Origin of the sequence: Corynebacterium sp. AOP40-9SA-29, assembly GCF_052377405.1 — a bacterium.
Taxonomy (GTDB): domain Bacteria; phylum Actinomycetota; class Actinomycetes; order Mycobacteriales; family Mycobacteriaceae; genus Corynebacterium.
This window is the reverse complement of sequence record NZ_JBQSWR010000001.1, coordinates 225504-283174: the sequence shown is the minus strand read 5'-3', so window position 1 is coordinate 283174 and position 57671 is coordinate 225504. Positions and strand designations below refer to the sequence as shown.

The 57671-nt window shown below is 66.3% G+C and carries 45 protein-coding genes and 1 tRNA gene (2 of these 46 cut by a window edge); 21 read left to right on the top strand and 25 right to left on the bottom strand.

The genetic code is table 11. The features are described from left to right. Positions 1-33 (top strand) — tRNA-Thr (locus ACT3SZ_RS01345) (it extends 43 nt beyond the left edge of the window). Between the two features lie 373 nt (positions 34-406). On the opposite strand, the gene ACT3SZ_RS01340 is transcribed toward ACT3SZ_RS01345, so the two are convergent. Beyond that, a complete protein-coding gene (locus ACT3SZ_RS01340) occupies positions 407-853 on the bottom strand; it encodes an excalibur calcium-binding domain-containing protein (RefSeq protein WP_444616057.1) in 447 nt (148 codons plus the stop codon). Positions 854-985: 132 nt separating this feature from the next. Further along, positions 986-1162, bottom strand: a complete 177-nt coding sequence (locus ACT3SZ_RS01335) for a hypothetical protein (protein WP_444616055.1) — start codon at positions 1160-1162, stop codon at positions 986-988. A 384-nt stretch (positions 1163-1546) separates the two neighbouring features. On the opposite strand from ACT3SZ_RS01335, the gene ACT3SZ_RS01330 reads away from it, so the two are divergent. Together ACT3SZ_RS01330 and ACT3SZ_RS01325 are read left to right on the top strand one after the other, a co-directional pair. Continuing rightward, positions 1547-2311 (top strand): metal-dependent hydrolase, encoded by a 765-nt coding sequence (locus ACT3SZ_RS01330; RefSeq protein WP_444616053.1) that lies wholly within the window; start codon positions 1547-1549, stop codon positions 2309-2311. Positions 2312-2388: 77 nt separating this feature from the next. Then, on the top strand, positions 2389-2955 hold the full coding sequence (locus tag ACT3SZ_RS01325) for a TIGR03086 family metal-binding protein (RefSeq protein ID WP_444616051.1): 567 nt from the start codon (positions 2389-2391) through the stop codon (positions 2953-2955). A gap of 14 nt (positions 2956-2969) precedes the next feature. Here ACT3SZ_RS01325 and ACT3SZ_RS01320 read toward each other — a convergent pair whose 3' ends face one another. From ACT3SZ_RS01320 to ACT3SZ_RS01305, 4 genes are all read right to left on the bottom strand, one after another. After that, positions 2970-3644, bottom strand: coding sequence for a LuxR C-terminal-related transcriptional regulator (locus ACT3SZ_RS01320; RefSeq protein ID WP_444616049.1), 675 nt, complete (start codon positions 3642-3644; stop codon positions 2970-2972). Positions 3645-3663: 19 nt separating this feature from the next. Then, the gene (locus ACT3SZ_RS01315; RefSeq protein ID WP_444616048.1) at positions 3664-5964 is read right to left on the bottom strand and encodes a hypothetical protein; all 2301 of its coding nucleotides are present in this window, start codon (positions 5962-5964) and stop codon (positions 3664-3666) included. A gap of 877 nt (positions 5965-6841) precedes the next feature. Further along, positions 6842-7444, bottom strand: a complete 603-nt coding sequence (locus tag ACT3SZ_RS01310; RefSeq protein WP_444616047.1) for a hypothetical protein — start codon at positions 7442-7444, stop codon at positions 6842-6844. A 1567-nt stretch (positions 7445-9011) separates the two neighbouring features. Then, entirely contained in the window at positions 9012-11108 is a 2097-nt protein-coding gene (locus ACT3SZ_RS01305) for an acyl-CoA dehydrogenase family protein (protein WP_444616046.1), read from the bottom strand. Between the two features lie 72 nt (positions 11109-11180). Here ACT3SZ_RS01305 and ACT3SZ_RS01300 point away from each other — a divergent pair, with 72 nt between their 5' ends. After that, entirely contained in the window at positions 11181-12419 is a 1239-nt protein-coding gene (locus tag ACT3SZ_RS01300; RefSeq protein WP_444616045.1) for an MFS transporter, read from the top strand. A gap of 34 nt (positions 12420-12453) precedes the next feature. On the opposite strand, the gene ACT3SZ_RS01295 is transcribed toward ACT3SZ_RS01300, so the two are convergent. From ACT3SZ_RS01295 to ACT3SZ_RS01285, 3 genes are all read right to left on the bottom strand, one after another. Continuing rightward, positions 12454-13821, bottom strand: coding sequence for an AAA family ATPase (locus ACT3SZ_RS01295; RefSeq protein WP_444616044.1), 1368 nt, complete (start codon positions 13819-13821; stop codon positions 12454-12456). A gap of 78 nt (positions 13822-13899) precedes the next feature. Further along, a complete protein-coding gene (locus ACT3SZ_RS01290) occupies positions 13900-15171 on the bottom strand; it encodes a hypothetical protein (protein ID WP_444616043.1) in 1272 nt (423 codons plus the stop codon). Between the two features lie 22 nt (positions 15172-15193). Continuing rightward, entirely contained in the window at positions 15194-16603 is a 1410-nt protein-coding gene (locus tag ACT3SZ_RS01285) for an alpha/beta hydrolase (RefSeq protein ID WP_444616042.1), read from the bottom strand. A gap of 450 nt (positions 16604-17053) precedes the next feature. On the opposite strand from ACT3SZ_RS01285, the gene lpdA reads away from it, so the two are divergent. Next, positions 17054-18478: a dihydrolipoyl dehydrogenase gene (gene lpdA / locus ACT3SZ_RS01280; protein WP_444614796.1), complete on the top strand. Its 1425-nt coding sequence runs from the start codon at positions 17054-17056 to the stop codon at positions 18476-18478. 241 nt (positions 18479-18719) lie between these two features. Here the strand turns inward: lpdA and ACT3SZ_RS01275 are convergent, their stop codons facing one another. Next, a complete protein-coding gene (locus ACT3SZ_RS01275) occupies positions 18720-19112 on the bottom strand; it encodes a helix-turn-helix domain-containing protein (protein WP_444616041.1) in 393 nt (130 codons plus the stop codon). Between the two features lie 371 nt (positions 19113-19483). On the opposite strand from ACT3SZ_RS01275, the gene ACT3SZ_RS01270 reads away from it, so the two are divergent. Then, positions 19484-20596 carry a hypothetical protein gene (locus ACT3SZ_RS01270; protein ID WP_444616040.1) on the top strand — a complete coding sequence of 371 codons (1113 nt, stop codon included), beginning with the start codon at positions 19484-19486 and terminating at the stop codon, positions 20594-20596. Positions 20597-20625: 29 nt separating this feature from the next. Here the strand turns inward: ACT3SZ_RS01270 and ACT3SZ_RS01265 are convergent, their stop codons facing one another. After that, positions 20626-21591 carry a GlxA family transcriptional regulator gene (locus ACT3SZ_RS01265; protein WP_444617031.1) on the bottom strand — a complete coding sequence of 322 codons (966 nt, stop codon included), beginning with the start codon at positions 21589-21591 and terminating at the stop codon, positions 20626-20628. 70 nt (positions 21592-21661) lie between these two features. Between ACT3SZ_RS01265 and ACT3SZ_RS01260 the strand changes: the two genes are divergently transcribed. Next, a complete protein-coding gene (locus ACT3SZ_RS01260) occupies positions 21662-22930 on the top strand; it encodes an MFS transporter (RefSeq protein WP_444616039.1) in 1269 nt (422 codons plus the stop codon). A gap of 100 nt (positions 22931-23030) precedes the next feature. Here the strand turns inward: ACT3SZ_RS01260 and aceA are convergent, their stop codons facing one another. Next, positions 23031-24323: an isocitrate lyase gene (aceA, locus tag ACT3SZ_RS01255; protein ID WP_444616038.1), complete on the bottom strand. Its 1293-nt coding sequence runs from the start codon at positions 24321-24323 to the stop codon at positions 23031-23033. Between the two features lie 443 nt (positions 24324-24766). On the opposite strand from aceA, the gene ACT3SZ_RS01250 reads away from it, so the two are divergent. The 3 genes from ACT3SZ_RS01250 (at position 24767) to ACT3SZ_RS01240 (ending at position 30636) form a co-directional block, all read left to right on the top strand. After that, on the top strand, positions 24767-26962 hold the full coding sequence (locus ACT3SZ_RS01250) for a malate synthase G (RefSeq protein WP_444616037.1): 2196 nt from the start codon (positions 24767-24769) through the stop codon (positions 26960-26962). A 223-nt stretch (positions 26963-27185) separates the two neighbouring features. Next, complete coding sequence (locus ACT3SZ_RS01245; RefSeq protein WP_444616036.1) at positions 27186-27905, top strand: HAD family hydrolase; 720 nt, start codon at positions 27186-27188, stop codon at positions 27903-27905. Positions 27906-27960: 55 nt separating this feature from the next. Next, positions 27961-30636, top strand: a complete 2676-nt coding sequence (locus ACT3SZ_RS01240; RefSeq protein ID WP_444616035.1) for a glycoside hydrolase family 65 protein — start codon at positions 27961-27963, stop codon at positions 30634-30636. 33 nt (positions 30637-30669) lie between these two features. On the opposite strand, the gene ACT3SZ_RS01235 is transcribed toward ACT3SZ_RS01240, so the two are convergent. From ACT3SZ_RS01235 to ACT3SZ_RS01225, 3 genes are read right to left on the bottom strand one after another with little or no spacing between them, the layout of a single operon-like run. Continuing rightward, a complete protein-coding gene (locus ACT3SZ_RS01235) occupies positions 30670-31227 on the bottom strand; it encodes a dihydrofolate reductase family protein (protein ID WP_444616034.1) in 558 nt (185 codons plus the stop codon). Between the two features lie 46 nt (positions 31228-31273). Beyond that, entirely contained in the window at positions 31274-31933 is a 660-nt protein-coding gene (locus ACT3SZ_RS01230; protein WP_444616032.1) for an ABC transporter ATP-binding protein, read from the bottom strand. Then, positions 31930-32955, bottom strand: coding sequence for an FtsX-like permease family protein (locus ACT3SZ_RS01225; RefSeq protein WP_444616031.1), 1026 nt, complete (start codon positions 32953-32955; stop codon positions 31930-31932). Before ACT3SZ_RS01225 ends, ACT3SZ_RS01230 begins: the two co-directional genes overlap by 4 nt. A gap of 144 nt (positions 32956-33099) precedes the next feature. On the opposite strand from ACT3SZ_RS01225, the gene ACT3SZ_RS01220 reads away from it, so the two are divergent. From ACT3SZ_RS01220 to ACT3SZ_RS01180, 9 genes are all read left to right on the top strand, one after another. Beyond that, positions 33100-34431, top strand: coding sequence for a sensor histidine kinase (locus ACT3SZ_RS01220; RefSeq protein ID WP_444616030.1), 1332 nt, complete (start codon positions 33100-33102; stop codon positions 34429-34431). A 5-nt stretch (positions 34432-34436) separates the two neighbouring features. After that, positions 34437-35078, top strand: a complete 642-nt coding sequence (locus tag ACT3SZ_RS01215) for a response regulator (RefSeq protein WP_444617029.1) — start codon at positions 34437-34439, stop codon at positions 35076-35078. A 92-nt stretch (positions 35079-35170) separates the two neighbouring features. Then, complete coding sequence (locus tag ACT3SZ_RS01210; protein WP_444616029.1) at positions 35171-35914, top strand: succinate dehydrogenase cytochrome b subunit; 744 nt, start codon at positions 35171-35173, stop codon at positions 35912-35914. Positions 35915-35942: 28 nt separating this feature from the next. Beyond that, positions 35943-37979, top strand: coding sequence for a fumarate reductase/succinate dehydrogenase flavoprotein subunit (locus tag ACT3SZ_RS01205; RefSeq protein WP_444616028.1), 2037 nt, complete (start codon positions 35943-35945; stop codon positions 37977-37979). Then, on the top strand, positions 37979-38728 hold the full coding sequence (locus ACT3SZ_RS01200; RefSeq protein WP_444616027.1) for a succinate dehydrogenase/fumarate reductase iron-sulfur subunit: 750 nt from the start codon (positions 37979-37981) through the stop codon (positions 38726-38728). Before ACT3SZ_RS01205 ends, ACT3SZ_RS01200 begins: the two co-directional genes overlap by 1 nt. A 124-nt stretch (positions 38729-38852) precedes the next feature. Continuing rightward, entirely contained in the window at positions 38853-39185 is a 333-nt protein-coding gene (locus tag ACT3SZ_RS01195) for a hypothetical protein (protein WP_444616025.1), read from the top strand. 154 nt (positions 39186-39339) lie between these two features. Continuing rightward, complete coding sequence (locus ACT3SZ_RS01190; RefSeq protein WP_444617027.1) at positions 39340-40668, top strand: DUF445 domain-containing protein; 1329 nt, start codon at positions 39340-39342, stop codon at positions 40666-40668. A gap of 21 nt (positions 40669-40689) precedes the next feature. Beyond that, positions 40690-40992 carry a DUF2516 family protein gene (locus ACT3SZ_RS01185; protein ID WP_444616023.1) on the top strand — a complete coding sequence of 101 codons (303 nt, stop codon included), beginning with the start codon at positions 40690-40692 and terminating at the stop codon, positions 40990-40992. Continuing rightward, positions 40989-41660, top strand: coding sequence for a 2-deoxyribose-5-phosphate aldolase (locus ACT3SZ_RS01180; RefSeq protein WP_444616022.1), 672 nt, complete (start codon positions 40989-40991; stop codon positions 41658-41660). Before ACT3SZ_RS01185 ends, ACT3SZ_RS01180 begins: the two co-directional genes overlap by 4 nt. On the opposite strand, the gene ACT3SZ_RS01175 is transcribed toward ACT3SZ_RS01180, so the two are convergent. The 10 genes from ACT3SZ_RS01175 to ACT3SZ_RS01130 form a co-directional block, all read right to left on the bottom strand. Further along, positions 41651-43570 carry an AMP-dependent synthetase/ligase gene (locus tag ACT3SZ_RS01175; RefSeq protein ID WP_444616021.1) on the bottom strand — a complete coding sequence of 640 codons (1920 nt, stop codon included), beginning with the start codon at positions 43568-43570 and terminating at the stop codon, positions 41651-41653. The genes ACT3SZ_RS01180 and ACT3SZ_RS01175 overlap by 10 nt on opposite strands. Before the next feature lie 11 nt (positions 43571-43581). Then, the gene (locus ACT3SZ_RS01170) at positions 43582-45441 is read right to left on the bottom strand and encodes an AMP-dependent synthetase/ligase (protein WP_444616020.1); all 1860 of its coding nucleotides are present in this window, start codon (positions 45439-45441) and stop codon (positions 43582-43584) included. Positions 45442-45574: 133 nt separating this feature from the next. Next, on the bottom strand, positions 45575-46204 hold the full coding sequence (locus tag ACT3SZ_RS01165) for a TetR/AcrR family transcriptional regulator (protein WP_444616019.1): 630 nt from the start codon (positions 46202-46204) through the stop codon (positions 45575-45577). Positions 46205-46243: 39 nt separating this feature from the next. Continuing rightward, complete coding sequence (locus ACT3SZ_RS01160; protein WP_444616018.1) at positions 46244-46993, bottom strand: enoyl-CoA hydratase family protein; 750 nt, start codon at positions 46991-46993, stop codon at positions 46244-46246. Between the two features lie 36 nt (positions 46994-47029). After that, complete coding sequence (locus ACT3SZ_RS01155) at positions 47030-48187, bottom strand: acyl-CoA dehydrogenase family protein (protein ID WP_444617025.1); 1158 nt, start codon at positions 48185-48187, stop codon at positions 47030-47032. Positions 48188-48248: 61 nt separating this feature from the next. After that, positions 48249-50318: an ATP-binding protein gene (locus tag ACT3SZ_RS01150; protein WP_444616016.1), complete on the bottom strand. Its 2070-nt coding sequence runs from the start codon at positions 50316-50318 to the stop codon at positions 48249-48251. Positions 50319-50344: 26 nt separating this feature from the next. Continuing rightward, a complete protein-coding gene (locus ACT3SZ_RS01145) occupies positions 50345-51940 on the bottom strand; it encodes an acyl-CoA carboxylase subunit beta (RefSeq protein ID WP_444616015.1) in 1596 nt (531 codons plus the stop codon). Next, the gene (locus ACT3SZ_RS01140; protein WP_444616014.1) at positions 51937-53688 is read right to left on the bottom strand and encodes an acyclic terpene utilization AtuA family protein; all 1752 of its coding nucleotides are present in this window, start codon (positions 53686-53688) and stop codon (positions 51937-51939) included. Before ACT3SZ_RS01140 ends, ACT3SZ_RS01145 begins: the two co-directional genes overlap by 4 nt. Positions 53689-53966: 278 nt before the next feature. Next, positions 53967-54902 (bottom strand): LmeA family phospholipid-binding protein, encoded by a 936-nt coding sequence (locus tag ACT3SZ_RS01135; protein ID WP_444616013.1) that lies wholly within the window; start codon positions 54900-54902, stop codon positions 53967-53969. Between the two features lie 92 nt (positions 54903-54994). After that, positions 54995-55492: a DUF2505 domain-containing protein gene (locus ACT3SZ_RS01130; RefSeq protein WP_301442737.1), complete on the bottom strand. Its 498-nt coding sequence runs from the start codon at positions 55490-55492 to the stop codon at positions 54995-54997. Positions 55493-55557: 65 nt separating this feature from the next. Between ACT3SZ_RS01130 and ACT3SZ_RS01125 the strand changes: the two genes are divergently transcribed. Next, positions 55558-56712 carry a UDP-N-acetylmuramate dehydrogenase gene (locus ACT3SZ_RS01125; RefSeq protein WP_444616011.1) on the top strand — a complete coding sequence of 385 codons (1155 nt, stop codon included), beginning with the start codon at positions 55558-55560 and terminating at the stop codon, positions 56710-56712. 58 nt (positions 56713-56770) lie between these two features. Further along, positions 56771-57671: the 5' portion of a D-inositol-3-phosphate glycosyltransferase gene (mshA, locus tag ACT3SZ_RS01120; RefSeq protein ID WP_444616010.1), read on the top strand. It continues 470 nt past the right edge of the window; the window shows 901 of its 1371 coding nt (coding positions 1-901); it begins with the start codon at positions 56771-56773; its stop codon lies beyond the right edge, outside the window.

Below are 57671 nucleotides of genomic sequence, written 5' to 3'. Positions count from 1 at the left end.
AGGTCGCGAGTTCGATTCTCGCAGGCGGCTCCATTTCTCGAACGGGCCGGGCCATCAACCTTCATGGTTGGTGGCCCGGCCCGTTGCCGTCGTGTGAACCTGTCATCGGAGCTGCGGGAGAGTCCCTCGCGGGTCGGCGAACTCCATCACCGGTAGCACGGACGTGACCGTCGGCTCGGCCGAGTACGTCGACGGTTCCACTATGAGTGGCGGTGGAGCAATTGGAATCCTTGCGGGGATCATCTATGCGCTCTGGCCGATCGTTGACGCGGCACTGAAGGAGTAGTGAGAGGTTCCCCTTCCACGGGACGGGTTCGCAGAGCGGCCCCGTGATGAAGGACTGAAGGACCCGGAACGTTTGTCGTCCCCGGGGTCCCTCATCACCCCACGCGTGGGGCGGGCTGCGTCAGTTCTCGCAGCCGATTCCGTCGCGGTCGCGGTCGAGGTGTGTGTCGTACCCGGGTGATCCGCGGTAGATGGGCGCGGCACCGGCGGCACGGACCGCAGTGCAGTTCTCGTAGTAAGTGCTGGTACTCGCCACCTCTGGGGCTGCGTAGACCGGTTCTGGTTCCGAGGGAACATAGCCGATGCCGGCGGGTGTGGAGCGGTCATCCTGGTAGTCGTTGATCATTTGCCCGACGTCCGAGCCTTCACTGGAGGCGGTAGAAGTTGGGGAGGGCTCTACCTCTACAGTCTCGGTGACTGTCTCCGTTTCCGTTTCAGTGAGGTACACCGTGCGAGTGGTCGTACTCGGGGTCGCTTCCACGGATTCAGCCTCACCGCCACAGGCGGTGACGAGTCCGAGTGTGAGTGCTGCGGTGGCAACCGCTGCCGCAAAGGTGCGGGTCTTCATTGGGGGTTCTCCTCGTAGAGATTCGCGCCTGTGATCGGCGTGATCGAGGAGTATTAAACTTCATCCACATTCATTTTGGAAAGGAAGGTTCTAGCCCCGGGGGTAACCTGTGGTCGGGCGCGACGCGGATTGTCAGTCCGTCTCTGGCCACGTCTCCTCGCCGCAGGTCACGCCAGCATCGGCGTATGTCTCGGGCGGCATTTCCGGGCAGGTTGGGGGCACGCCCGGAAGGCCCTGGGTGATGTAGCTGATGATCAGCTGCGCGATATCGATGAGCTGGTTGAACAGGTTTCCCAGGAACTCGAACATGGTCGACGTCTCCTCGTGTCAGTGTGCGGGGATGGTTGGGTGCTGCGGTTACGACGAGGCTGCAGCATCCTCGGGGTCCGCGCCGCTACCTGCCACGGACAGGGTCAGGGCCGCGGCGGCGACGAGTGTGCCGAGTGTGTTCCGGTCGCACACGGGGACTCCTGACGGGTGGTTCGTGGGTGATGCGGTGGTGTGGGTGCCACGTACTTGGAGGGGACGTTAAGGCTCGCCTGGGTGAAAGTTAACCCACAACCAGTTAGTTTGGCAAACCATTTTCCAGCTGCTTCCACCGCTTGTTCATTTCATGTCCGTGGCGGCCTGTAGAACTATTGCGGAAGGTTCACGAGCAACAGGCACCGGAAGGAAGGTGAGACCACCATGGTCATGGGGCCCACCCATGCGATGTCGGGCGCAGCGGCAGGTGTGGTGCTCGCTGTCACGACTGCTCAGGCCACGGGCGTGCCGGCGGACGCTGGGGCGGTGGTGGTGCTGGCCGGCGTCACGGCCGGGGCGGCGGTGCTGCCGGATCTCGATCATCCGTCCGGTACCGCAGCCAGGACCTTGGGGCCGGTCAGCAAGATGGTGGCGGTGTTCGTCAACCGCATGTCCTCAATGGTCGCAGAGGCTACCGGGGCGCGGGGCAGGCGCGTCGGCGGGCACCGGACGCTCACCCACACGCTCCTGTTCGCCGTGCTGCTGGCGGCCGCGACGTGGTGTGCGGTGGACCTGGGCGACAGTAGGGTGACCATCGGCATCTTCGCCGCCCTGGTTCTGTTGGCGCTGCATTCGTTGGTGCGTCCGGTCGCGCAGCGGTGGGGTTCGGTGGGGGCGGTGGTCATCGCTATCGGCCTGACCTTGCTGGTAGCACGGGACAGGCCCGAGATGCTTACCCCGGCGGTGATGTCCACTGCGGTCGGCCTCGGCTGCGTGGTGCATTGTGTCGGGGACGCGGTGACGCGCTCAGGTGTTCCGTTGTTCGCACCGTTCGTGCCCGTGGGCGGGGACCGTTGGGGGTCGGTGCACCTACTCCCGGGGCCGTTGAGGATCCGGGCCGCCGGATTCGGCGACACTGTGGCGATGGCAGTGTTCACCGCAGTATTGGTGGGTGCCTGTGTTCTGGGGTGGAACCACGGTTTGATCGTGGGGTGAGTCCGCGCGCGTATTCTTGTCGGGGACAGTCACCGGGCCGCGACTACGGCCCGGACCGCGAACAGGAGGAAAAGACCATGTCCGTACCCAAGGACACCGTTGAACGGTTCCGCGTCATCGCCGACGGCTTCACTGCCCAGACTCAGGACAATGACTGGGACGCACAGACCCCATGCGCGGAGTGGACGGCCCGCGACATCGTGGGTCACCTGATCAGCTGGTTCGCCCCTGCCTTGGAGGACGTCGGCGTCACGGTGAACATCACCGAGGACAAGAACTCCGATCCGGCGGGCGCGTGGGAGCAGTTCTCCGAACTCGTCCAGGACACCCTGGAGGACGACGTTAAGGCAGAGGCGCTGGTCACCCGCGGCCCCATTCCGGGGCAGTCGCTGGAGACCAATGCGAAGGGATTCTTCATCCCGGACGTGTTCATGCACACCTGGGACCTCGCCCGGTCGCAGGGTAGGGACGTGGAGCTGGACGAGGACTTCGCCGAGCGCAATCTCGGCGGTCTGCGCTCCCTGGGGGAGCAGTTGCAGGCACGCGGCGGGTTCGGCCCGCCGCAGGAGACCTCGGCGGACGCGACGTCCACCATCCGCCTGATGGCCTACGTGGGACGCGACCCGAACTTCGGTCTGGACTGAAACCTGGACTGAACTCAACCCCCGCTGAGGTGGGGGTCGCTGGGACCGGGCAGGTAGCCGTCCTCCTGCGCGCGCCGGAAGAGGTCGGTCTTCGTCGGGGCGGGGCGTCCGGCGTTCTGGTACTTCACCCGGATACGCCCGAGGTAGTCGTTGACCGTCTCCTGGGAGATCCCGGTCATGCGGGCAACCCGCTTGGCCGGCTCCCCGGAGGCATACAGTTCGAGCACCTGGCGTTGGCGTTCGGACAGGTTGATCCCGTTGATCTGCGGATCGGAGTCGATCGCCGCCGCCCATTCCGTTGACGGCACGGCGTAACCGTGTGCCGCGGCGCGCACGGCACGCAGGATCACCTCGGGAAGTTCGGACTTCTGGACGATGCCCAGGACACCCGCCTTCAGTGCGCTGCGGACCAGGTACGGGCTCTCCATGGAAGAGAGCACGAGGATGTTGTGGGTGAGGGACTGCAGCCGGTGGACGTTCTCCTCGGGGTTCGAGTCGTCGGCGAGACGCAGGTCGAGGATGACCAGGTCGAGCGACGAAGGATTCTCCAGGCCGCAGATGAGGTCGCTCACCGAAGTAAACATGCCCGCCAGCTCAAGATCGTCGGCCGAGTCGATGAGGGACGAGAGCCCCCTCAGGGATAGCTCGTGGTCGTCGATGGCGGCGACGTTCAGGACAGTTTCACTCATGGAAGTACCATACCGTGGTTCAGCGGCCGGGGACCGTTTCATCCTGAGTTTGCTGTAAGGATCCGTCACAGTGGTACCGGTGGATACCGTCATCGTCCGAGATTGTGGCGAACGCAGACCTGCCCCGGGGGAGCAGCCGTACGGTGACCGTGCCGGTGTCGGCCTGCGACAGGACGTCGAGGATGCGTCGGACCATGCCGTCATGGAGTGCCTCGATGGGGCGGGGAACGATCGGTGACACCGTCGCGGCGTCAACGGTGCCGGCGGGGGCCTCTGCGGATGAGCGATCGTCTATGAGTTGGACTGTGACACCGCGGCCCCGTGCGTCCCACGCGGCGGTTCGCACGTCCGGCAGGTCCAGGAGCGGGGAACGCATGGCGTCCCGCATCCGGAGTTCAGTCAGGCGTGCGAGATCCTTGAGCCCGTGGTCGATGGCGGTGAGCCCCGTCGTCGCCTCGACGAGAGGTGCTAGTTCCTCACGGAGAAGTTGGAGGCGATCCTGCCGGTAGATGGTCGCCTCCTCTGCAGCGATGACGCGGAGCTCGGACTCGCGGAGCTTCTGTCGCGCCTCGGGTAGCCGGACGAGTATGTAGCGGATTCCCAGGGTGAGTAGTGCGCAGGCCACGACCAAGAGGCTGGACAGGAGGACCTGCACTGCTTCGAGACTCCGGTCGGGTGTGCCGGGTAGTACCGACATGACCTCGATGGCCACGGCACCGGCGACGAGGGTGAGGAGCGCGGAGACGGGCCGTCCCCGCAGTGCTAGCAGGGCGCAAAGCAGCGAGGCAGCGGTGATATGCCAGTCGTGGCTCCATTCCGGTGCTGCGGAGAGGTCCTGCCAACGTCCCGCTTCCATGAGCAGGACGACACCGGCGCCGACGACCCAGGCGCGGGACACCGCGACCCGGTAGGCGCGTCCGCTGACGATGACCGCGACAAGCGCTACCGCGAGGACGGTGGTCACGAGGTTCGCGGGTGACGTCGAATGGCCGTTGATGACATTGAGCAGTAGGAAGATCGCGGCCACGGCCACGCCGTAGGGGACGCCGAATACGTAGCTGAGGTGCATGAGGTCGTAGTTCCGCATGGCGGCCGAGTTGAACCGTGACGCGCGGATGTTGCGGTGGGGTGCTGGTCCGGGCGGGAGATTTTCCGCGCTGGAACCTGCGCTCCGGACGTCTTTCCAGGCGAGATCCACGGTCGTACCGTGGCCGGGGGACGAGGTGACGGTGGCGCTGCCGCCGTCCGTGGCCTCCATGCGCCCCAGGATGGAGATGCGGATGCCTGCGGCGGTGGGGCGGACGTCCTCGGTGAGGAAGCCTGGCCCCTCGTCGGTGTAGCGCAGGTGGAGGGCGGAGTCGCTCAGGCTGACGTGGCAGTACCGGCGGACGTCCGGACCGGCGTGCTGTCGTGAGTTCTTCGCCATCTCGGCGATGGCCATGGTGATATTCGCCCCGGCGACCCCGGGCAGCGTGAGGGAGGTGCTCTCGTCGGCGGTGATGATGCAGTCGGGCGTGTGTTGGCGGATGGTGGTGGTCACCGCCTCGATGAACTGGTCGGTGGACATGTCCCCGGCTTCATCGAAGACCGGGGTCAGACGCAGGCCGACAGGTTCGGTGGGGAAGATGCCCTGGGAGAGCCCGCTGAGGGTGGATAGGACATTGTCGTGGACCAGCGCGGTGAATCTCGTCGTCTCCTCCGCCCTGGCGCGGGCCCTGGTGGCGGCGATGTTCTCTGCATGTGACTTGTTGCCGGCGGCATCGATGAACCGGGCGAGCTGCAGGGTGGCGCAGACGATGAGCACCAGGGGCAGTGAGTAGACCAATGCCAGACCGACCTCGGTGGCCACGCCCAGGGGATCGGAACGGTGCTCCAAGGCAGCCGCGGCCAGGGTCGTCCCGCCGACCAGCAGGAAGAATCCGGTGATGCCGGGCGCGAGCGGGACCGTGAGGGCGAAGGCGATCGCGGGCAGCGCGCTGAAGATCGTGAACCACATTCCGGATGCCGCGGGCGCACCGTCGACAAGAGTCTGGATGATGAACAGGGCCAGGGCGACGGGGAGTGAGGCGGCGGAGAGACGCAGGGAAAGGATGAGGAGGTCGCGGCGTCCGATCACGGCTGCCGCGGCGACCAGGACATTCGCCAGCGCGAAGAGTACGGCCGTGGCCATCGGGTACCAGTGGCTGAAGAACGACTCCACGGTGAAGTGCGAGGTGAGGGCTCCGGCCTGCCAGAGTGGCCAGGTCAGCGCGATCGCCAGGGTGGCGTTGCGCAGGATGGCTGTCTCGATGGCGGTGGGCGGACGATTACGCCGGAGCATGATGCTGTGTGGTCTCTGGTGCGCCGGACCCCCGGCTCACATCTGTGAGCCGGGGGTCCGAGCGGGAAGATTCTCTGAGGTAAGAGACCTTAGAGGACGGAGCCGAGGCCCGCGACGACGCCGCCGAGGCCGGCGACGAGTCCGCCGACGAGTGCGGTGACGGAGGTGAGGAGGCTGCTGACGATACCCATGATTAGGTCCTTTCGACGTATGTACTGGTGGTCCGCTGCGGGGCGGGAGAGCCTGAAGGACTTCAGTTCGTCACAGCGACAACTTCTACCATAAACATTCACCGCCAAACTTTCCAGTCAGGGGACTGTCAGGCTCTCCAGCGAGGGACATCTTCCCCGTCGGCGTAGGTGCAGGTCATGAGGACGCCATTTTTGGAGTAGCCGGTGGTGCCTGCTGACGCTCTCGCGCACCAGGCTCCTGGGGTGACGGTGTCGACGGCTGTTGCCGTTGCCGCGGTTGTGGCTGGAACGGCGTCTGCGGCGGCTGGGTAGACCGGTTCCGGGCTGGTGGCGGGCGGGGCCGCCTGTGCCGGCTCGGCAGGGTGTACAGGTTGTACGGGCTGCGCAGGTTCCTGAAGTGGCTCCAGGACGGGGGCCTGGGCATACGGTGTGCCGACGTACGGACTGACGGGAGCAGTGGTGGTTGGTGCTGCTCCGCCAACGGTATTGAGATCCTCCTGAAGGCGAAGATTCGCTTCCGAAGCGAGGCGCTGGGGGCCTTCGTAGGTTGATGCTGGTGCCGCCACGGGAGCCAGGGTGCGTGGCGCTTCGTAACTGGCGATGCTCATGGTGAACGCCGCGATGATGCCAATCGCGGCGGTGCCGAGCAGTAGTACGAGGAATTTGAGGCGCGTGCTCATCGGTTATCAGGACTCGAACGGAGCGAGCGACCCGAGGCTGCTAGCGAGAGATGAGCTGGACGAGGAGCCGGATGAGGTGCTGATCGGAGGGAGATCGCCGTCACCGTACTCATCGCCGTCGTCGTCTGCAACGGTTACGCGCCCGATGGCGATGGCCATACGCTGGCACGGGTTGTCGGCGGCGTACAGGAACTCGTAGTTCACGTTGTCGTACATCGGTTCGGAGGTTTCGCCGGGGGCCACGACCTGGGGGAAAGCCTGGCGGTCTGTACTGTCGAGTCTCACGATGTACTGGTCGCAGTAGTCAGAGGCGTAGCCCTGTTCGATCCACGTGTCCCGGACCCGAGTGGCGATGCTCGATACGAATCCAGTGACGGTGATCGGCTCTGCGGAGGTGTTGGTTACCGTGTATGCGACGTAGAACTTATGCCCCGGGTAAATTCCGCCCGGATAGGCTAGGTCATCGGCGGGGTTGATTGCACCGAGTGCCCGGAGGGTCAGTTCAGGCGGTTGTGGTGCGGCGGTGGCAGTACCGACCCCTGTGGTGGCGAGGACGGTGATGAGGACGGTGGCCGCGGTCCTAGTGATCGCGCGACGAAGAATGTTCATAACGAGAACATATACCTCGGATGAAACGGAGGAGGCCCCTATTATTGGGGGCATTCGGTCGGCGGTTGCAACGGTTGAAGGACCCTGTCCCGGAGGTCAGGGTCCTTCTGTTGGTTCGCGCTTGTCGCGTCCGGGGCGGATCAGACGCCGATGATGGAGCCGCCGACCAGGAGGATCGCGCCGACCAGCACGGTCCCGATGAGGGTGACGATGGAGCCGATGATTGCAAGCATGGCAGTGGCCTTTCAGGCAAGGTGAATGTGGTGGGTGGTGCTCGCGGTGTCGGCTTCGAGGGCTTCTGTCCGCTTACTTAGGATAACGCCAACCGGGGAAGTATGTTATCAGGCAAAAGGACACTATTATTGGGGGCTTCCGGCCAGGAAACTGGGGACGTAGGGCGAGGAGTCTTCGCTATGGTGGCCGGATTGCCGTGAGAATCGTAAAGACCCACCCAGCTATTGCTGGGTGGGCCTTCGCGTCCGGGCCTCCGTTGCCGAAGGCCGCCGAATATTAGTTACCGGTGATGGAGCCGGTAACGAGTCCGATGACGCTGGTGAAGAACGTGCCGATGGCGTTAACAATCTGGCCGACAATGTCAAGCATGGTGATTACCTCTCGGTTGAAGTGGCGGTGCGCCGTGGTGCCGGAGTGGCTCCGTTGCGCTCTCAGTGGGTATATCGACCGTCGTCGAAGTCCGTTACACCACGAAACCAAAATGTTCGGAGAGGCTGCGGACGCCGAGCGGCCCCCGCTCCGGCGATGCCGGGGCGGGGGCCGCGTCGTTGCTGCCGAGGCGGCAGACTAGCCTTCGCCGCCGCCGGTGATGGAGCCGGTGACCAGGTTGATGGCAGCGGTGAAGAAGCCGCCGATGGTGGTAACGATGGTAGTGAGGATCTCAAGCATGATGGGATACCTTTCGATAGGACGTATACGATGCGCGCCGTGCGGGACCGTACAGTCCGTGGGGCACGGGGAGAACTATAACGCCCCGGTATCGCCTGGGGAACATCTTTGTATCCAAATATAGGCCCCTACTTGTGGGGGCTGGAAGAGAGGCGGAAAGTCGGTCACACTTGGGTTGCGTAGCGCTGCTGGAGTGGCCGGCGAAACGCCAAAACCCCGCCCAACCGTGAGGTTGGACGGGGAAAAGCTCACAGTCCCCGTGCGGGGGCTGGATGCTTAATTAGTTACCGGCGATGGAGCCGGTGACCAGCTCGATGGCGTCGGTGAAGAAGGTGCCGACGGCGTTGACGATGGTTCCGATGATATCCAGCATGTTAGTTACCTTTCGAAGAAACGAGTACGGTCATGCGCCGAAGTGAACTGATGAGGCTCTGTGGCGCACTATTAACAGTAACGGACACTCATTGCCGGGTGTTACGTCACGAAGAGATAACGATCTGACGGGGCTTCGATCGGGGGTGTTCACAACACCGTCAGGTGCGTAAATATTGTTCACGACGGGGGTGGTTACGTCGGGTGTTGTGAACGTCGTTACCCCATCGTTACCGTCCGGCGCCGGCGATGGCACCAACGCCGGACGGCATCGTCGCCGGCCCAGTCGCCGTCAGGCCTCCTCGGCCGGATGCGTCGTCGCCCGGGGGACCATGTCGTCGTAGTCCGTCATCAACGGCACGCCCACGATGTTCTCCGGCACCGCGAAGGCGTCCACCAACGTCTGCGACCACGGCCCCAGTGAGTCCACCAGGTCGTTCAGAGCGGCCCGGGCGGCCTTCGTGCGCGTGCCGGTCAACAGGTTCTGCTCCTGGTACCAGCCGCTGTGCTCGTGGATGATGCTCAACACGAACACGTCACGCACCTGCTCCATGACTTCCTTGGCCTGGCCGTCCGCCAGCTGGGCCTCGCCCTCCAGCATCGCCTCCAGGATGATCCGGTCCACGTGCGCCCACGCGCACTCCAGAAGGTGATCCTGGGCCTTGTCGACCAGATCCGCGGCGTCCTCCGTGCTCATCTTCTGCGCCGGCTTGATCCGCCGGATCAGCGACATCAGCAGACGGTCCTCACGCTGCGTCAGCAACTCCACCTGGTAGGCGGGGTCGAACAGGGACGTCTCCTCCTTGTCCGTGAACGAATCCACCAGGTTCTGGATCAGCGTGTCCGCCGCCGTCCGGCGCTTCAGCAGGGTGCCGAAGTTGTCCAGGCCGAAACGCACCAGCTCCAGCGGCTTCAGGTCACCGACCTCGCGGGAGAAACCGGTCAGCAGTTCCTTCGCCGCCAACTGCATCATCACCACGTTGTCGCCCTCGAAGGTGGTGAACACGTCCGCGTCTGCGGTGAACGTGGTCAGCAGGTTCTCCGCCATATAGCCGGCACCGCCACACGCCTCACGGCACTCCTGCAGCACCCGCATCGCATGGTCGGTGTTCGCCGCCTTCACGGCCGCGGCATGGGCCTCCAGCTCACGCTGGTCCCATCGCTGCTCCTTGGTCATATCCGTCCGGTCGATGCCCGCGCCCTCCAGGTCGTGCAACCGGGCGATCAGCTGGTTCGAGGTCAGCTGCAGACCGTAGGTACGGGCAATCAGCGGGATCAGACGCAGACGGTGCTTGCGGTGCTCGATGAGCTTCTTCTCCGGCAGATCGTCGTCCGGGGCGAACTGACGCCGCAGGTTTGCGTACCCGGTGGCGATCGCCAACCCGGAGCGCGCCGCCGCGCCGGAGGCGGCACCCACCGTGATGCGTCCCCTAATAAGCGTCCCGAGCATCGTGAAGAAGCGGGCTCCCACCGACTCGATGGGGGAGGAGTACTCGCCGTCCTCGGAGACGTCGGCGAAGCGGTTCAGCAGGTTCTCCCGCGGCACGCGCACCTGGTCGAAGGTGAAGGTGCCGTTGTCGACACCCTTCAGGCCACCCTTGTACAGGTGATCGCCGATGCCCACGCCGGGCTTGGCCTTGCCGTCCTCGTCGCGGACCTCCACGACGATGCAGTGCACGCCGTGGGACTCGCCCAATTCGCCGTCGGCGTCCGGAGTGTAGAGCTGGCAGAACACCGCAGCCATGCGGGCGTGCTTGGCGGCGTTGCCGATGAACCACTTCTCCGCCGAGGCCGTGGGCGTGTTGATCACGAACTCCCCGGTCTCCCGGTCGTATACCGCGGTGGTCTCCACCGACTGCACGTCCGAGCCGTGCCCACGCTCGGTCATCGCGAACGAGCCCAACGTCCGCAGCTCCATGATGTCCTTGATCAGGGGGATGTGACGGTCCGTGCCGAGGTTCTCCACCGCACCACCCCACAGTCCCCACTGCACCCCGGCCTTCACCATCAGCGACAGGTCCGCGCCGCCCACCGACTCGATCGCCGAGAGCGTCGCGCCGATGTCGCCGGTGCCGCCGTGCTCGGTGCGGAACGTCCCGCGCGGGGCACCGGTGGAGAGCATGTCGTGCATCTGCGACAGGGTCCGCTCGCGGGCCTCGTCCAGTTCCAGGGTGTCGTCCGGATGCAGGTCCTTCTCCACGATCAGGGCGCGGGTCTCGTTCTTCACGTCCGCCCAGCGGCCGTCCAGGACCTCCTGGAGCTCGGCGGCGACGGCCTCCCGCACGGCGCGGTCCGCCCGGTCTCGCAACTTCGCAGGACGTTCGTTGCCACGGCGGGTGAGGCTCGCGGCGATTTCGGTGGTGTCGAGGGCCTTCTCAGTGTGTGCCATACCACTACATATTAGCGGGAATCGGGTCCTCAGTGAGCGGATACGAATGGTCACCTCCTACGATGAGACACCATGACCGAGAACGAGCACACCACGCGGACCTCACCCGCCTTCTCCCGGGCATGGCTGTTTGTCGCCTTCGCCGTCTTCACTGTGGCGTGGGGTGGCAATGAAGCCACCCCGATGCTCGTGTTCTACCGCCAGGAGGCTGTGTTCAGCGACGTTTTCGTTGACTCACTGCTCGTCTCCTATGCCGTGGGCATCGTCGCCGGACTGCTGATTTGTGGGCCGCTGTCCGACCGTTTCGGACGCAAGGTCGTGATGCTGCCGTCGCCGGCCATCGCCCTGCTCGGCAGCGTGTTCATCGCGCTGGGGGAGACCACCGAGTCGGTGATGTTCATCGGACGCATCCTCGCCGGGCTCGCCGTGGGCATCGCGATGTCCGTCGGCGGTTCCTGGATCAAGGAACTCTCCACCCCCACCTTCGAGCCCGGCGTGGCACCGTCGGCCGGCGCGAAACGCGCCACGATGTCGCTGACCGCCGGCTTCGGCCTCGGCGCCGGCCTGGCGGGCGTCCTGGCGGAGTGGGGCCCGATCCCCGGCCAGCTGCCCTATATCGTGCACTGCCTGATCTCGGTGGTCGCCCTCGCCGGGCTGATGACCGTGCCCGAGACCCGCCAGTCGGCGCACCTCAAGGTGAAGGGCTCGTTCTGGTCCGACATCCTGGTGCCCACCATCCGCCACCCGCGTTTCCTCACCGTGGTCGCGCCGATCGCCCCCTGGGTTTTCGGCGCCGCCGGCGTGGCCTACGCGATCACGCCCCGCCTGGTCCAGGACCAGGTCGGCAGCCCGGTGGCGTTCTCCGGGCTGCTCACCGTGATTGCCCTGGCGTCCGGTTTCACGATTCAGCAGTTCGGCCCGCGCATCAACACCAGCTACAACGCACGCGGCCCGATCGTGGCGCTGGTGCTCGTGATCGTCGGTATGACGGTGGCCGCGGTGGCGTCCCACGACATCGCGGTGTGGAGCGCGATCATCGTGGCGATCATTCTGGGTGCGGCCTACGGCCTGTGCCTGATCAGCGGCTTGACCGAGGTCCAGCGCATCGCCGGGCCGGACGACCTGGCCGGCCTGACCGCCGCCTACTACACGTTGACCTACATCGGCTTCTTCTTCCCGATGATCCTCACCCGCCTCTCGGCGAACCTGAGTTACCCGGTGATGCTGGGGGCCGGCGTGGTCGTGGCCGTGGTCTTCCTGGTCATCGTCACCGCGTTCTCGCGGAAGAACATTCCCGCGCAGGACGACTGAGCGTCTACTGGAGGTTCGCCGTCAGCTCCGCGGCTCATGGTCCGTCGCTGTAGTCGATGGCAGGGATGGAGGGAGTGCCACCGAACCGGCCATTGAGGTAGCTCCTGCGCAGGTCACTACCGTTGCGCACACCCTCGTACTCGCTCAATGCGCGTAGCTCCGAAGCCCCGGCGTCCGTCTTCTCCACGACCCAGATCTCGTCGCGGCGAAACAGGTCCACATCCATGAGCATCACGTCGTGGGTGGTGAGGATGAGTTGGGAGCGGGTCTCCGGGGTGCACGCGTCGAGGAACGCCGAGATCAGTTTGCGGGAGAGCTCCGTGTGGAGGCTTCTGTCGATCTCGTCGAGAACCACCACTCTGGGCACGGTGTTGTACTGCGCCATGAACTGCAGTGCGGGGAAGAGGCTGAACGCGCGCTTGGTTCCGTCGGATTCGTCGGCCCAGTCGAGTGCTGTGCCGGCGGATCCTGAACCGTGGACCAGGGAGTGCCTGGACATGACGGGCTCGCCGTCGACGAGCGTCACGGACAGAACGTTCGCCCCCTTCTCGGAGAAGGTTGTCTTACCTTCCTTTAATCCATCGGTGAGGGCGGCGAGTTCCTCCTCCGTCACCCCGGCATCTTCAGGAGTGATCTCGGTGACCTGTGATCCAGTGATTCCGGCGTCGATGCTCTTGAGTGCATTGATCCAGGATGGGTAAGCCCTGTCCATGAGGTGGAGGCCGATAGACGCGTCCATTGAGTCCGGGCCGACCACCGTGACCCGCGAAAGCCACGTGAAAGGAGTGGCGAGGGTGAGGAAGTCCCGGTCGTCCTCGTCGTCACCGGTTTCGTCGACGCTGTGGTTCAGCGGAGACATCTTCGCGGCCATTGTCGGGATCGGGGTGTTGTCGGATGCGCGACGTACAACCTTTCGGACAAACTCGCTGCGGATGTCGTCGCCGAACGTCAGTGTACTTCCGGACGGGGACACCTCCCGGGTGAAGATTTCGACTTCTTTGGTGCTCAGGATCTTGTACAGCTCTTCGGATACGACCTTCCCGTGGAGGATCGAGAGGTAGTAGTTGAACATGACGTCGTCATCGTCCGTGAACATGATGGAGAACTCGGTGGGGATATCCGCGTACTCCTTGTCGAGCCGGAAGGGGTCCTGCGGCAGCGGGACACCGTCGTCGCGCTGATTGACCACGACATTGCGCAGGTAGCGCAGTGCATGGGCGATGTTCGTCTTGCCGGAGGCGTTGGCCCCGTAGATCGCGGCGACGGGATTGACGTTCATGCGGTAGCGGGACTCGATACGAGGAAGGCGGTCTCGGTGGTTCTGTTCCCGACTCGAACGCATGGCGAGTGTGGTCGGCCCGCGGAATGACCGGAAGTTGCTCAACGTCAGTTCGATCAGCATGGTTGCGCCTGCCCTCTGTTCATGGACCACGACTATACAGAAGAAGCGGAGGAACCGCGTCTTTTGTATCCGGTGATGCTAACTAGTCGCGGTTCTGATCGTCGACCTACTCATGGTCAACGCCACGACGTGCACGACCACGCCCGTCAGCGGGGCAAGGCCCAGGGTCAGCACGGCCCGCACCTCCGGTGAGGCGTCCACCGACAGCAGCGCCACGGCCGCGACGGTCGCCACCGCCCATCCCGCCAGGTACAGGGAGTGGCGTTCGGCGGCGTGGGCGGCCGAACCGGTCACCATCAGCAACGCCGTCGAGGCCGAGGCCACGGTCAACGCTGCCAACACCACCGGCGAACTGACCAGCTCCGCGTCGAAGAACAGCAGCATCAGCGGACGCGCCAGCCAGTATGCCGCCACGCCGCCGACCGCGGCCGTCGCCACGATCACCGTCGCCGGCAGGACGCAGGCGCGCAGCACCCGGTCGCGGTGCGCGGTCAGGTGCACGATCAGCGCCGGCTGGAAACGTTGCAGCGGCACGAGCAGCGGCGCACGAGTCAGCGTCACTGCGGTGATCACCGCAGCCAAGGCACCGGGGGAGACGCCCGACCCCGAGGTGAACGTGATCAGCACGGGGAAACCAGTGATCAGTACCGCATTCGCGCCGGACGCCAGCATCGCCTTGCACGTGCGCCGCAGGAACTCCGCGGTGCCCACGTCCCCCACCTCGTGCAGCAGACGCCGGCTCGACGGGGAGACGAGGAGCAGCCCCAGCCACGTCGCCGCGCCGACGACCGTGACGAGCAGGAAGGCCAGCAGTTGCCAGCCCGCCGCCCACGCGATCAGCGCCAGCAGGATGCGCACCGCACTGTCCACGCTGATCAGCCAGGCGAACGTGGTCCAGCGCATCGCCGCCGACAGTAGGCCGCAGACCGCGGCCTGGAAGGTGTAGGACGCCAACCCGACGGCCATCAGCACCACGCCGGCGCCCGCCAGGCCCGAGCCGTCCGGCAGGATGCGTCCCGCCCACAGCGGGCCGGACGCCGCGACGACGGTGGCGACGACGACGGCGAGGCCCGCCGCGACCGCCACCGGGCGGACGTAGGACGCTGCGGCGGCGCGTGGCGCCTGCCCGGTGCGTCCTGTGGTGGTGGTGCGTCCTGCGGTAGTGCGGGCCGCGACGGAGCGGGTGGTCTCCTGGAGGAGACCGTCGATGAGGCCGGCGAGGGCGAAGAAGAGCCCCCAGAAGACGGCGAAGGCCTCGTAGCCGACCGTGTCGAGCGCGCGGCCGGCGACGACAATGACCGCATAACCGGAAACCGCCACCACGAGGGTGGCGGCGGAGAGTGCTCTCACGGCACCTGTGGGACGGCGTCGACTACTCGTCGTCGGCATCCTCGGTGGTTGCCGTCAGGTCCTCCCAGGAGGGGAGGGAGGAGACCGGGGTGGAACCGGCGGCGCCGGCGCCCGGGTTGTCCTTGAGGTAGGCGGCCTTGGCCTCGTCACGCTGCTTGATGGCATTGGCACCGCCGCCGGGGAACAGGCCCTCGGAGATCGTGGGCCAGGCGTCGAACATGTCGTCCTGCCAGTAGCCCCACTGGTGCGTGCCGGTGTTGCGGAAGTTGTAGACCAGGTTGTTGGAGTCCTGGGTGATGCCCGCGGCGTCCGTGGTGGACTTCAGCAGGTGGGTGCAGGCGTTCGTCGCTGCCTCGATTGCGCCGCCCTCGGTTGCCGGGACGATGGAACCGATGACCATGCCGTTGAGGCGGTCGCCGGAGGAGACGTCGTGCTCACCCATCAGGCCGGTCGAGGTGGAGACGTAGACGTTGTGCTGGTCCTTGAGGTCCGCGGCGTTGACCAGGGCGTCGTTCTCGCGGGCCACCTCGCCGTTGCGGTCACCCCACATCTGCTCGTAGGTGGCGTTGCCGCGGCCCAGGACGATCTCCACGGTGGGGGCAGCCTCGCCGGAGGTCGCCGCGCAGCCGGAGTAGGCGCCGATGGAGTCGTAGAAACCGGAGTACTTCTCGCCGTAGACCAGGGTGGTCGAGCCGGTCATCGACATGCCGATGATCGAGCGGTTGGGGTTATTGGTTTCGAGGGCCGCCTCCATCGGTCCGGGCAGCTCCTGGACCAGGAAGGTCTCCCAGGCCTGCTTGTTGCCGCCCTTGTCGAGAGTCGCGTTCGCCTCCTCCCAGTCGGTGTAGTACGAGAACGCGCCCTCCATGGGGATGACCACGTTGACGTTGCCGATCTGGTTGCCGTAGAAGTCAATGGCGTTGGTCTGGCGCAGCCAGTTCGCCGCACCCTCGCCGCCGTCGGCGCCGTTGAGCAGGTAGATCGTGGGGGCGATGTCGGCGTTGTCCCTCGCGCGGATGGTGACGACCGGGATGTCGCGGTTCATTGCCTCGGAGTGCACGAGGCGCTCCTCCATGCGGCTGTAACGGTCTCCCTCGTCCCACATTTCCTGGGTGGTGATGCCTTCCGACTCTTCCTCGGTCGGACCCGCCTCTGCGTGGTAGACGTAGTCGCGCCAGGCGGCCTTCGACTCATCGACGTAGTTCTCACCCTCCGCGGCCTCGCGGGTGGGGAAGGGGTTGTTGACCGTGGCCTTGTTCCGGAATTCGGAGGCGGGGCGGGGGTCACCGCTGTCCTCAGAGGAGGCCGAGGCCACGTCCGGCTGGGCGATACCGGCGAACGCCGAACCTGCGCCGAGCACGCTCATGACGGACAGGGGCAGGGCTGTCGCGACGGCAGCAGCCGTCACGCGTGCGATGGCGCGCTTATTCATTCGGTCCTCAAGAAAAGTCAGTGGGGTCAGACTTCGACAGCATAGCCGGTGGACGTGCACCGTGTAACCCCGAAGCCTGATTTCCCAAACGAAAACGCACCGGGCGGGGGTAGCGTTACCTTCCCCGTCGCAGCCGGTTCCGTGCAGGACGTAGCGCAACCGGACCTCCCGCCGTTTATGCTGGTGTCCGAAACCGTCCCCGGGCACCAGGCCCGGGGCGTCCCCACGTGAAAGAGGAACCACCGTGAATCTCGCCCCCATCGACCAGTTCATCGTCAGCTCCAACGAGGTGCTCGGCGGCAATATCAACAACTTCCTGTCGATGGTCACCGACTTCGTCGTGCGCTTCCTCTAAGGCGCCGGCCGCCTGACCTGTAGTTTTGGCGGCGAACGGTCTCTTTGGTGCCCCTGGTCTGCACGTCCCGCCCGAAAAGTCGTATCCTTGACCACGTGGCTGAACATTATGACGTAGTAGTAATCGGTGCGGGCCCCGGCGGATATGTTTCCGCCATCCGTGCGGCACAGCTGGGCCTGAAGACCGCAGTGATCGAGAAGCAGTACTGGGGCGGCGTCTGTCTGAACGTCGGCTGCATCCCCTCCAAGGCGCTGATCCGTAACGCGGACATCTCGCACATCCTCACCCACGACGCCAAGACCTTCGGCATCTCCGGTGACAACATCAGCATGGACTACTCCGTGGCGCACCAGCGCTCGCGGAAGGTGTCCGCGGGCATCGTCAAGGGTGTCCACTACCTGATGAAGAAGAACAAGATCACCGAGATCAACGGTCTCGGCTCGTTCACTGATGATCACACCGTGGAGGTCACCGACGGCGACGACGCCGGCAAGACCATCACCTTCGACAACGCCATCATCGCCTCCGGCTCCGTGGTGAAGTCCCTGCCGGGTGTCGAGATCGGCGGCAACATCGTCTCCTACGAGGAGCAGATCCTCGACGAGAACGCCCCGAAGTCCATGGTCGTCATCGGTGCCGGCGCGATCGGCATGGAGTTCGCCTACGTGCTGGCCAACTTCGGCGTCGACATCACCGTCGTGGAGTTCATGGACCGCGTCCTGCCCAACGAGGACAAGGACGTCTCCAAGGAGATCGCCAAGCAGTACAAGAAGCTCGGCGTGAACCTGAAGACCGGTCACAAGACCACCGCCGTGCGCGACCTCGGTGGCGACGCTGGCGTCGAGGTCGACATCGAGACCGCCGACGGCTCCAAGTCCGAGACCATCAAGGCCGACCGTGTCATGGTGTCCATCGGCTTCGCCCCCCGCGTGGAGGGCTTCGGCCTGGAGAACACCGGTGTGAAGCTCACCGAGCGCGGTGCCATCGACATCGACGAGCGCATGCGCACCAACGTCGACGGCATCTACGCCATCGGCGATGTCACCGCCAAGCTGCAGCTCGCCCACGTGGCCGAGGCGCAGGGTGTGGTGGCCGCCGAGACCATTGCGGACGTGGAGACCCAGGAACTGGGCGACTACATGAACATGCCGCGCGCGACGTTCTGCTCCCCGCAGGTCGCGTCCTTCGGTTACACGGAGGAGGCTGCTCGCAAGATGGCCGAGGAGAACGGTCGCGAGATCAAGGTCGCGTCCTTCCCCTACAGCGCCAACGGCAAGGCCATGGGCCTCAACGAGGGTGTCGGCTTCGTGAAGATCGTCGTCGACGCCGAGTACGGTGAGCTCATCGGCGGACACATGGTCGGCCCGGACGTCTCCGAGCTGCTGCCCGAGCTGACGCTGGCACAGCGCTTCGACCTCACGGCCGAGGAGATCGGACGCAACGTCCACACCCACCCGACGCTGTCGGAGGCCATCAAGGAGGCCGCCGAGGGCACGATGGGTCACATGATCAACCTGTAGATCCCTCGTCCGCACCGACCAGGTGCAGGCAGGTGCAGGATCCTCACCCTCCCAGGCAGCGTTTCACCGCGAACGCCTACCTGGGAGGGTGTTTTCTATGACGGGGTGGGCGGGGGACAGCAGGGGGTACGCGGTGTCGAACTTGCGCCCGAGCTGCGCGAGTTCGCTTATTGACGAGCTCGAAGGCCACGGTCCTTTGCCCGCACTTCTCGTGACGAGTCGGCCCTCGCGAGATGCTTCTTCAGCACTGGTCGTTGTGGGGCAGAGCGTCACCAACGGCGTGCGCCACAGGGCTGGTCGCAGGACCTTCCTCGTCCCACAGCAGGGCGTGGGTGTGGCGTTCGATCTCGCTCTTCAGGAGGCGGCAGCCCCGATCATCGTCCGCGTCCAGCACGACATGACCGGTGTAAGCCCCGATGGCCCGGGCGTAACGGTGGAGTTGGTCGGCGCTGATTCTTCGTCGGCCGCTGTTCGAATTCTCGATCTTGCTGACCGTCGACTGCTCCACGCCCATGTGGGCCGCGACTTCCTGCTGGGTGAAGCCCTTGCGCTTCCGGAGCGCCACGAGCTGGGAGACCCACAGCAGGTCGGCCATACCGAGGTCCTTGTTTCGGCGAAGTTGATGCCTGTCCATGACGGAGGGCCTCCTTGTGGTCTTGATATTCCCTATGGGGAATGCTCACTGGTCAGTGTACGTGTAAAGCGTTGATTCATGCCCAGGCTGGGCAACGCACGCTTGTCGGAGCGGGGAGCATTGAGTGGGTCGGCTGGGCGGCAACGAAGTCATCACCCTTCCAGGCAGGGTTTCGGGCCGAATGCCTACCTGGAAGGGTGATCGGGCTGCAAGGGGGCGTTCGCACGCATGCCTGCCACGCGGGCGGTCGAGTGCAGGTACGATTCACGCCAATACGTCGGGACGTTCGGAGGCAGGAGAAACAGGCCGATCATGGAGCAGATACGCGGTCAGGTACTGGGGCAGATACGGGACCTGGCAGGGGACCCGGCATGAGCAAGGTGATGACCGTCGGCGTGATGGTCGACCGGGGGCTGCCGGAGAAACGTGTGCGCAAAGTGCTTGAGAAGCTCGGCGTGGACCCGGACGAAACCCACCTCACCGACGACGACCTCGCCGCCCTCGGGTTGCCACGCGTCGAGGTGCGCACCAGCACCTTGCCCATGGGCCTGGACGGTAGCGTCCGGCTGGCCGACAGTTCCACCGGCATCATGGAGAGTCACGGCTGGGACCGGATGGTGTACGTCACCGACCTGCCACTGACCACGCGGCGTCCTGTCATCAGTCAGACGGTGAACCGGGGGCGAGTCACCATGCTGTGTCTGCCGGCCTTTGGTCTGCTGCGCGCGCAGGAGGGCTTGCGGCAGGAGCTCAGCCGACTCCTCAAGGGGAAATCCGCAGGTGCGGGCATTCTCGAGGACGTCACCGACACCAGCGATATCGAGGGTGGTGACGCCGAGGCGGACTCCACCCGCGTCATCGACGGGTGGGGGAGGTCGCTGCGACTGCTGCTGGGGATGGTCGCCGGCAACCGTCCGGCAGTGCTCTACCGCGTGCTCACCGGCTGCCTGGCCATCGGTGTCGCCACCGGTGCCTACGGTATTTTCTACGGCTCGATGTGGCAGATGTCCCACACGATCTCGCTGCTGCGCATGTTCGTCATCAGCATCTTCGCGGTGGGGGCATTGACGTTCTGGCTGGTCTACCACAACGGCCTCTGGAACCGATGGCCTGATCGTGAGGCAGACAGCGTGGCCGCGTGGCGTGCACGCATGGACAACCGGGCCACGTTGTGCACGGTGCTCATCGCTGCGGCGATGATTTACACCACCGTGTTCATCGCATTGCTGGTGCTCTCGGTGGTCATCGTGGACACGAACTACTTCCGTGCCCAGGTGAGCGACGAACCCTTCCCGTGGGGCTACGCGAAGCTGGCCTGGCTGACCGCGTCACTGGGCACGATGGCCGGGGCGATCGGTTCCAGCTTCGATGACGACGAGGCCATCCGCGAGGCCACCTACAACCGGCGTGAGCACATCCGGCGCCAGATCACCGGCCTCTACGAGGACAAGCCCCCGACACGCTTCCGCAGGAAGAACAGGTAGTGGGGCCTGGGCGGTGAGGTTCCGCCGGGTCAGGTTCGTGCGAAGCGACGTCTGTAGCTGCTCGGCGTCGTACCCGTCTCTGCCCGTAGACGTGCACGGAGGGTGGCCCCGGTGCCGAATCCGACGCGTTGGGCAATTGTGTCGACCGTGAGGTCGGTGGATTCCAGCAGTTCCTGGCACCGACGGACCCGTTCCCGCGCGAGCCACCGGGCAGGAGAGGCCCCGGTTTCTTCTGCGAAACGGCGGGCGAACGTCCGGGAACTCATTTGGGCATGCCCGGCGAGCTGCTGCACAGTCAATGGTTCACTGAGGCGACCCCGCGCCCATTCCTGAGTCGCGGTCGTTCCGGTATTCCCTTGTGTGGGAACCGGCCACTTGATGAACTGAGATTGGTCCCCATCGCGGTGGGGTGGGGTGACACAGTGACGTGCAACATCGTTGGCAGTCTTCCATCCTGCATCGCTGCGAATGACGTGAAGGCAGAGATCAAGGCCTGCGGACAGTCCTGCCGAGGTCATGACCATTCCCTCGTCGAGGAAGAGTGCAGACTCCTCGAGGTTGACCCGTGGGTAGAGGCGACGGAACTGAGCCACCGTCTGCCAGTGTGTGGTTGCCCGTCGTCCATCCAGTAGGCCAGCGGCGGCCAGCCCGAAGGCGCCGGTGCACAACGAGATCACGCGTGCGTCGTCCGGAATGAGGTCGAATGCGGCACGGGCAGCGGCATCCAGTCGTCCTTCCTTGCGTACGCTGCTTCGCATTGATCCGGGAACCACGACGGTGTCAGCGGTCTTCAGTGCGTCGGTCTCGGATCCCGGGGTCAGAGCGAAGCCATCTGCGCACGTGGCGGGGCCGGGGTCCACGGAGCACACGGAAACTCGGTAGAGCTTCTCGCCAGACTCGTTCCGGGCGTTGCCGAAGACGAGTGGGGGAATGGTCGCGTCGAACCCGATGACAGGGGGCAGAAGGAGAACTACGACATGGTGGCGCGGTGTCATGGCCAAAACCTTACACATATTGGCCTTCCTGCCAATAGGCAGAAGGGTTTCACATCGAAAGAATGGGCGCATGGCTCAACGACACTCCTTCTGGTTCCCGCTGACCGTCGTGGTCGCATTCGTGGCACTGCTCGCGGCCGCGGGTTTTCGCTCGGCACCCGGCGTACTCATGGATCCGCTCCACAGTGAATTCGGCTGGTCCCACGGCACCATCAGTGGAGCGGTGTCACTCAATCTCCTGCTCTTCGGACTATTCTCGCCTTTCGCCACGTCCCTGATGGAGCGGTTCGGTGTTCACCGTGTTGCTGCTGTCGCTCTGGCTGTGGTCGGAATCGGAAGCGCGCTGTCAGTGTTCGTCAGCGAACCCTGGCAGCTGTGGGTCCTGTGGGGTTTTCTCATCGGTGCAGGCACCGGTGCGGTGTCCATGCCCTTCGCCGCGTTGGTATCCGGACGGTGGTTCACGCAGCGCCGTGGCCTGGTCTCAGGTGTTCTCACCGCGGCTAGCTCGACCGGGCAACTCGTCTTCCTGCCTCTGTTGGCGCACCTGGCGAATAGGCACAGTTGGCAGGCCGCCTCCCTGGTAATCGCTGCTGCAGCAGTGTTGGCAGCGCCGGTCGTGTTGCTGCTGCTCAAGGACCGACCGCAGGACGTGGGGCTTGTCAGTTACGGCCAGAGCCCCGCTTCCCCCTGCGGCGTGGCCGCCCCGGCCCGTCCCGCATTGACGGCGCTGGGGAGTCTGCGGCTCGCGGGAAAGAGTAGGGAGTTCTGGCTGCTCGCCGGGACGTTCGCGGTCTGCGGGGCGACCACGGTAGGCCTGGTCGGCACTCATTTCGTCCCGTCCGCCCACGACCACGGCATGCCTGCGACGACCGCGGCCAGTCTGCTTGCGCTGGTCGGGATATTCGACATCATCGGCACACTGGCCTCCGGGTGGTTGACCGACAGGATTGATCCTCGGATACTTCTCGTCGCCTACTACGGGCTGCGTGGGATATCGCTGTTGTTGCTGCCGATGATGATGGGGCCGGTCGTAGAGCCGCCGCTATGGGCATTCATCGTTTTCTATGGCCTCGACTGGGTGGCGACCGTGCCACCGACGATGGCTCTGTGTCGGGAGCACTTCGGTGACTCTGGCCCTGTGGTTTTCGGCTGGGTCTTCGCCAGTCACCAGGTCGGCGCGGGAGTCGCGGCATCAGGTGCCGGGATGATTCGGGATACTACCGGGAGCTACGACGGCGCATGGTTCAGCGCCGCGGCGCTCTGCGGCATTGGAGCGGTTCTGTGTCTGTGCATTCGACGCAACAGGGTGGGACGTGAGGTCGTGGGAGCGCGGAGCTGAAGGCCCCGCACAGAACGACACCGGCCGGTCAGCATCGCTGCTGACCGGCCGGTGTCGTGTGGCTTAGCCGTTCCCGTCCGCTAAGACGGGGAACCAGTTACTAGAACTGGGTCTCCTCGGTGGAGCCCTTCAGGGCGGTCGTGGAGGAGTTGGGGTCCACGGTGGTGGCAACGCGGTCGAAGTAACCGGCGCCAACCTCGCGCTGGTGCTTGACGGCGGTGAAGCCACGCTCGTCGGCTGCCTTGAACTCGCGGTTCTGCAGGTCGACGAAGGCGCTCATCTGGTTGCGGGCGTAGCCGTGGGCCAGATCGAACATGGAGTAGTTCAGAGCGTGGAAGCCAGCCAGGGTGATGAACTGGAACTTGAAGCCCATCGCGCCGAGCTCGTTCTGGAACTTGGCGATCTCGTCGTCGTCCAGGTGGGCGGACCACTTGAAGGACGGGGAGCAGTTGTAGCTCAGCAGCTGGTCCGGGAACTCGGAGCGGACGCCCTCGGCGAACTTCTTGGCGAGCTCGAGGTCCGGGGTACCGGTCTCCATCCAGATCATGTCCGCGTAGGGAGCGTAGGACTTCGCACGGTCGATGCAGGGCTCGAGGCCGTTCTGCACGTAGTAGTAGCCCTCGGCGGAACGCTCACCGGTGAGGAACTTGCTGTCGCGCTCGTCAACGTCGGAGGTCAGCAGCGTGGCGGCCTCGGCGTCGGTACGGGCGATGACGACGGTCGGGGTATCGGCGACGTCGGCAGCCAGGCGAGCGGAGTTCAGGGTGCGGATGTGCTGCTGGGTGGGGATCAGCACCTTGCCACCGAGGTGGCCGCACTTCTTCTCGGAGGCCAGCTGGTCCTCCCAGTGGGTACCAGCGGCGCCGGCCTTGATCATGGCCTTCTGCAGCTCGTAGACGTTGAGGGCGCCACCGAAGCCGGCCTCACCGTCGGCGACGATCGGGACGAGCCAGTTGTCGATGGAGTCGTCGCCCTCGACGCGGGAGATCTCATCGGAACGCAGCAGGGCGTTGTTGATGCGCGAGACCACGGCCGGAACGGAGTTCGCCGGGTACAGCGACTGGTCCGGGTAGGTGTGGCCGGAGAGGTTCGCGTCGCCGGCAACCTGCCAACCGGAGAGGTAGACGGCCTTCAGGCCGGCGCGGACCTGCTGGACGGCCTGGTTACCGGTGAGGGCACCGAGGGCGTTGATGTAGGAGTCGCCACCCTGGTTGACGCCCTCCCACAGGATCTCGGCGCCGCGGCGTGCGAGGGTGTGCTCCTCGACGACGGTGCCCTGGAGCTCGGCGACCTGCTCGGCAGTGTAATCGCGGGTGATCCCCTTCCAGCGGGGGTTCTCGTCCCAGTCCTTCTGGATTTCGGCGGCGGTACGTGCCTGTCCGACGTTCGACATGTAAGTAGTCACTCCCTTTAAGTGGTGAGAGATTGGCGGTAACGGCGCTGCACCCGGCTGGCGATCTCCCGGGTCGGCTGCGTTTGAGAATACCGATGGAAAAGGGCACGTCAAAGGGTTTGGGTGTTCCAGGTAACACCGGGGGTAGCGCTAAAAGCACTTCACCCCTGTTCTCTATATGCGGGACAAAACTTCTCACGATGTGGGCGATATGGTCTACTTGCAGGGGTTACGTGCGACCTTCATCACGTTAGGTCTACCTTCATAGCGCTCAGGGGGCCCTCCGGCCATCTCCGGGTATTCCCACCTGTGGGGGTGACGACGATTTCGGTACCCACGGTTGCTCGCCGCCGGTGACGTGGCTCACCTAGTCTGGTCCCTACAGCGACGGGCGTCCCACCGGCGTCCGTCATGCGAGTCCCATCTTTACGAAGGAGCAGTCAATGACGTCAGAGTCCCAGCAGACGGAACGGGTCACAGCCGGAGGCCTTCAGGTCTCCGCGACCCTCTACAACTTCGTGACCGACACGGTTCTGCCCCGCATCGGCGTCGACGCGGAGACGTTCTGGGCCGGTTTCGGTGACATCGTCGCCAAGCACACCCCGCGCAACCGCGAGCTGCTCGCCGTGCGCGATGAGCTGCAGGTCAAGCTCGACGAGTGGTACACCGAGCACCCCGGTGAGCAGGACGCCGAGCAGTACACCGCCTTCCTCAAGGAGATCGGTTACCTCGTCGACGAGCCCGGCGACTTCGAGATCACCACGCAGAACGTGGACACGGAGATCTCCGAGACCGCCGGCCCGCAGCTGGTCGTCCCGATCCTGAACGCCCGCTTCGCACTGAACGCGGCGAATGCACGCTGGGGTTCGCTTTACGATGCCCTTTACGGCACCGACGTCATCTCCGAGGAGAACGGCGCAGAGAAGGGTAAGGGCTACAACAAGGTCCGCGGCGACAAGGTCATCGCCTGGGGACGCGACTTCCTGGACCAGGCCGTCCCGCTGGAGTCCGGCTCTCACGCCGACGTCGAGAAGTACGACGTGGCGTCCGGCCGTTTCGTCGCCGTCATCGACGGCAAGGACGTCCACCTGCGCGAGCCCGAGGTCTACGCCGGTTTCTCCGGTGAGAAGGACGCGCCGACCGGCGTCCTGCTGCGCCACAACGGCCTCTACTTCGAGATCCAGATCGATCCGTCCCACCCGGTGGGATCGGACGATAAGGCCGGGGTCAAGGACATCCTCATGGAGTCCGCCGTCTCCACGATCATGGACTTCGAGGACTCCGTCGCCGCTGTCGACGCGACCGACAAGACCCTCGGCTACACCAACTGGTTCGGCCTGAACACCGGTGAGCTCAGCGTGGAGGTCGCCAAGGGCGACAAGACCTTCACCCGTACCCTCAGCGACGACCGCACCTACACCGGACGCGACGGCGAGGATCTGCGCCTGCACGGCCGCTCCCTGCTCTTCGTCCGCAACGTCGGCCACCTGATGCAGAACCCCGCCATCCTCGACGCCGACGGCGAAGAGATCTTCGAGGGCATCATGGACGCGGTCATCACCTCCGCGTGTGCCGTGCCCGGCACCGACCTGGACAACCAGCGCCGCAACTCCCGCAAGGGCTCGATCTACATCGTGAAGCCCAAGCAGCACGGCCCGGAGGAGGTCGCCTTCACCGGTGAGCTCTTCTCCGACGTCGAGGACCTGCTCGGCCTGCCGCGCAACACCCTGAAGGTCGGCGTGATGGACGAGGAGCGCCGCACCACCGCCAACCTCGACGCCTGCATCAAGGCGTCCTCCGAGCGTCTGGCCTTCATCAACACCGGCTTCCTCGACCGCACCGGCGACGAGATCCACACCTCCATGCTCGCCGGCCCCGTGGTCCGCAAGCCGGAGCTGCAGACCGCCGCCTGGAAGATCGCCTACGAGGACAACAACGTCGACGCCGGCCTGGCCCACGGCCTGCCCGGCAAGGCGCAGATCGGTAAGGGCATGTGGGCCAAGACCGAGTTGATGGCCGACATGATCAAGGAAAAGATCGGCCAGCCGAAGGAAGGCGCCACCACCGCGTGGGTCCCGTCCCCGACCGGCGCCAGCCTGCACGCCACCCACTACCACCTGGTCGACGTCTTTGCCGTCCAGGAGAAGCTGCTCACCGATGGCCGCCGCGACACCCTCGGCGACATCCTCACCCTGCCGGTCCACCCCGCGGCCGACTGGACCGAGGAGCAGATCAAGCAGGAGATCGACAACGACTGCCAGTCCCTGCTGGGCTACGTGGTCCGCTGGGTCGAGCAGGGTGTCGGTTGTTCCAAGGTCCCCGATATCCACGACATCGACCTGATGGAGGACCGCGCCACCCTGCGCATCAACTCCCAGATCCTGGCCAACTGGCTCAAGCACGGTGTGGTCAGCGAGCAGGAGGTCAGCGACGCCCTGCAGCGCATGGCGAAGATCGTCGACGGTCAGAACGCCGGCGACCCGGAGTACAACAACATGGCCGATGACTTCGACGGTTCCGTCGCGTTCCAGGCCGCCCGTGACCTGGTGTTCAAGGGCACCGAGTCCCCGGCCGGTTACACCGAGCCGATCCTGCACGCGCGTCGTCGCGAGTACAAGGAGAAGAACGGCATCGCCTGATAGGCCTGACAGGCCTGATAGGCGCTGACCTGATCACCCCAGGACGGTTCCCCGCAACGGGAACCGTCCTGGGGTGTTCGCTTCTGTATGCACTGTGTGCGCAGGTCGCAGGTGGCGCACACCGTTGTCCGGCGGCAGGCCCGTGGGGGCACTAGGATAGGCCACCCGAGTACAAGCTGAGCACCACAACCACCTTTCCAACCAACCGAGGAGTCTGCCCAGGATGCCTGACCTGAGAACCTACGACGCGGTCCTCTTCGACCTCGACGGCGTCATCACACCCACCGCGGAGATCCACCGCGCGGCGTGGAGGACGATGTTCACCGAGTACCTCGACGCCCGGGATGCCGAGCCGTACACGGAGAAGGACTACTACGGGTATCTCGACGGGCGCTCCCGCGTGGAGGGTGTGCAGAGCCTGCTGGCCTCCCGCGACATCGACCTTCCCCTCGGCGACGAGGACTCTGCCACCGCCTCGGACGAAAGCGTCACCGGCCTGGGACTGCGCAAGAACGAGGACTTCCTGCGCGCCCTCGACCGCGGCATCGACGCCTACCCCGGGTCCGTCTCCCTGCTGAACGCACTCCAGGACCCAGACGCCCCGCAGATCGCGATCGTCAGCTCCTCGAAGAACGCCCGCCAGGTCCTCACCGCCGCCGGACTGATCGACCGCTTCGCGCTCATCGTCGACGGCAACGTCGCCGCCGAGGAGGGGCTGGCGGGCAAGCCCGCGCCCGACACCTACGCTTTCGCCGCGTCCTCGCTGGGCGTGGACCCGTCGCGTGCCGTCGTCGTGGAGGACGCCACCTCGGGCGTAGCCTCGGGACGCGCCGGGGACTTCGGCCTCGTCATCGGCGTCGACCGTGGTGCCGGACGCGCCGCGCTGCTCGACTCCGGCGCGGACACCGTCGTGTCCGACCTCGCCGAACTCGTCCCGCGCTAACCCCGCGCTGAACACCTGACCACCTGAACTGCAAGGAAACCGGAGACAACGAACGATGAGCGGAAACGACGCGACCGACGGCAGCGGAACCAACGGGGGCAAGGACACAGCCCTCGAGCGGTTCTTCGACCAACGCCGACGGGTGGCATCCGTCGTCAACCGTCCGATCGACACCGCGGACAGTGCCAGCGCGGTAGGCACAGTCGGTGAGATCGACGGCGAGGGGCTCTTCCCGTCCGGCTACCGCGCCGACCAGCACCACCACGACACCGACCCCGCCGCCGGACTCGACCGCGAGAACAACCCGGTCGACGAGTGGGGCTGGTACGAAAAGCGTCCCGAACGCACGTCCCTGGGCCTTACGGAGAGCCACTTCGCGCTGAGCAACGGCTACCTCGGCGTGCGCGGCACCCCGCCGGAGGGCCGCGACTCCGATGAGCACGGCACCTTCATCAACGGTGTGCACGAGACCTGGCCGATCTCCCATGCGGAGGATGCGTACGGACTGGCCCGCGAGGGCCAGGCGATCGTGCAGGTGCCGGACGCCAAGACGGTGCGCATCTACGTCGACGATGAGCCGTTGCGCCTGTCGCAGAACGAGATCGAGGACTACTCGCGCGGCCTGGACTTCCGCGACGGTGTGCTGCGCCGCAGTTTCATCTGGCGCACGCCGTCCGGCAAGCGGGTGCGCGTCACCAATGAGCGCATGGTGAGCTTCACCGAGCGCCACCTCATGGTGACCAGCACCGAGATCGAGTTGTTGGACGCTCCGGCGGCCGTCGTCGTCTCGTCGCAGATCCTCAACCGGCAGGACGGGGAGGACGAGTACTCCACCGTCATCGACCACACCGGCACCACCGCCGACGGGCCGGTCGGTACCGGCGCCGGGGCCGTCGGCGACGGCGCGGACCCGCGCAAGGCCGAGCAGTTCAAGGAACGGGTCTTTATCCCCACCTACCAGGCGCAGCCGGAGGACGAGCGCGTCACGCTGGGCTACCGCATCAACCACTCCGGCATGACCGTGGCGGTCAGCATGGACCACAAGATGCAGCTCAGCGGCACCGACGAGGCCGGCGACCACCCGGTCGACGGGGTGGAGGTGCAGACCGAACTGCGTGAGGACGTCGCTCGCGTCGTCTATCACATGGCCGGACGCAAGGGCATGAAGCTGCGGTTGGAGAAGTTCATCTCCTATCACTCCTCGCGCCACGTCGCCGCCGATGAACTGGCGTTCCGTTGTGCCCGCACGATCAACCGGGCCAAGGCGGTCGGGTTCGAGCGGTTGCTGGACGACCAGAAGAACTGGCTCGCCGACTTCTGGGAGCGCTCGGATGTGCGCATTCCCGGTCAGCCGGAACTGCAGCAGGCGGTGCGCTGGAATATCTACCAGCTCATCCAGGCCTCGGCACGCGCAGAGACCCAGGGTGTGCCGGCCAAGGGGCTGACCGGTTCGGGCTACGGCGGGCACTACTTCTGGGACACGGAGATCTACGTGATGCCGTTCCTGACGTACACCAACCCGCAGTTCGCCCGGAACGCGATGCGTTTTCGCTACAAGATGCTCCCCGCCGCGCGCGCACGAGCCCTGGAGCTCTCGCACGACGGCGTCCTGTTCCCGTGGCGCACGATCAACGGCCACGAGTCCAGCGCCTACTACGCCGCCGGTACCGCGCAGTACCACATCGACGCCGACGTGAGTTATGCGCTGATGAAGTACATCTACGCCAGTGGCGATACCGACTTCCTGCTGGACGAGGGTATCCACATCCTGGTCGGCACGGCCCGGTTCTTCATGTCGCTGGGGTTCTTCAACAACTCGGGGACGCGCTTCGAGATCCACTCGGTGACCGGCCCCGATGAGTACACCACCGTGGTGAACAACAACCTGTATACCAACGTGATGGCGCAGTACAACCTGCGTGTGGCTGCCGAAGTGGTGCGCCAGATGCGCTCCGACCGCCCCGGTGCCTACCGCGACATGATGCGTCGCACTGGTCTCAGCGAGGATGAACTGGACCTGTGGGACCAGGCGGCCAACGCCATGTACATCCCCTTCAACGACACCACCGGGGTTAATCCGCAGGACGACCAGTTCATGCAGCGTCAGCTGTGGAGTCTGGACGACCCGGAGGTCGGGCCGAAGCGTCCGCTGCTGCTGCACTACCACCCGCTGACGATCTACCGGTACCAGATCCTCAAGCAGGCGGACGTGGTGCTGGCCCTGTTCCTGCAGGGGTCCCAGTTCGATGCGGAGACCAAGCTGCGCGACTACGACTACTACGACCGGCTGACCACGGGTGATTCCTCCTTGTCGGCGGTGGTGCAGTCGATCATGGCCGCCGAGCTCGGCCTGCACGACAAGGCCATGGACTTCTTCCACCGCGGCCTGTTCATCGACCTCAACAACCTGCACGGCAACACCCCCGACGGCGTGCATATCGCCTCGTGCGGCGGGGTGTGGAGCTGCCTGGTCTACGGTTTCGGCGGCTTCCGCGACAACTTTGGGCAGTACAGCATCGAACCGCGTGTGCCCGAAGAGTGGGGCTCCCTGGAGTATCGCATCACCCTGCGTGGGCGGATCATCCAGGTGGACATCGCTGACGGCGAAGTCACCCTGCACACCACCGACGAGGACCCCGAGGTCGTCGGCCCGATCACGGTGTGCGGCCAGGAGACCATGGTCGGCCCCGAGCCGGTCACGGTCACCGGGGAGACGCTCCTGCGCGCCTGAGCTGCGTGAGCTGCGTGCGTGAACCGGCGCAGCTCAGGCAGGACGGTAGCGCGTGGCGACGGCGCCGGAGGCAAACTCCTCGCGCGCCACAGGCGTGAGCCGCAGGTGTTCGGGTAGCCCGTCGAGCAGCCTCGGCCCATGTCCGGCGAGGACCGGCTGCACCACGAACACGTACTCGTCGATCAGTCCCGCTGCCGCGAGCGCGGTGGGCAGGGTGACGCCGCCGAGGAGGAGCCCGTCACCGGGCTGTTCCTTGAGCTGGCGCACCGCCGCCACCGGGTCGCCGTGCAGCAGTTCGGCATTCCAGTCCACGCGGTCCAGCGTGGCGGACACCACGTATTTCCTGGCCTGGTCGATCGTCTCGGCGAAGGGGATCTCCCAGGTCTCCATCCACTCCGGCCAGGTGCCGGTCGGCGGCTTGCGCCAGGCGTCCTCCATCATCTGGTAGGTCGTGCGGCCGAGGAGCATGGCGTCCGCGCGGGCGGTCTCGCGGGTCCAGAAGGCCATGGTCTCCTGGTCCGGGGGCATCCCGGCCTCGTGGTGGCAGCAGCCGTCGAGGGCCACGTTGATCGCGTACCGAAGGGGCCTCATGGTGGACCTTCTCTCGTATCGCAAGGGGCGCGCAGGTACTCCGATGCTACTGCCATTCCTGCTGCGACAGCCGTCCGTCGTGCATCTGCATCACCCGGTCGGCCCGGTCGAGCTGGGTGCGGTCGTGGGTGACGAGCACGGTGGCCAGTGAGCGCTCGTCAGTCAGGTCGCGCAGCAGATCCACGACCTGCCGGGACAGTCGCTGGTCCAGGGCGGACGTCGGTTCGTCGGCGAGCAATAGTGAGGGCTCAGGCATCAGCGCCCGGGCGATATTCACCCGCTGACGCTGCCCGCCGGAGAGCTGGGCGACGCGGCGTGCGCCGAAGCCGGCCAGTCCCACGCGGGCCAGGAGCTCGTCGGCGCGGCGGCGACGTGCGGCGGTGATGCGGCGTCCGGCGATGTGGTCGGTGACCAGCAGTTGCTCGCGCACGCTCAGGGCGTCCAGCAGGTTGGGGGACTGGAAGACCACGGAGGTCGTGCCGTTGGTGGACACCGTGCCGGAGTCCGGGGTGGTCAGTCCGGCGGCGACGGAGAGCAGCGTGGATTTGCCGGAGCCGGACTCGCCGACCACGGCGACGAGTTCGCCGGCGTGCACGTCGAGGCTCACGTTATCCAGGGCGGTCACGGTGGACTCGCCATCCGGGTAGGTCAGGCAGATGTGCTGCAGGTGGAAGGTGCTGGCGGTCGAACTCATGGTAGTGGTCATGCTGAGGCTCCTAGTGCGAGGTGGGGATCGACGGTGGACACGCGGCGCATGGCGACGAGGGCGCCGCCCATGCCGAGCACGAATACGCCGACGGGTGGGAGGAGGAAGGTCGCGGCGGAGACGGCGAAGGGCACCGTCCCGGCGGCGAGGGAGCCGAGTAGCCCGCCGAGTGCGGCGCCGCCGAGCACGCCGACGGCGAGGATCACCGCGGCCTGCACCGCCGCATCGGCGACCACGTAGCCGGTGGACGCCCCGAGGGCGCGCAGCACGGCGATGTCGCGGGTGCGCTGGATCGTCCACACACTGAGGAAAGCGATGATGACAAGCGCGGAGATGCCGTACAGCAACCCCTGGATGGCCAGCAGGGATCCGCGTTCGGACTGGTAGGCGGGCAGTCCGGCGAAGGAGTCCTCCACGGTGACGGCGGTGGTGCCGGTGGCCTCGGCGACGGCGTCGAACTGGCTATCCTCCACGTCGCCGCTGACCATCAGCACGGTGGGGGAGGACGGCCCGTCCGCCCCGGTCATCCGCGCCCAGGTGTCCATGTCGGCCCAGGCGACGGGCTGGTGGTTCAGGTGCACGGTGTCGGCCGTGCCGCCGAGCTCCTCGGGAAGGAGGACGCCGCGGGCGGGCACGTCGCCGCCGGGCACGGCCGTGCCGGCGGGCAGGCCCATCAGCGTGACGGACGCCAGAGCGTCCTCCCCGTCCTGTCTGTCCTGCGTATCGCCGGGGACCTGCAGGCGGGTGGCGGCGACACCCAAGGGCACCACAGAGGAGGCGCCGACGGCGTCCTGCCACGCCGTCACGTCCTGCGAGGTGATGCTGGAAGAGGTGAACGAGACCTCGCCGCTGAAGACGAACCGGTCTGGGCCAAGCGACTTGAGCGCGGAGGTGTTCTGGTCGGCCAGCCCGCCGGTCAGCCCGGTGAGCATGACCAGCAATAAGGTGATCAGGGCGACGACCGAGGTGATCAGCGAGAAGCGGCCCCGTGCCGCGGCGATGTCTCTGAGGCCAAGGTACATGGGTGTCCTCCTGTGATTGGGGGGTGGATCGATGTGCTCATCGTCGCCCGGCGGCGGGGTGCGCTACATCGACCGGAGACCTGAAATTCGGATCAACCGATCGGTCGATGTCGCGGTTGTGCACCTCGCCTAGTCTCGGGACGTGTGAACTCCCGAACCTCCCTGCCGCAGATCCTCGGTACGCTGCGGGTCTCGCTCCACGTCGTCTTCGTCGCGCTGGCGGTCTTTGCGCTGGTCCGCGTAATTGCCGACATGGTGACCAGCGCGCCGACGCTGCGCGGCTGTGTGGCGGTGGTGGTGATCGTGCTGCTCGTGGCGGTGTACGCGGCGGGCACACTGACAGCCGTGTCACCGCGCTGGGCGCCGTGGTGGCTGGCGGTACTGCTGGTGGCGTGGACGGCGGCGACGGCGCTGAGCCATCATGCGGTGTGGCTGCTGTTCCCCTTGGCGTTCCTGATCCTGGCGGTGCTTGATGGGCTTCCCGCGGGCCGCCGTACGGCGCAGGCAACGGTGCAGGTTGCGGTACTGACGGCGGCGTGGGCGGTCGGCGCATTCGTTCCGATGCTGACCGGCCAGGGCGGGGGAGTGGCCGCCGCGGTCGGCCCGGGCATCGGCGTGCTCTTCGCCGCCGGTGCTTACCGCACGTATCGGCTGCTGGCGGCGGAGGCGGAGCGACAGATCGCCACGGTGAGTGAACTGCGCCGCACGCGTGACCGCCTGCTGGTCACCGAGAAAAACGCCGGACGCTTGGAGGAGCGCGAGCGGATCTCGCGTGATATCCACGACACGCTCGCCCAGGGGTTCAATGCGGTGGTGCTGCTGTCGCGCGCGGCATCGACGGCGGTGCGCCAAGGCAGGACGCAGGACGCGGTGGAGCAGTTGTCGCTGATCCAGGACACCGCCGCCGACAACCTCGGGGAAGCCCGGAACCTGATCCGCGACCTTGCCGACAGTGGGCGGGTACGCGATACTGCCGCCGTGTTGCAGCGCATTGTCGACGACGTCATTGCACGTCAGCGTGCACTTGGTGAGGAGTTGGAAGTTGATCTCGTGGTGCCGGACGAATTCGCCACGGGAGGTGGGCTGCCCTCGGAGTTGCCTTCTGCAGTGCAGGACGCGGTGGTGCACATCGTCCGCGAATCACTGACCAACGTGGTCCGCCACGCCGACGCCACGCGGGCGAGCATCGTCCTGGCCCGCGACGGGGACAGGCTGACCGTGAGCGTGCAGGACGACGGACGTGGGTGCGTCGATAGCGCACAGGACGCACAGGACGCACAGGACGCACAGGACGCGCAGCGCGCGCCGGGAGCCGTCGCCGGGCCGTCGCAGGACGGTGGCTTCGGCCTGGTGGGCATGCGTCTGCGGGCCGCTGACCTGGGCGGTAACCTCGAGGTGACCGCAGTGCAGGGGGAGGGAACCCTGGTGCGCGCGGATATTCCGGCTGACCTGCCGGATGTGGAGGTGACCCGGTGAGCGGAATCGTCACAGTGATGCTGGTCGACGACCATCCGGTGGTGCGCGCCGGGCTACGCGCGATTCTGGACGCCTTCGTGGACGTCCGTGTTGTCGCCGAGGGATCCGATGGCGCCGACGTGGCGCAGGCGGGCGAGCTCGACGCGGTCCCGGACGTCCTGGTCGTCGACATTCAGATGCCTGGCGTGGACGGCATCGAGGCCACCCGCCGCAATACCGCCGCCGGCGGCCCGCCGGTGCTCGTGCTCACCACCTACGACACCGGGTACCACATCATGGATGCGCTGCAGGCCGGGGCGCTGGGCTACCTGCTGAAGGACGCCCCGGAGGAGGTGCTGCACCGCGCCGTCCTCGACACCGCGGCCGGACGTCGCACGTTGCCACCGGACATCGCCGCCCGGCTGGCCGAGCAGGTCAGCCGCAGTAGTGCGTCCGGCGGCTCGGGTGAGGCACTGTCTGGCCGCGAGCTGGAAATTCTGGCGGGGTTGGCCACGGGGGCGAGTAATCGGGCGCTGGCCTCGCGTTTCGTGATCTCACTGGCCACCGTCAAGACCCATCTGATACATATTTATCAGAAGTTGGGTGTCGAAAACCGGACCGCTGCGGTGGCCGAGGCGCGCTCACGAGGGCTTCTCGGGGGAGGATGACGAGGTCAACTGTGATCTTTTTCACGAGGGCGGTGGCCGGTTGGTACTTGCCACTATAAGGGTCGTACAGTGTCTATGACACTGGAGGTGCCATGACTGTTAAATACGACGATCCCGCGGCAATCGAGCACGGGAAAATTTCCATCAAACCGCTGAGGGAGAAGCCGGGCTTCCCCTCCTGGGCGATGAAGCTGACGATGGCCGTGACTGGCATCATCTTCGGCCTCTTCGTCCTCGTCCACATGGTCGGAAACCTGAAGGTATACACAGGTGCCGACCACTTCAACGAGTACGCCGAATTCCTGCGCAAAGTCGGCGATCCGCTCATCCCGCGTGAGGGCCTGCTCTGGATCGCCCGCGTGGTCCTGCTGGTTGCCCTCATCCTGCACGTGTGGTGCGCCTTCGCGCTGAAGAAGCGGTCGCGGGAGTCCCGCGGCGCCTTCAAGCGCACCGGCAAGGTGAGTGGCCTCAACACCTTCACCGCCAGCTCCATGCTGGGTACCGGTATGGTGCTGCTGCTGTTCATCATCTTCCACATCCTCGACCTGACCATCGGGGCGGAACCGGCGGCTACTGATGCCTTCAAGCACGGCGATGCCTACGCCAACCTGGTGGCCTCGTTCGACCGTCCCATCGTCGCGATCTTCTACATCCTGTGCATGGTCGTCCTCTTCCTGCACCTGAGCCACGGAATCTGGACCGCGTCCTCCGACCTGGGAATCACCGGTCACCGTACGCGCCAGGTCATGCTGTGGATCGCCTACCTGCTCCCCGCCATCGTGATGATCGGCAACATCTCCATCCCCTTGATGGTGATGTTCGGCGTCGTGGATTAGTCCGGGAACTAGGAAGAGAGAAGAGACTATGGGAACCAGTAAGCCCCACCCCCACAACCAGACCCCGGACTTCGACTACGACGAGGCCCTGCAGGCCTTTACGAACCCGAAGTCCTCGGTCGACGGTGTGGCCATCGGCAACATCATTGGCGATAACGCACCGCACGAGGTCGGTCAGCAGCAGCAGTGGCAGTACGACAAGGAGCACTTCAAGCTCGTCTCGCCGCTGAACCGCGCGAAGTTCCGCATCATCATCGTCGGCACCGGCCTCGCCGGTGGCGCCGCCGCAGCCGCCCTCGGTGAGCTCGGCTACGACGTGAAGGTGTTCACCTACCACGACAGCCCCCGCCGCGCGCACTCCATTGCCGCGCAGGGTGGCGTGAACTCCTCGCGGTCCAAGAAGCTGGACAACGACTCCACGTACAACCACACCAAGGACACCGTCAAGGGCGGTGACTACCGCTGCCGCGAGAACGACTGCTGGCGCCTGGCCATGGAGTCCGGCAAGGTCATCGACCACATGAACGCCATCGGTGCCCCGTTCTCCCGCGAGTACGGCGGAACCCTGGCGACCCGTTCCTTCGGTGGTGTGCAGGTGTCCCGCACCTACTACACCCGTGGACAGACCGGTCAGCAGCTGCAGCTGGCGACCACCGCCGCGCTGTACCGTCAGATCGGTGCCGGCAACGTGGAGATCTTCACCCACTCCGACGTCCAGGACATCATCGTCGACGACGGCGTGTGCAAGGGCATCGTGACCCGCAACATCATCACCGGCGAGCTGTCCACCCACACCGGGCACGCCACGGTGCTGGCCACCGGCGGTTACGGCAACGTGTACCACATGTCCACGCTGGCCAAGAACTCCAACGCCAGCGCGATCATGCGCGCCTACGAGCAGGGTGCCTACATGGCGTCCCCGTCCTTCGTGCAGTTCCACCCGACCGGCCTGCCGGTCAACTCGGACTGGCAGTCGAAGACGATCCTGATGTCGGAGTCGCTGCGTAACGACGGCCGCATCTGGACCCCCACCACCAAGGGCGACGAGCGCCACCCCAACGACATCCCCGAGGACGAGCGCGACTACTTCCTCGAGCGTCGTTACCCCGCGTTCGGCAACCTGGTGCCCCGTGACATCGCCTCGCGTGCGAACGCGCAGCAGATCAACGGCGGTTACGGTGTGGGCCCGAAGAAGAACTCGGTGTACCTGGACCTCACCCACGCCATCAAGAAGCTGGGCGAGGACACCATCCGCGAGCGCTACTCCAACCTCATCCAGATGTACGAGGAGGCCATCGGCGACGATGCCTACAAGGAGCCGATGCGCATCGCGCCGACCTGCCACTACACCATGGGTGGTCTGTGGACGGACTTCCACGAGATGACCTCGATCCCGGGGCTGTTCTGCTCCGGTGAGTCGTCCTGGATGTACCACGGTGCGAACCGCCTGGGCGCGAACTCGCTGCTCTCGTCCTCTGTGGAGGGCTGGTTCACGCTGCCGTTCACCGTCCCGAACTACATCGCCCCGCTGCTGGGTCAGGACGTGCCGGACGCTGAGTCGGCCGCGGCGAAGGACGCGCTCAAGCGCGCCGACGAGCGTATCGACAAGATCCTCAACATCCGTGGCTCCGACCCGCACGGCGCGGAGTACTACCACCGCCAGCTCGGTGAAATCCTCTACCGCTGCTGCGGCGTGGCCCGCACCGTTGAGGGCATGGCGTCCGGCATCGAGGAGATCCGCAAGGTCCGCGCCGACTTCTGGGAGAACGTCTTCGTGCCCGGTGGTCGTGACGAGATGAACCAGCAGTTGGAGAACGCCCTGCGCGTCGCCGACTACCTGGACCTCGGTGAGCTCATGTGCGTTGACGCCCTGGACCGTGACGAGTCCTGTGGTGCCCACTACCGCGAGGATCACCTCGACGAGGACGGCGAGGCCGAGCGTAACGACGACGAATGGTGCTTCGTCTCCGCCTGGGAGCCGGGCGAGAAGCCGGAGACCTTCAAACGTCACGCGGAGCCCCTGTACTTCGACCGCATCCCGCTGATGACAAGGAACTACAAGTAATGAAACTGCATCTTGAGATCTGGCGTCAGGCGGACCACACCTCGGAGGGACACTTCGAGTCGGTGGAGGTCCCCGATGCCGAACAGGCAATGTCCATCCTGGAGTTGCTCGACCACGTCAACTCCAAGTACGTCGAGGACGGCAAAGAGCCCTTCGCCTTCGCCTCTGACTGCCGTGAGGGTATCTGCGGCACCTGCGGTCTGCAGGTCAACGGCCGTCCCCACGGTCCCGACAAGAACAAGCCGGCCTGCCAGCAGCGGCTGAACAGCTTCACCGACGGTGACACCCTCAAGCTCGAGCCCCTGCGCTCGGCGGCGTACCCGGTGATCAAGGACATGGTCGTCGACCGGTCCGCACTGGACCGCGTCATGGAGAAGGGTGGCTTCGTTTCGATGGCCGCCGGTACCGCTCCGGACGCCGACAGCCTCCTGGTCAACCACGAGGACGCCGAGCTCGCCCTCGACCACGCCGCCTGCATCGGCTGCGGTGCCTGCGTCGCTGCCTGCCCGAACGGTGCCTCGCACCTGTTCACCGGCGCGAAGCTGGTGCACATGACGCTGTCGCCGCTGGGTCGTACCGAGCGTGGCCGTCGTGCCAAGAACATGGTCGACGAGGCCGAGGGAACCTTCGGCCCGTGCTCCCTCTACGGCGAGTGCGCCGACGTGTGCCCGGCGGGTATCCCGCTGACCGCCGTCGCCGCGATCACCAAGGAGCGTGCCCGCGCCGCCATCCGCGGCAAGGCCGACTAGCACCCCAGGGGATTCCCCCCTGGTGCTCGGGAGTAGGCACCCGCCTACACCCGTGCGCTAGAATCATGACGTCACCCGGGCAGAAAAGGGCGCCGGGCACACCGAAAGACGAAAGAGGATGACGATGTCCGCAGATCTCGACACCAAGGGCAAGTTCTCGGCCTCGCCGGACTACCTCGACGGCTATGTGCCGTCCAGCTGGGATGCACCGCACTCCTCGCTGCAGCGTGCCACGACCTGGCTGTCCATGGCGCTGCTGATGCTGGGTGTCTCCCTGATGGGCGTCGGCATCTTCGGTTTCGCTGCGGCCAGCGTGGACGCGCAGGAGAACGGCGTGATGATCGGCATCGTTGGCTGGATCATCGGCTTCGTCCTGCTCATCGCCTCCTTCATCGGCATCCACATCGGCCGTACCGGTACCCGCAACTACCGCAAGGAGACTGGCCGCGTCTTCTGACGCACCAGCCTCCTCCCGCACCTCCAGCGGGCATCGACCCCCGTTCCCCGTGAGCTCCTAGACAGCTCCGGCGGGTCGGGGGTCGAGCCATGTCTGAGCCGTCTCAGAGCCGTCTCAGGGCCATGCCCGCGCCATGTCCGTCGCGGGTGGAATAATGGGGCGGGTGACGACACCCGAGAACACGAGCACCACCGACGGACGCCTCGCCGTCCCCGGACCGTCCCCCGAGTCCGAGGCGGAACGGCGCCGTGACCTGCGCCGCCACAAGGCTTTCGCTACCAGCCTGCTGGTCATCGCCACGCTGATCTACCTCGTCTGCCGATGGCTGGAAGCCACCGGACGCGACGGCGGCTGGACCGGCTACGTCCGCGCCGCCAGCGAAGCCGGCATGGTCGGTGCCTTGGCGGACTGGTTCGCCGTGACCGCCCTGTTCCGCCACCCGCTGGGCATCCCGATCCCGCACACCGCCATCATCAAACGCAAGAAGGACCAGGTTGGCCACGCGCTGAGCTCTTTCGTGGGCGAGAATTTCCTCAACGCCGCGCTGATCACCGAGAAACTCGGACAGGCCCGCATCCCCGAGCGGGCGGCGGACTGGGTATTGGACGAGGGAGGGGCCGAGCGTACGGGTGCCGAGGCCTGCCGCCTCGTCGACCTAGTCGTTAACGGTGTGGACCCGAAGGAGGCCGAACAGCTGATCCGCACCTTGGTGATCGACAAGGTCTCCGAACCCACCTGGGGCCCACCGCTGGGCCGAGGGCTTGAACAGCTCATCAGCGAAGGACGCACCGAACCGATCGTCGATGCCGTCGTCGTGTGGTTGGACGACAAAGCCCGGGACAGCGAGGACCTCATCGTCCGGTTGCTCGACGAGCGCACGCCCAGTTGGGCGCCCCGGTTCGTCCGCGACCTCGTCGGCGACCGCGTATACCGCGAGGTCGTGCAGTTCACCGCGGACGTGCGCGGCAACCCCGAGCACGAGGCCCGCCACGCGATCCGCCGGTTCATCGGCCAGCTCGCCCAGGACCTGCAGCATGACGCCACGATGATCACCCGGGTGGAGAACCTCAAGGGCGACATCATGAACTCGCCCACCGTGCAGGCCCTGCCCGGAACCCTGTGGGAGTCGGTGCGCTCCACCTTGACGACCATGGCACGCGACGAAGACTCGCTGCTGCGCACCAAGATCGTCACCTGGGTCACGGACTTCGCCACCCGGGTGCGCACCGAGCAGGAACTGCGCGACTCGCTGGAGCGCCGCATCGTGCGCGGCGCGTCCTACCTGGCGGAGAACTACGCCGGTGAAGTCACCGGCATCATCGGTGAGACCGTGGAACGCTGGGACGCCAACGAGGCCAGCGACCGCATCGAACTGATGGTGGGCAAGGACCTCCAGTTCATCCGTGTCAATGGCACCGTGGTCGGCTCCCTGGCGGGGCTGGCGATCTACACGGTCTCCGAGCTGATGTTCACGGTCATGTGAGGTCCGATAGACTCGGTAGCCATGATGGATTTCGTGATTTACGCCTTTCGGGCCCTGGACCTCCTGCAGCTCGGTTTCCTGGCTCTCGTGGTCATTGGGGCGGTCGTAGGAGTGATCCAGGTCGTGACGACCCGGGACGACGCGTTCATGGTCATCGACCGCTCGAAACAGAACTGGATCATGCTGCTCGGCGGGACCGCACTGGGCGTGCTGGTGCTCGGGCCGTTTGTTAGCTTCCTCTGGATCATCGGCGCGGTGATCGTGGGCATCTACTGGCAGGACATCCGCCCGTCGGTCCGCGACGCCCTCGGCAACGCCCAGTGACTGAGCCCGCCGACCACAGAGGTGTCGACCCCTCCCGCGTGGAGCTGGTGATGCTCGACCCCGCGAGCACCAGGCAGGACGCTGCACGCGTCATCGAGCAGGCCACGGCCCATGGCTGCGCGGCTGTGTGCCTGCCGCCCACGTTGTTCCCCCTGCGCGACGTTCCTGAGGACCTGCGCCTCGTCGCCGTGGCTGGGTACCCCAGCGGCAAACACCATCCACTGGTCAAAGCCAGTGAGGCGCATATGTCGATCGTCAACGGGGCCCACGAAATCCATGCTGTCGTGGACGCCGCGAACGTGGTCGCCGCCGACGTCAACGCGCTGATCAGCGAGATCGTGACCCTGCGTGAGGCCGTGCCTTATCCGGCGACACTCCAGGTCGCGGTGGGGGAGCCGGTCAGCGACCCCGCTCTGGACGAGACGATGATTGCCGAATTCTGCCGTGCCGCATCCACCGCCGGGGCGGATATGGTCGCCGTGCCTGAGGGATGGGCCGCTGTGGCGGCACAGGGTGCTGTGCCCGTGAAGGTCACCGGCGTGCACACCGCCGCTGACGCGGCCCGCGCGCTGCACGCCGGAGCCCGGCGGGTCGCCGTGGCGTCCGACGCGCTCGGTGCGGTGCTGGGGGAAGCGTCCGGCGAGAACCCCGAGAACCCTCAGGCGTAATTCGCCTCCACCTGCTTCGGGAAGTTGCGCTCCACCGGCTTGCGTCGCAGCTTTAATGACGGGGTGAGTTCGGCGTCCTCCACGGTGAGGTCGCGCGGCAGGATCTGGAAGCGTTTGATCTGCTCCCACCTGTTCAAGGAGGAGTTCAGCTCGTCGATATAGCCCTGCACCATGTCGCGGGTGCGGGAGTCGGCGGCGATCTTCGCGTAGTCGCCCGGCACCCCTTCGCGCTGCGCCCAGGCCAACAGCGGGTCCTCGTCCAAGGCAACCAGGGCGCTCACGTACGGGCGTCCCTCGCCGATCACCACCAGGTTGGACGCCACCGGGCACAACCCCTTGAACGTGGCCTCCATCAGCGCCGGCGCGGCGTACTTGCCATTGGAGGTCTTGAACAGTTCCTTCTTGCGGTCGGTGATGCGGATGAAGCCGTCGGCGTCGAGGTCGCCGATGTCGCCTGTGTGCATCCAGCCGTCCTCGTCGAGCGCCTCGGCGGTGGCCTCGGGATTGTTGTGGTAGCCGTCCATGACCCCAGGGCAGCGGAACAGGATCTCCCCGTCATCGGCGATGCGCAGCTCCACACCGTCCAACGGGCGCCCGATGCGTCCGGTGCGGTAGGCGTTTGGCATGCCCAGGCACGACCCACCACCGGACTCGGTCATGCCATACGCCTCGAGAATCATCATCCCCGTCGCGCCGAACCACCGCGAGATATCGGTGTTCAGGGCGGCAGACCCGGAGATGAAGTAGCGGACACGCCCGCCGAAACGCTCCCGGATCGTGGAGAACACCAGCCGGTCGGCGAGCCGCGCCTGGATCCGGTCGAAGCGGGAGGCGGTCACGGAACCGTCGCCGTGGTCGGCCTCGAAGACCTTCGAACCCACCCGGCTGGCCCAGTGGAAGAGACGCTCCTTGATCCGCAGCGGGCCGGGCTCATTGGCCATCATGGTGACGATGCCGTTGTAGGCCTTCTCGAAAATGCGCGGTGCCGAGCCCATGAACGTGGGCTGGACCACGGGGAGGTTCTGTACGATCCGGTCGACCCGTCCGTCGATGGCGGACTCGAAGCCGATGTAGAGGGGCATGGTGAGCAGCAGTTTGCCCATCACATGCGACAGCGGCAGCCACAGGAACTGCTTGTCGTCCATGGTCAGGTTCGTGCCCGGTGAGGTGCGTTCCAGTGTCCCCGCCATCGACAAAACCTCGAAGATGAGTACCCGGTGGGGCAGCAGCACGCCCTTGGGCCGGCCAGTCGTCCCGGAGGTGTAGATCAGGGTGGCGAGGCTGTTGAGGTCGCTGGAGTCGATGCGCTCGTCGATCTCGCCGGGATTCGTGGCGAGACGGTCGCGGCCACGGGCCCGGAGCTCGTCCATGGTGATCACCCAGGACGGTGAGACGTCGTCGGGCAGGTCGGTGGGCACCTCGCCCTCCAGCAGGATCACGGTGCGGATTTTCGGTAGTTCGGCCCGCATGTCGGTGAGTTTGCCTAGTTGGTCGGCATCCTCCACGAAGACGATCTCGCTGTCGGAGTCGTTCAGGATGAAGCGGACGTCCTCGGCGAGGGTGGTGGGGTAGACGGTGACCGTCGCCGCGGCGGCGTAGACGATGCCGTAGTCGGCCAGTGCCCACTCATAGCGGGTGGTGCAGGCGATGGCGACGCGGTTCTCGGGTTGCACGCCCAGGGAGATCAGCCCGGCACCGACTTCCTCGGCCTGCTTGCCGACCTCGGCCCAGGTCAGTGCGGTCCACTTCTCGTCTGTGTCTGTAGAGCCAGCCGTGCCAGCAGAACCGGGCCCGGCCGGCACGGGGAAGGAAAACGCGCGCCGGTGGGGTGTCGCCGCCACGCGGTCGCGCAGCAGGTGCCCGGTGGAACGGATCGCGGGGTCGAAGGTGGTGAGGTCTGTGGTGGTCATGTCGATCTCCTTCATGCGGTGGGGTAGAGCTCGGCGATGTCGGCGGCGAAGTGCTTCGCCACGGGGCGGCGTCGGAGTTTCAGCGACGGGGTGAGTTCCTGGTCGTCAACAGAGAGTTCGCGGTCCAGGACACGGAAGCGCTTGATCTGTTCCCAGGGGTTGAGGGTGGTGTTGAGTTCATCGACGTAGCCCTGCACCATGCCGTGGGTCCGGGGGTCAGCGGTGATCGTGGCGTAGTCGCCCGGCACGCCGGTGCGTTGCGCCCAGGCGGTGGTGGCCGCCTCGTCCAGGGAGATCAGGGCGGTGACGTAGGGGCGAGCCTCGCCGACGACCACGATCTGGGAGGCCACGGGGCACAGGCCCTTGAACCGGGCCTCCGTGGGCGCGGGGGCGACGTACTTCCCGTTGGACGTCTTGAACAGTTCCTTCTTACGGTCGGTGACCTGCAGTCGTCCCTGCTCGTCGAGGGTCCCGATGTCGCCGGTGTGCAACCAGCCGTCGTCGGTGAGCGTCTCGGCGGTCTGGGTCGGGTTGTCGTGGTAGCCGGCCATGACCCCGGGGCCGCGGACCAGGATCTCACCATCATCGGCGATGCGGACGTCGAAGCCGTCCAGCGGTGCGCCCACGGTGCCGGGTCGGGTGGTGTGTGGCAGCCCGAGGGTGGCGACATTGGTCTCTGTCATCCCGTAGCCCTCGAGGATCGGCAGGCCGGCGGCGCCGAACCAGCGGGCCACATCGGAGTTCAGCGCCGCCGAACCGGAAATGAAGTAACGGATGCGCCCGCCGAAGCGGGCCCGGACCTTGGCGAAGACCAGACGGTCGGCGAGGCGCGCCTGGAATTTCTGCAAGCGCGTGGCCTCCTCGCCGGCCTCGAAGGCGGTCACTCCCACCCGCGATGCCCAGTGGAAGAGCCGCTCACGTAGCCGCCACGGGCCGGGATCCTCTGCGGTCATCGTGGCGATGCCGGTGTAGGCCTTCTCGAAGATCCGCGGCACGGATGCCATGAAGGTCGGACGGCTCGTCCCGATGTTGTCGACGATCCGCTCGATCCTCCCGTCGACGGTGGTTTCGAAACCGAGGTGGATCGGCAGCAGGATCATCAGCTTGCCCATGACGTGGGCCAAGGGAAGCCAGAGGAACTGCTTGTCGTCGATGCCGAGCAGGGGAGCGTCGCCGCCGTTCACGGTCTGATCAATGGAGCGGACCTGCCCCACCCACACGCGGTGCGGCAGGAGCACACCCTTGGGCGTCCCGGTGGTTCCGGAGGTGTAGATCAGCGTCGCCAGATCGTCCGGCCCGGTGGCGTCGGTGCGCTCGACCACGGCGTCCGGCTGCTCGCGCAGGTGCTCGCGGCCGCGCTGGAGCAACTCGTCGAGTGTCACGACCCAGTCGTCGGGACGGTCGGGCAGGTCGTTGTCGAAGACGATCACGGTGTGTACGTCCGGGAGGTCGTCGCGCAGGGCGGTGAGTTTGGCGAGTTGGCAGGCGTCCTCGGCGAAGACGACGCAGCTGCCGGAGTCGCCGATGATGTGGCGTACGTCCCCGGCGACGGTGGTGGGGTAGACGGCGACGGTGGCCGCCCCGGCGCACATCGTGGCGTAGGTGGCGATGATCCAGTCGTAGCGGGTGGTGCTGGCGATGGCGACGCGGTCGCCGGGGTTGACTCCGAGGGTGATGAGCCCGGCGGCGAGTTCGTCGGTATGCGTGCCGACCTGCGACCAGGTCACGGAGGTCCAGCCAAGGTCGGTGCTGGCAGTACCGGCAGTACCGCCGGTACTCGCCGGGTGGGTGTAGGCGCGGCGGTGCGGGGTATCGGTGATTCGTCGGCGTAGCAGGTGTCCGACGGTGTCGTCCTCCGTGCTCTTGATCATGGTTGGCCCTCCGGTAGACCTATTGTTGTAAAACCTAAGTAGATGAAGATAGATGTGTCCCCTGGTGCCGGTACCGCGGGACGGGAAAGAGGGGGACGAAAGAGAAGGGGAGAAAGAAGGGGGTGTGAGAGCGTCAGTCGTTGCGCTTGATGTCGGCGAGGATTCCCGACCAGGTCTCCAGCGCACTGCGCTGGTGCGAACGGGTGTCCACCAGTACCGAGCCGAGCCCCAGACCGCGGGCCACGTCCAGGGTCAGCCCCAGCAGACGCCGGGTGTGCTGGTCGGACAGGTCGGCGTTCAGGGCCAGGGCGGTGAGCTGGTAGACCTCGCGGCCGTAGCGTGCCTCGGCGGGGATGATGAGTTCCCGCAGGGCGGCGTCCGTGCTCGCCGCGGCCCAGATGTGCAGGGCCGCGTGGAACGGTCGGTTGCTGAAGAACCCGAAGACCAGCTCCAGGACTTCCTCGATCGGAGCGCCGGTACTGCCAGTCGACAGGTCGGCGACACTGCGACGCAACTGCTGGGTGCGCTCGGAGAAGAACTCCTCGAGCGCGGCCTCGACGAGGGAGTCGCGGGTGGGGAAGTGGTGCTGTGCGGCACCACGGGAGACCCCGGCCCGGGCGGCGACGGCGCTCACCGTCGTCGCGGGGAAACCATCGTCGGACAGGGTGTCCAGCGCAGCCTCGAGCAGGCGACGTCGCGTCACCCTGCTGCGCTCCTGCTGGGCCACCCTGCTCGGCACCGGTCTCCCACTCTCCTCGGTCATTGGTCAGTCACTCTAACACCGTTGATCCGCGGCAGGATCTCACGCAGCCCAGTTCGGCGGGCGTTTCTGCAGGAATGCGGTGATCCCCTCGAGCGCCTCCGGCGTGGCGAAGAGTTCGGCTGACTTCTCCGCCAACGCCTCGGCACCGGTGTCGAAACCGGCGACGACCTCCTGGTTAATGATCGCCTTGGTCTCGCGCAGCCCCTGCGGCGAGCAGCGCACCAGGTTCTCCGCGGTATCGCGGGCCTGCTGGTGCGGGTCGTCGACCACCGCGGTGATGAATCCGTGGTGTTCGGCGGTCTCGGCGTCGAAGCGCTCCCCGGTGAGCAGGTAGCGCGAGGCAGCGCGGGACGCCAGGCGGGGCAGGACGGTCAGGGCGATCATCGCCGGTGCCACGCCGATGCGCGTCTCGGTCGTCGCGAAGGACGATCCGGGCGAGGCGAACACCATGTCGCAGGCGGCGGCCAGGCCCACGCCACCGGCGCGGACGTTGCCGTCCACCACCGCGGTGACCGGCTTCGCCAATTCCACGATGGTGCGCAGCAGCGCGATGAAATTGGCGGTGACCTGCTCCGGCGGGGTGTCGCCGACGGCGGCGAGATCCGCACCGGAGCAGAACGTGGTCCCGGTGTGGTCCAGGATCACGCTGCGCACCGCGTCGTCGCGCGCGGCGGCGCTCAGGGCCTCGGCGAGGTCGCTGATGAGTTGCGGTGACAGTGCGTTACGACGGTCCGGCGCGTCGATGGTGATGCGCGCGGTGTTGTTCTCCGTGCTGGTGGTGATGGCCATGCTCGGCCTCCTTTCGGGGTGGACCCTGGGGTGGGGTCAGTAGCTCTTCGGCAGGCCCATGACGGTCTGCGCGACGTAGTTCAGCAGCATCTCGCGGCTGACCGGGGCGATGCGCGGCAGGCGGGAGGCGGCGTACATGCGGGCCAGTCCGTACTCGGCGGTCAGGCCGTTGCCGCCGAGAGTCTGCACGGCCTGGTCGATGGAGCGGGCGGAGACCTCGCCGGCGGCGTACTTGGCCATATTCGCCGCGGTGGCCGCACCGTCCAGATCACCCTGGTCGAAACGGGCGGCGGCGTTGCGGCACATCAGGCGAGCCTGCTCGAGCTCGATGCGGCACTGGGCCAGCGGGTGGGACAGTCCCTGGTGGGCACCGATGGGGGTCTTCCAGACTACGCGCTCATTGGCGTACTTCACGGCGGTGTCCAGGGCGTAGCGGGCCATGCCGGTGGCCATCGCGGTGGCGATGATGCGCTCCGGGTTCAGACCGACGAAGAGCTGGAAGATGCCGGCGTCGCTGTCGCCCACGAGGTCCTCGTCCTTGAGGCGGACATCATCCATGAACAGGGTGTACTGCGACTCCGGCAGCATCACCTCGGTGGGGATGATGGACTTGGAGAAGCCCTCGGCGTCGGTGGGCACCATGAACAGGGCGGGCTTGAGCTTGCCGGTGCGCTCGTCGTGGGCGCGGGCGACGACGAGCACGGCGTCGGCCTGGTCCACGCCGGAGATGAAGGTCTTCGACCCGTTGAGCACCCACTCGTCACCGTCCTTCTTGGCGGTGGTGGTGATGTTGTGGCTGTTGGTGCCGGCATCGGCCTCGGTGATGCCGAAGGCGCTGATGAACTCGCCGGAGGCGATGCCCGGCAGCCACCGCTGCTTCTGGTCGGGGGTGCCGAAGGCGGCGATGATCGAGCCGCAGATGGCGGGGGAGACGACGAGCATCAGCAGACCGCAGCCCTCGGAGGAGAGTTCCTCCTGGACGATGGACAGTTCGAGCAGGCCGGCTCCGCCGCCGCCGAACTCCTCGGGCAGGCTGACACCGACGAAGCCGAGCTCACCGGCTTCCTTCCACAGTTCGGTGGGGTACTCATCGGCGTCGGCCTTCTTGACCATGTACTGGTAGCCGTACTTCTTGGCGAGAGCGCGCACGGTCTTGCGCAGCTCTTCCTGCTCGGGGGTGTCGTTGAGGGGCATGCTGACCTGGGGCTGTGACATGGGTTTTCTCCTTAGAGTGTGAAGCTCGTGAAAGTGGTGGTTAGTCGTCTGATTCGGGGGTGTCGATGACCGCCAACAGGGTGCCGGTCTCGATGTGGTCTCCGGCGGCTGCGGCGAGTTCGGCCACGGTGCCGTCGGAGGTGGCTGAGATGGTGTGCTCCATCTTCATGGCCTCGATCGTCATGAGTTTCTGGCCGGTGGTGACCGTGTCGCCCACGGCGACGGACACGCTGGTGACCGTCCCGGGCATGGGCGCGACGAGCGCGCCTTCGGCGACGATGTCGGCCGGGTCGTCGTAGCGGGGCCGTTCGGTGAGGGTGACCGGGCCCAGGGCGGAGTCCACGCCGACACCGCCATCGGGGTAGCGGTGCACGGTGAGGGTGCGGCGGATGCCGTCCACCTCGACGACGACGGTCGCCGGGGTGCCGGCGTCGCGGGTGACTCCCTGCGCCGGGGTCACTTCCACGAGTCGGACGTCCTGCTCGCCGCCGAGGGTGACGGTCTCTGCGCCGGTGGAGCGTGAGGAGCGCACGACGTCGACCTGCACGCCGTCGTCGCTGTCGTTCTGTTCCGCCTGGTCGCTGAGGAAGCGGTGGGTGGTGCGGGCGTCGCCGAAGAGGCGGAAACCACTGCGCACGTGCTTGGTGTGGCGTGTGTCAGCGGTGGCTGCCTCGGCGACGACGGCGGCGGCGAAGGCGGAGACCGCCACGGCCGTGCCATCGGCGAGCGTGGTCGCCGAGACCTCGGGGTGGGTCTTCTCCAGGAAGGCGGTGTTGATGTCGCCGGCGCGGAAGTCCGCATCATCCAGGATGGAGACCAGCTGGTCACGGTTGGTTCCTAGGCCGTGGATACGGGCCCGGCGCAGCGTGCCACTGAGCCGTCCCACGGCCTCGGCACGCGTCGGTGCCCAGGAGATGACCTTGGCGAGCATCGCGTCGTAGTTCACACCGACCACGGCAGGACGCCCCGGGCGGGCCTCCGGGCCGGCGTCCAGCCGGATGCCGGGCACGTGCGGCCCGGCGAAGGACGAGACCACGTCGTCGAAGTCGAAGCGCAGGACCTCACCGGACATCGGCCGGTAGTCGTGGCGGGGATCCTCGGCGTAGACGCGGGCCTCCACGGCCCAGCCGATTAGCTCCGGCGGGTTCTCGGCCGGCAGGGGCAGCCCGGCGGCAACGTCGAACTGCAGACCCACCAGGTCCAGGCCGGTGGTGGCCTCGGTGACCGGGTGCTCGACCTGCAGGCGGGTGTTGACCTCCAGGAAGAAGAACTCGCCCTTGTCATTGGCCAGGAACTCCACGGTGCCGGCACCGCTGTAGTCGATGGCGTGGGCGGCGGCGCGGGCCGCCTCGAACAGTCGGTCGCGCATCCCGTCGACCCGCTCCACCAGCGGCGACGGGGCTTCCTCGATGACCTTCTGGTGGCGGCGCTGGATCGAGCATTCGCGCTCGCCCACCGCCCACACGCCACCGTGGTTGTCGGCCATGAGCTGGACCTCGATGTGGCGTCCGGACTCGATGTAGCGCTCGATGAACACCGTGCCGTCGCCGAAGGCGCTCTCGGCCTCGCGGACGGCGGCGGCGGTCTCGGACTCCAGCTCGTCCATGGTGCGCACCACGCGCATACCGCGGCCACCACCACCGGCGGAGGCCTTGACCAGCACCGGGAGCATGTCCTCGGTGATCTCGGAGGTCTCCAGGTTGGTGAGAACCGGTACTCCGGCGGCCTCCATCAACTTCTTGGCCTCGGTCTTGGAGCCCATTGCGTCGATGGCGGCGGGGGAGGGGCCGATCCAGGTCAGCCCGGCGTCGATGACGGCGCGGGCGAAGCCGGCGTTCTCCGACAGGAAACCGTAACCGGGGTGGACGGCGTCGGCGCCGGTGCGCCTCGCAGCGTCCAGCACGGCCTCGGCGTTGAGGTAGGTCTCGGCCGGTGCATTGCCGGGCAGCCGGACGGCGGCGTCGGCCTCCAGGGCGAAAGGTTCGTTGGCGTCGGCGTCGGAGTAGACGGCGACGGTGGACAGGCCCCGGTTGCGCGCGGTGGTGAACACGCGTCGGGCGATCTCACCACGGTTGGCGACGAGGACTGTCGTCAAAACTGATTGCGTCATGTCTTCCTTCATCTTGTTAGCAGCCGTCACATCCGGAAGACGCCGAAGCCCTCGGCGCCCTCCACCGGTCCGGAATGGATGGCGGACAGCGCCATACCCACCACGGCGCGGGTGTCGCGGGGGTCGATGACACCGTCGTCGTAGAGCATCCCGGACATCTTCAATGGGGCGGACTCGGCGTCGGCCTGCGTCTTGAGCATGTCGTAGAGCTGCTTCTCGGCATCCTCGGAGTAGTCCAGGCCACGACCGCGGGCGGACTGGGCGCTGATGCTGCTGATCACGGAGGCGAGCTGTTCGGAGCCCATCACCGCCGACCGGGCGGACGGCCAGGCGAAGACGAAACGCGGGTCGAAGGCGCGACCGCACATTCCGTAGTGGCCGGCGCCGTAGCTGGCGGCGGTGATCAGGGAGATGTGCGGAACCTTCGAGTTGGATACCGCGTTGATCATCATCGCGCCGTGCTTGATGATGCCCTGCTGCTCGTACTCCTTGCCGACCATGTAGCCGGTCGTGTTGTGCATGAAGATCAGGGGAGTGTCGGTCTGGTTGGCCAGCTGGATGAACTGGGTGGCCTTCTGTGCTTCTTCGCTGAACAGCACGCCGCGCGAGTTGGCGAGGATGCCCACCGGGTAGCCGTGGACCTGCGCCCAGCCGGTGACCAGGCCGGAGCCGTAACGGGGCTTGAACTCGTCGAATTCGCTGGCGTCGACGAAACGTCCGATGATCTCGTAGGGGTCGTAGGGGACCTTGAGTCCATCGGGGACGATGGCGAGCAGGTCCTCCTCGTCGAGCACCGGGGCGGCGACGTCCGTCGTGGGCGTCTGCCCCTTGCGGCGCCAGTTGAGGCGGCGGACGATGGAGCGTCCGATGCGCGCGGCGTCCAGCTCATCGAGGGCGAGGTAGTCGCCGAGGCCGGAGACGTCGGTGTGCATCTGCGCACCACCCAGGCTCTCGTCATCGGTGATCTCACCGGTGGCGGCCTTGACCAGCGGCGGGCCGGCGAGGAAGACCTTGGAACGCTCCTTGATCATCACCACGTGGTCGGACATGCCGGGGATGTAGGCGCCACCGGCGGTGCAGTTGCCGTAGACGATGGCAATGGTGGGGATGCCCTCCTTCGACAGCTGGGTGATGTCGCGGAACATCGCGCCGCCGGGGACGAACACCTCCTTCTGGCTGCGCAGGTCCGCACCGCCGGACTCCACCAGGGTGAGCACGGGCAGGCGGTTCTTACGGGCGATCTCCTGCAGGCGGTTGCACTTGCGCAACGTCCACTCATTGGAGGCGCCGCCCTTGACCGTGGGGTCGTTGGCGACGATGAGGCAGTCCACTCCTTCGACCGTGCCGATGCCGCCGACGACCGAACCGCCGACGGCGAAGTCGGTGCCGAAGCCGGCCATGGTGCACAGTTCCAGGAAGGGCGAACCCTGGTCGAGCAGAGAGTCGATGCGCTCACGCGGCGTCATCTTGTCGCGGCTGCGCAGCTTCTCGAGGGACTTCTCGCCGCCGCCGGTGAAGGCGGACTCATAGGCCTCCCGGATCTCGCCGAGCTTGTCCTCCATGGACTGCCGGTTGGCCTGGTACTCCTCGGAGCCTGGGGCCACAGCTGTCGATGCGGTCATGATGCGTCCTTCCTATCTGTACTGGTGCTGCTGGTGCTGCTGGCGTCGAGCAGGGATACGGGGACGTCGACGACGCGCGAACGCAACCATTCGCCGAGCCCCTTACCCTGCGGGTCGAACCGGGCACCGTGGGCGACACCCTGACCGAGGATGTCCTGCACGACCACGTTCACCGCGTTGAGGTGCGGCAGGGCGAAGACCTCGACGTCGAGGTCCGCGGTCTCCGGGAGCAGGGTCTTGACCGTCTCGGGGGTGATGGTCTCCACGAGCCACGGGTAGGCGGCCTCATCGCGGGTCCACAGGCCGATGTTCGCGCTGCCACCCTTGTCGCCGCTGCGGGCGTCGGCGAGCAGTCCGATCGGCGCGCGCCGGGTCTCACCCGGCACGCCGCCGGTCGGGACCGGTTCGTCGGTGTAGGACGATCCGAGCTCCGTGGTGGCCTGCGGCGGGGCGATGGTCACCGTGGAGCCGTCGGCGAGGTTGGCGGTGTGCACCGGCACGTCGTTGTCGACGTAGGCCGGGGAGAACGTCCCGTACATACTGGGCTTCGGCGGGACGCCGTCGAAGAAGGTGCCCGGCGGGGATGCCAGGGCGGTGCCCACTACGCCACGTCCCCACTCGGCGATGAGGTTCTGGTCCATGTCCCACACCACGCACACCAGGCGTGCCGAGGCCGCGGCCTGGGTATCCGCGTCCGGGTGGTCGGTGCGCTCCAGCCGGTACTCCACGGTGCGTGGGCGCGGCTCGAGGGTGTCGAGCTGGCGGGTGAACAGGTCAGCCTTGTCCTCCACGTCCAACCCGGAGAACAGGACCTGCACCTCATTGCGGAAGCCGCCGAGCTTGTTCACGCTGACCTTGGTGGTGGGCGGGGGAGCGTCGCCGGTGGCACCACTGATGCGTACCCGGTTGTCGCCGAGGTCCTCCACACGCAGGTGGTCGAGACGCAGGACAGCGTCCGGCCCGGCGTAGCGGGCACCGGTGACCTCGTAGAGCAGCTGGGCGATCACGGTGCCGGCGGTGACCGCACCGCCGGTGCCCTCATGCTTGGTGATGACCGAGGAGCCGTCCTCGTTGACCTCGGCGAGTGGGAAGCCGGGCATCACCGGGCGGCCGTCGAGGGCTCCGCGGTTGAATCCGGAGTAGTTTCCGCCGGTGGCCTGGGTCCCGCACTCGATGACGTGGCCTGCGGCCATGGCACCGGCGATCTGGTCGTGGTCGTCCGGACCCCAACCGAAGTGGTGGATGGCTGGTGCCACGACCACCGAGGCGTCGGTGACGCGGCCGGTGACCACGATGTCGGCGCCGGAGGAGAGGCACTCGACGATGCCGAATGCCCCGAGGTAGGCGTTGGCGCAGAGCGCATCAGGAACAGTCGGTCGTAATGGTTCCCGGACGTCATCACCGTCGACGTAGGCGACGGTGAGGTCCAGTCCGCGCTCGCTGATCTTCTCGCGCAGCGCGGCCGCGAGGCCGGACGGGTTGAGCCCGCCGGCGTTCGTCACGACCTTGACGCCGCGCTCGGAAATGCTGTCGAGGCAGGAGTCCAGGTGGTCGATGAACCGCTTGGCGTAGCCCAGCGTGGGGTCCTTCATCATTCCCTTGGCCAGGATGAGCATGGTGAGTTCGGCCAGGTAGTCGCCGGTGAGGTAGTCGATGTCACCGCCGTCGAGCATTTCTTTCATCGCGCTGTCGCGGTCACCGTAGAAGCCGGAGAAGTTGGCGATTCTCACGGGTGGGGTGTCACTCAAGGAAAGCCTCCGAGTGTTGTCTGTGCAGTGGAATGCTTCCGGAGACTAATACTGTGGTTCGCCTACGGAAATCATGCTGCTAGTTGTAGCACCCAGAAACAATCACGCGTGACCGATTGGAGCATTCACTCCATGTGCGCCAGATCACACCCCCATGTGGGGGAGAGGTGCGGGAGCGGCAGTGTGCCGTCCCAACGCAGAAAGCAACCCCACAGGTTGGTCGTGCCAACCTGTGGGGTTGCTCTCTCGGGATGCCCGCGCGGGGCGGGCTTGGCTGGTTAGCCCTCCTGAGTGTCCTGTCCTGAGTCCTGCCCCGAGTCATCCGAGAAGCTGGAGGTGGACGAGGAGACGTCGTCGAGGCTCACGTCCGTGCCGTGTAGCTGGACCGTCAGGCCGTCCTCGGTGATCGTCGCATCCTGGATCTGCAGGCCCTCAACGTCGTTGACGGTCTCCTGCAGTGAGTCGGTGAGCGACTGCACCATCGACTCCGGCAGGTCCATCCCCAGGATCTGCAGGTTCTGCACCTCGAAGTTCAGTGCACCATTGTCGACGACCGGGGTCATGCTCAGCGTCGCCAGCCCGCCGGTGATCTCCAGGTCCATGGTGTTGTCGGCGGTGTTCATCTGCACGCCCGTGACTTCGATGAGGCCCTCGAGCAGGCCGCCTGCGCCCTCGGCGTCGTCACCGGAGCCCTCCGCCTGCGACTTCTGGATCTCCGAGAGTAGGAAGTCCGGCGGAAGGGTGGTGTCCACGGTGATCTCACCGGCGGTGGGATTGTCACTGTCGGTGGACATGTCCTTGGCGTTGATCTTCATCGCCGGCTGACCGGTGACGACCGGGCGCGATTGGTCGGAGTCCTCGTAGGTCACGTCCAGGCTGGAAGGCAGGTCGGCCTCGAAGGAGGGGATCTTGCCCTGCAGTAGTCCGAGCAGGAGGGGAGACGTGCCGAAACTCACCGAGGGGTCCTCGGTGAGTTCGGTGCCGCGCTCTTCCGCGGAGGAACGGATCTCGTCGACCACCGTGTTCTTCGCGTAGGCGCGCAGTCCGAATTCGGCGACCGCCGCCAGGATGGCGAGGACGATGATGACGACGAGGAGAATCTTCCACCACCGGCCCGACCGCTTGCGTCCGGCGTTGCCGCCGTCCTGCGGTGATTGGGCCCCCCAGCCCTGCGGGCCGGCGGCGGATGGTCCGGTGCTGTTTGAAGTGCTCACCGGACCAGTGTGAACCATGACTACCCACTGGCGCCAGCAATACGGCGATTATCCGGTGGATTGTGCGGTGATCCGCAGGTTCACGGGGTGGATCAGAGGTTTTCCTTGATCCAGGTGTCGATGAGGGTGTTCTCGTTGTTGATGATGTCGCGGACGGCGTCGGCGACCTTGGGCTCGATGACCGGGCCGACCATGGGGATGGTGACGTCGATGTCGGCCTCGGCGGACAGGGTGGTGGAGTCGCCCTCACCGGTGAGGGTCAGCTCGGCGCCGAACTTGACCGGGGCGCCCTTGACCTCGGCGGCCATGTCGCCGTTGACGACGCCGTCCTTCTCATCACCGAAGGTGACGGTGCGCTTGAGCTTCAGGTTCTGGGAGACCATGGAGCGCACGGCCTCGGGCAGTGCGTCGGTGGGCAGGACCTCGAAGAGGACGACCTCGATGGGCTCGGCGGTGAAGGAGTTGACCTCGCCGGGGACCTCGGACAGGTTCTGGGCCTCGTACTCCCAGTACTCCTTGGAGCTCAGGGCCTTGATGACCTTGTCCAGCGGGTGGTTGACGGTCGTGGAGGACTCGATGTGTGTTGTCATGCAGAAAGGCTAACATCATAAGTGTGCCACGTCCTGATTTTACGTTCCAGCCGAGAATAATTTCCTTGCCCTCCGCAACGTTAGGGCATCTGACCAGTAGGGATGACGTCGAAACGTCGTCGCGAAGCTTCGCTGACTTGACCACATTGCGGGTCGGCGGTGCCCCCGCGCACACCCTGTGCTGTCGCTCGGCGGATGCCGTCGCCGAGGTTGTACGCAGCCTCGATGAGGCTGGCGTCCCCCTTCTCGTCGTCGGTGGCGGCTCCAACCTCGTCGTCGGCGAGGACGTCGCCGGCCTCGTCGCCGTCGTGCTGGAGAGCGAGGGGAAGGACGGTACAGACGTCGCGATCGACGCGGCGTCCGGCGTGGTCAGGGCTTTTGCCGGGGTAGTGTGGGACGACCTCGTCGCCGCCACGGTCGACGCCGGCCTCGGTGGCCTGGAATGCCTGTCCGGCATTCCTGGCTCCGTCGGTGCGACCCCGGTGCAGAACGTCGGCGCTTATGGTGCGGAGGTCTCCCAGACGCTGCACCGCGTGCAGTTGTTCGATCGCTCCACGGGGGAGACCTCGTGGGTGTCACCGGAGTCTCTGGAGCTGGGCTACCGCTACTCCAACCTGAAATTCACCTCGCGCGCGGTGGTCACCGCCGTGGAGTTTTCCCTGTCCACCGACGGTCTCAGCGCCCCGTTGCGCTTCGGGGAGCTGGCGCGCCGACTCGGCGTGACCGAGCAGGACGGGACGTCGCGGCGTCCTGCCTCCGAGGTCCGCGACATGGTGCTGGAGCTGCGTCGCGGCAAGGGCATGGTCCTCGACGATGCCGATCACGACACCTGGTCGGCCGGGTCCTTCTTCACCAACCCTGTCGTCGACGCGGCGACGGCCGATGAGGTGCAGCGCCTGGTGGCGTCTTCGCGTGGGGAGCAGGACGCTGCGGCGATGCCGCGCTTCCCGGCCGGTGACGCTGCGGGGGAGAAGATGGAGAAACTCTCGGCGGCCTGGCTGATCGAGCGCGCGGGCTTTGCGCGGGGCTGGCACGTTCCCGGTAGCGAACGGGCGGGTCTGTCGAGCAAGCACACGCTGGCGCTGACGAACCGGGGGCAGGCGTCCTCTGCGGACATCGTGGAACTCGCCCGCGCGGTGCGCGACGGGGTGCGCGAGGCCTTCGGGGTGACGCTGGTGCCCGAGCCTGTATGGATCGGCGTGACGCTCGACCCCGAATAAGTCTCTGGGTAAGGATCCGAGTAGCACGCGGGTACGGCCCGGCATATTCTGGGACGTTATGCGCGTCGCCATGATCTCCATGCACACCTCGCCGCTGGAACAACCCGGGATCGGGGACGCCGGCGGGATGAACGTCTACGTCCGCAATGTCGCCGAGCATCTCGCTGGCCATGGCGTGGAGGTCGATGTCTTTACCCGCGCCACGCGCGCCTCCCAGGGTGAGGTCGTGCAGGTCGCGCCGGGATTGCGGGTGATCAACTGTGTGGCGGGGCCCTTCGAGGGGCTGCCCAAGGAGTCGCTGCCCACGCAGCTCGCAGCGTTCACCGGCTCGGTGCTGTCCTTCGTGCGTCGCGAGGCGGCGGCGGCCGATACGTCCGGCACGTCCGGCACGTCCGGCGCCGCCGACCGCACTGGTGCGGGACGCTACGACCTGATCCACTCGCACTACTGGCTGTCCGGCCAGGTCGGCTGGCTGCTGCGTGACCTGTGGGGCGTGCCGCTGGTGCACACCGCGCACACCTGGGCGGCGGTGAAGAACCTCGGGCTGGCCGAGGGCGACACCCCGGAGCCGGAGTCCCGCCGCATCTGCGAGCAGCAGATCATCGACAACGCCGACCGCATCATCGTCAATACGCAGGACGAGGCGGACGCCCTGGTCACCGCCTATGACGCCGACACCGCCGACCTCACGGTCGTCTCCCCGGGCGTGGACGTCGACCGGTTCACCCCCGGCTCCGACCGGGCCACCGAGCGAGCCCGCCGCGAACTCGGCATCCCGCTGCGCGCCAAGGTCATTGCCTTCATCGGACGTCTGCAGGCGCTCAAGGGACCGCACATCCTGCTGCGCGCCGCCGCCGACCTGATCCGGCGGCACCCGGAGCAGAACATCCGCGTGGTGATCTGCGGCGGGCCGTCCGGCACGGGTATGGAACGTCCGGACGAACTGCATGAACTCGCCG

What these genes read in the sequence shown, in the direction of transcription:
- ACT3SZ_RS01340 (WP_444616057.1), bottom strand. Translation starts at nt 853, where the DNA reads ATGAAGACCCGCACCTTTGCGGCAGCGGTTGCCACCGCAGCACTCACA.
- ACT3SZ_RS01335 (WP_444616055.1), bottom strand. Translation starts at nt 1,162, where the DNA reads ATGTTCGAGTTCCTGGGAAACCTGTTCAACCAGCTCATCGATATCGCG.
- ACT3SZ_RS01330 (WP_444616053.1), top strand. Translation starts at nt 1,547, where the DNA reads ATGGGGCCCACCCATGCGATGTCGGGCGCAGCGGCAGGTGTGGTGCTC.
- ACT3SZ_RS01325 (WP_444616051.1), top strand. Translation starts at nt 2,389, where the DNA reads ATGTCCGTACCCAAGGACACCGTTGAACGGTTCCGCGTCATCGCCGAC.
- ACT3SZ_RS01320 (WP_444616049.1), bottom strand. Translation starts at nt 3,644, where the DNA reads ATGAGTGAAACTGTCCTGAACGTCGCCGCCATCGACGACCACGAGCTA.
- ACT3SZ_RS01315 (WP_444616048.1), bottom strand. Translation starts at nt 5,964, where the DNA reads ATGCTCCGGCGTAATCGTCCGCCCACCGCCATCGAGACAGCCATCCTG.
- ACT3SZ_RS01310 (WP_444616047.1), bottom strand. Translation starts at nt 7,444, where the DNA reads ATGAACATTCTTCGTCGCGCGATCACTAGGACCGCGGCCACCGTCCTC.
- ACT3SZ_RS01305 (WP_444616046.1), bottom strand. Translation starts at nt 11,108, where the DNA reads ATGGCACACACTGAGAAGGCCCTCGACACCACCGAAATCGCCGCGAGC.
- ACT3SZ_RS01300 (WP_444616045.1), top strand. Translation starts at nt 11,181, where the DNA reads ATGACCGAGAACGAGCACACCACGCGGACCTCACCCGCCTTCTCCCGG.
- ACT3SZ_RS01295 (WP_444616044.1), bottom strand. Translation starts at nt 13,821, where the DNA reads ATGCTGATCGAACTGACGTTGAGCAACTTCCGGTCATTCCGCGGGCCG.
- ACT3SZ_RS01285 (WP_444616042.1), bottom strand. Translation starts at nt 16,603, where the DNA reads ATGAATAAGCGCGCCATCGCACGCGTGACGGCTGCTGCCGTCGCGACA.
- ACT3SZ_RS01275 (WP_444616041.1), bottom strand. Translation starts at nt 19,112, where the DNA reads ATGGACAGGCATCAACTTCGCCGAAACAAGGACCTCGGTATGGCCGAC.
- ACT3SZ_RS01270 (WP_444616040.1), top strand. Translation starts at nt 19,484, where the DNA reads ATGAGCAAGGTGATGACCGTCGGCGTGATGGTCGACCGGGGGCTGCCG.
- ACT3SZ_RS01265 (WP_444617031.1), bottom strand. Translation starts at nt 21,591, where the DNA reads ATGACACCGCGCCACCATGTCGTAGTTCTCCTTCTGCCCCCTGTCATC.
- ACT3SZ_RS01260 (WP_444616039.1), top strand. Translation starts at nt 21,662, where the DNA reads ATGGCTCAACGACACTCCTTCTGGTTCCCGCTGACCGTCGTGGTCGCA.
- aceA (WP_444616038.1), bottom strand. Translation starts at nt 24,323, where the DNA reads ATGTCGAACGTCGGACAGGCACGTACCGCCGCCGAAATCCAGAAGGAC.
- ACT3SZ_RS01250 (WP_444616037.1), top strand. Translation starts at nt 24,767, where the DNA reads ATGACGTCAGAGTCCCAGCAGACGGAACGGGTCACAGCCGGAGGCCTT.
- ACT3SZ_RS01245 (WP_444616036.1), top strand. Translation starts at nt 27,186, where the DNA reads ATGCCTGACCTGAGAACCTACGACGCGGTCCTCTTCGACCTCGACGGC.
- ACT3SZ_RS01240 (WP_444616035.1), top strand. Translation starts at nt 27,961, where the DNA reads ATGAGCGGAAACGACGCGACCGACGGCAGCGGAACCAACGGGGGCAAG.
- ACT3SZ_RS01235 (WP_444616034.1), bottom strand. Translation starts at nt 31,227, where the DNA reads ATGAGGCCCCTTCGGTACGCGATCAACGTGGCCCTCGACGGCTGCTGC.
- ACT3SZ_RS01230 (WP_444616032.1), bottom strand. Translation starts at nt 31,933, where the DNA reads ATGACCACTACCATGAGTTCGACCGCCAGCACCTTCCACCTGCAGCAC.
- ACT3SZ_RS01225 (WP_444616031.1), bottom strand. Translation starts at nt 32,955, where the DNA reads ATGTACCTTGGCCTCAGAGACATCGCCGCGGCACGGGGCCGCTTCTCG.
- ACT3SZ_RS01210 (WP_444616029.1), top strand. Translation starts at nt 35,171, where the DNA reads ATGACTGTTAAATACGACGATCCCGCGGCAATCGAGCACGGGAAAATT.
- ACT3SZ_RS01205 (WP_444616028.1), top strand. Translation starts at nt 35,943, where the DNA reads ATGGGAACCAGTAAGCCCCACCCCCACAACCAGACCCCGGACTTCGAC.
- ACT3SZ_RS01200 (WP_444616027.1), top strand. Translation starts at nt 37,979, where the DNA reads ATGAAACTGCATCTTGAGATCTGGCGTCAGGCGGACCACACCTCGGAG.
- ACT3SZ_RS01195 (WP_444616025.1), top strand. Translation starts at nt 38,853, where the DNA reads ATGTCCGCAGATCTCGACACCAAGGGCAAGTTCTCGGCCTCGCCGGAC.
- ACT3SZ_RS01190 (WP_444617027.1), top strand. Translation starts at nt 39,340, where the DNA reads ATGGGGCGGGTGACGACACCCGAGAACACGAGCACCACCGACGGACGC.
- ACT3SZ_RS01185 (WP_444616023.1), top strand. Translation starts at nt 40,690, where the DNA reads ATGATGGATTTCGTGATTTACGCCTTTCGGGCCCTGGACCTCCTGCAG.
- ACT3SZ_RS01175 (WP_444616021.1), bottom strand. Translation starts at nt 43,570, where the DNA reads ATGACCACCACAGACCTCACCACCTTCGACCCCGCGATCCGTTCCACC.
- ACT3SZ_RS01170 (WP_444616020.1), bottom strand. Translation starts at nt 45,441, where the DNA reads ATGATCAAGAGCACGGAGGACGACACCGTCGGACACCTGCTACGCCGA.
- ACT3SZ_RS01165 (WP_444616019.1), bottom strand. Translation starts at nt 46,204, where the DNA reads ATGACCGAGGAGAGTGGGAGACCGGTGCCGAGCAGGGTGGCCCAGCAG.
- ACT3SZ_RS01160 (WP_444616018.1), bottom strand. Translation starts at nt 46,993, where the DNA reads ATGGCCATCACCACCAGCACGGAGAACAACACCGCGCGCATCACCATC.
- ACT3SZ_RS01155 (WP_444617025.1), bottom strand. Translation starts at nt 48,187, where the DNA reads ATGCCCCTCAACGACACCCCCGAGCAGGAAGAGCTGCGCAAGACCGTG.
- ACT3SZ_RS01150 (WP_444616016.1), bottom strand. Translation starts at nt 50,318, where the DNA reads ATGACGCAATCAGTTTTGACGACAGTCCTCGTCGCCAACCGTGGTGAG.
- ACT3SZ_RS01145 (WP_444616015.1), bottom strand. Translation starts at nt 51,940, where the DNA reads ATGACCGCATCGACAGCTGTGGCCCCAGGCTCCGAGGAGTACCAGGCC.
- ACT3SZ_RS01130 (WP_301442737.1), bottom strand. Translation starts at nt 55,492, where the DNA reads ATGACAACACACATCGAGTCCTCCACGACCGTCAACCACCCGCTGGAC.